We start from the raw sequence: 57671 nt of genomic DNA on the forward strand, positions 1-57671 counted from the left end.
ACACTGGCAACACGAGTAGCATCAGGGGACACATTGAATAAATTAGCACAGAAACTCCCTGAATTTATAGGCGGTTCTGCAGACCTGGATTCCTCTACGAAAACAAGGTTAACGAATGAAGCTGATTTTAAAAGAGGTCAATATCAAGGAAGAAATCTCCGTTTTGGTGTTCGGGAGTTTGCAATGGGGGCGATTGCCAATGGCTTAGCACTTCATCATTTACGTCCATTTGTCAGCACATTCTTTGTATTTTCGGACTATCTGCGTCCGGCAATCCGTTTAGCCTCTTTAATGGAGCTGCCAGTTACGTATGTATTCACACATGATTCCGTTGCTGTAGGACAGGATGGTCCAACCCACCAGCCAATCGAGCATTTAGCATCCTTCCGGGCAATGCCGGGATTGTCTGTCATCCGTCCGGCTGATGCAAATGAAACGAAAGAGGCGTGGAAGCTGGCTGTAGAAAATACTTCTCAACCAACAATGCTTGTTCTTGGCAGACAGGGTTTGCCTACATTAAAGGATTCAGCGGAGCTTGCCAAAGAAGGTGTTGAAAAAGGGGCTTATGTGATTTCTAAAGCAGCTCAAGAACCAGAAGGAATTCTAATTGCTGCCGGCTCAGAAGTCAATTTAGCTGTAGAAGCTCAAAGAGAATTAGAAAAACAAGGTACATTTGTCAATGTTGTAAGTATGCCGAGCTGGGACCGTTTTGAAAAACAGCCGGAAGCTTATAAAGAGAGTGTTCTACCAAAAAATATAAAAAAACGAGTATCTGTTGAAATGGGCTCTAAGTTTGGCTGGAGAGAATACGTCGGGGATAGTGGAATTGTTATGAGTATTGATTCATTCGGCGCATCTGCACCTGGAAATGAGGTTATTGAAAGATATGGTTATACTGTTGAAAATGTAGTTAATACGTATAAAAAATTATAACGAAAAAGGTTGGGAGAAGAATAGTCAAAATGACAAATAGTGACTTTCCACTTTGAAGTGGGAAGTCACTATTTTTGTGGTGTGTAAATATTTATAAAAAAGCGGTCAATCGATATATTTTTAACTAAGATAATTACACAGTTTGTTTTAGAACTTTAATGAACGTGGGATACTGAAAATAAATAAGTCTTAAATAATAAAAAAAACACTGGCAAGGATAATTCCATATGATATTAAAAAAAATAAAACAAAAAACAGAATCTGATAGTTCTTTCCCTTGGATTCTACTCCAAAAATGGGAGCATATCTTGTTTCTTCACTATCCAATATCACCTGAAACAATAAAAACCTACCTTCCAAGAGAAGTAGAGCTGGATACATATAATGAACAGGCATGGATCAGTATTGTCTCTTTTACAGTTAGCAGGAACCAGTTTCGTTTTTTCCCAAGAGTTCCTTATACATATCCAATGCAGCAAATAAATGTAAGAACTTATATAAAGAGAAAAGGAGAAATAGGTGTTTATTTTTTTACAATGGATACAAATAAATTATCTGCTGCTTTGGGAGGAAGGATAGTAAACGCTCCTTTTCTTCATGCAGATATGGTTATGAGGAAATTTGCAAACACATATCATATATACAGTGCCCGTAAAGGAGAGCTGTCTGCTGAATTTGAGGCAAGGTATTTTCCAGCAGGAGCTGTTTTCTATCCTGAAAAACAGAGTCTTGATTATTGGCTGTTGGAGCGGTATATTTTCTGGTCTTATAAAAAAGGCAGGTTATATCGTGGAGATATTAAGCATGATCGATGGGAAATAAGAAATGCTGAGGTAAATATAGAAAAACAATCTTTATTTTTACCGGAGAATGCTATAGGAGAGCCCCAATTAGTACATTATGCCGGTTCTAAGGTTGCGCTAAACGGAGTGATTAAAAAAGTAAAATAAGATTCCATGTAAGACCAAAACTTAACATGGAATCTTATTTTTTATAGCACTATTTGAAATTAAACCAGCCGCTTCCTGATCTGCGCACTGATAATATCAATCAATGTAACTACAACAATAATAACCAGTAAAATCAATCCAACCTCGGACCAATTCCGGTTTGTTGTTGCAATGGTAATGAGTGTTCCAATACCGCCGGCTCCGATGATACCTAAAATGGTGGAGGCGCGGACGTCAATTTCAAACCGGTAAATTGCATAGGATAAGAATTCCGGAATAATCTGTGGAATAATTCCATACACAAGTACCTGAAGCTTATTCGCTCCGTTTGCCTCTAATGCTTCAACTACATTCATATCGATTGATTCAATAACTTCACTATAAAGCTTGCCCAGCATCCCGATGGATCCGATTGCGATGGCAATAACCCCGGCGAAGGGTCTCGGACCTACAGCTGCTACGAACATTAAAGCTAAAACAAGCTCCGGGAAAGCACGGATCGCATTCAATGCCCATTTTGAGGCAGTGTTTAAGAATTTATTTTTCACCATATTACGTGCAGCAAAGAAGCCAAAAGGAATAGCTAAAATTGCTGCCATCAAAGTACCTGTATAAGCCATCAGCAATGTTTCCCACATAAGCCCCATTACTTTCCCGAAGGCTGACCAGTCGGGAGAGAACAATTGAGGTATAACACGTGTTAAGCTTTCAATTGTATGCTGACTGAAAACACGGCTCCAGCGGATTTCAATACTTGTAAACGTCCAGATATAGATGGCAAGAAGAATAATTCCAATAATATATGGTCTCATTTTTTGCCAAGGTGTTTTCTTCGGTTTAGGAGGTAGCGTAAATTCTGTCATATTAGTCGCTCCCTTATTTTGTTACTAATGTAATCAATAATCACAACGGATATAAAGATAATAATAATAATTGTCATTACGTTTGGATAGTTGGCCCAGCTTACCTGCTGATTTAACAGAAGACCGATACCTCCGGCTCCTACAAAACCGAGAACAAGAGATGCGCGGACATTTACTTCAAATACATACAGTCCAAACGAAACAAATTGAGGGAGTACCTGCGGCATGACCGCATATGTAATAACCTGCAGTGTATTTCCACCGGAAGCACGTATTGCCTCAATCGGATTCATATCAATGGATTCAATAGTTTCGTACAATAATTTAGCTAGTAAACCTAAAGAGAAAATGATTAATGCCATAATACCCGGAAAAACGCCAACGCCAAAGATACCTACAAAGATCAGTGCAAGTAATATATCTGGTATTGTACGTAACACGTTCATAATAAAACGAACCGGCTGATGAATAAATGGATTTGGAAAAAGGTTAGCAGCCGATAATAGGCTGATAGGAATACTGATCAGTGCAGCGACTGTGGTTGCAATGATTGCCATATGTAAGGTTTCAATCAGCTGTGGCATCACAGTTGATGCATAACTCCAATGTGGAGGAAAAAGGCTTTGGGCAATATTAATAAAACCATTTTTTCCGATCCATAAATCAAGAAGAGAAGATTCCGTTTTTATTGAAGTAAACAGATAAAAACCAACAATGATAATGAAAATAGCAGATATCCGTAATTTCGTTTTATTGGATGATATGCCCTGCAATGTTGGCTGATTTGTTTTACTCATCATCAGAACCTCCTACTCGGTCCTCATCACGAATTTTTCTTCCGTAAATCTCTTCGAATGTTGCCTCATTTACATCACTGACAGGTCCGTCATAAACAACTTCACCTGCTCTCATTCCGATAATACGATCTGCATATTCCATTGCCATGTCAATAAAATGCAGGTTGACGATGGTAGTAATATTGTCTTCTTTATTTACTTTCCGCAAATAGGTCATTACCTGATGGGACGTTGGCGGGTCAAGGGATGCAACCGGTTCATCCGCCAGAATGATATTGGGCTGCTGTGTAAGTACGCGCGCAATGGCTACTCTCTGCTGTTGGCCGCCGCTTAATTGATCAGAACGCTGATACAGTTTGTCAGCTATATTTACGCGTTCTAAACTGCGATATGCCAAAGCCAGGTCTTCTTTTGGATACAGGTTAAACATACTCTTTAGCGTCCCTGTATGACCTAAGCGGCCGGAAATAACATTTTTCATTACGGAGGAGCGTTTTACAAGATTATAATTTTGAAAAATCATACCGACCTTTGTCCGCAGTTTACGAAGCTCACGGGACCCGTAATTTAAAATATTCTCATTATCAATCAGCAGCTCGCCGCCAGTTGGCTTAACCAGACGATTTATACTGCGGATCAATGTTGATTTTCCGGCACCGGATAATCCGACAACAACAACGAATTCTCCAGGATTGATTTGAAGATTGATATTTTTTAAACCTTGCGTTCCATTTGGATAAACAAGGGAAACATCTTTAAATTCTATCATGATGGAAATCTCCTTTTTATTTAAGGGTTATCAGGAGTCTATGAAGATGAAGTGCCTCCTTTTTTCAATAAGATTCTAAGAGAAAGATAATCTCTTCCTCTTAGAATCATAAGAGTATCCGGCAATCCTCTTGATTATTAAAGGTACTGTTTACTCGTCAAACTGATCTTGGAATTTTTTATAAACATCACGGACAATATCATATTCTTCATCTGTTGCTTCATCAAGACCAGTCCAGTTGTACACTTCATCCATTACGTTAATCATTTCTTCATCATCATTGAAGCCCAGAAAGATTTCTTTTATCTGTGCAATTTCTTCTTCACTTAACAGATTTGTATTTGCGCTGATTGTATCATTAGGAATACGCTCGGTGAAATCCAGCTGCACGAGCTCGTCCATTGCTTCTGGATAATCCTCGACAATGTTTGTACGTGCATCTTCAAATGTTGTTGCAAAGTCTGCATCACCTTCAAGGACAGTAACTAATGCTGCATCATGCGAACCGGTCTGAATTTGATTGCTGAAGTATGATTCTAAATCTTCTACACCATAGTCGTCCATTAGCTGTGCCGCCGGGAATAAGTATGCGGATGTAGATCCTTGATCAGCAAATGCCCAGATTGTTCCTTCTAAATCTTCTAAACTCTCAATACCTGAATCAGCACGGACAGTGTATTGAGCACGATAAGAAGATTCTCCGTCACGGATTGATTTTGCGAAAACTTCAACTTGATCATAGCGGTCAGTTGCCTGAACATAGCCAAAAGCGGGAATAAAACCAATATGAACCTGATCATTGCCTAAAGCTTCCACGAGTCCGCTGAAATTAGTCATTACACGTCCTTCCACATCACGATCAAGCTCTTCCTCCAGACGTTCTACCATCGGCTCGATATTGTCTGCGATTTTATCAGAATCTGTAGATGGAACAAACCCTAAGATGAGCGTGTCGTCCCCATCTCCTGAATCAGAGCCGCATGCTGCCAGCATAAATACCATTATTAATGTGAAAAATAAGAATATTCCTTTTTTGAACAATCTATTTCCCTCCCGGTGAAATAATTTATTTTGTTTCATATTTATTATAAGTGATTATGATAAAAGAAATCTACCGAATTTTGAGGAATTTTATCAAGATACGGAATTATTTGTAATTTAAAGACTCACTTTCCCTCTGTTGAACACATAATATATGCTATGATAAAAGGGATTGGGGGGGCGAATGTAATGTTGGAAGATTATAAGCTGGTTATCTTCGATTTAGATGGGACGTTATATGAAGGAACGGAGCATTTTGACTATTATGCAAAGCTCCTGCAAGAAAAAGTTACACCTGCACTTCGAGACGAATATTTACAGGAATATGAAGCGATGAAGGCAGGAAAGCATCTTGTTTCTATCGGGAAGATATATGATGTTGCACGGGATTTGATTTTAACAATAGATTCTTTAACCTTTGAGGTTTCCGCAGCATATCGCTGGAGTGGTGAAAAATTGTCTAAGACAGAGACACGAGAGTTCTACCCTGGACCACAGCAATTTGATTTCAATCATTTAGTTGCTATTGGAGATGGCTGGTGGCTGCCTTTTGCCAGTGCCAAGCATTATGGTGTAAAAGAACACTACAGCAGTTATTTGGCAACAAAGGAATTCATCGTGTCAGATGATTTTACAATAGAAAAACTGCAAGGCCTGCGTACTTATTTATTGCAATTAAAAGAAAAAACACAAATTGTATTGATGACGAACAGTGACCGGGAGGATGTAACACGTTTATTGAATGAGCTTGATTTAACGAATGTTTTTGACCATATTATTACCTCGGCGAAAAAGCCTGCATATACAAAAAAACTGATGGAGCACCTGATTGAACAGTATAAAATTGAACCGGTTGAGGCGGTATCGGTCGGAGATAATTTTATTAATGAAATTGCTCCGGCATTGTCACTGGGCATGGATGCTGTTTATATTCAGCCACATGGTCATGATGAGGAAGTAAAAGGTTTGACGGTAGTAGATTCTTTAACGGATTTTATTAAGGAAAAGTAATTGGTTATATTTGAAAGGCAGGTTGTCATATGGCAGGCGGGGGATTAATAGAATATTGAGCTGTGCTCATAAACTTAATTCATATCAGTGAGGAGCAATTGGTGATGCTCTGTTATATTATGCACAAGCGCCCATGCAAAAAGTATGTAATGAATTAGTAGGAGAGGAGGGAAACCCTCCTGCTAACCCTATATCTATTCATTCGTTTTGAAATGAAGTTAATTCAGCCATATTTTGATAGATAACGTTTCTTGCTAAAAACACCATCTTACTGGTATTTTCTTGAACAATGGATTTCATTTCTTCCGTATAGCCCATACAGTCCAGCACAATTGCTTTTATTGGCAGTTTTTCCAATTCACTTGCCACTTTAATTAACTCTGACTTATTAAAATTATATGGAGAGCATGCTTTTGGAATAGCAGTTAATCCTATGGTTTCCCATTTTTTAATGATGGAATCTTTTTGTTCAGGAAGGGGGACAATCACTCCGAGTGTTCCCTCTTGAATGACTCCTTTCACCACATGATTTAACAGATAATCTGGATAGATTAAAGGAACGTTACTGGTGAACTTAGGAAATTGTCCGGTACAAGCCAATAATATCATTGTTGTACCTGACAGGTTTAATTCAGAAATTAAATCTTGTATAAAAGGAAGTATTTTTTCCTTGGCAATAACTGTTTTATCTCCATTCGATAAACGAGAAACTAGAACAGTCTGATTTTCATTCGGAGATAAATTTAATATTTCCTGCTCTGTTTTATAATCAAGTACACCTCTTTCCACGATAGCTGTATTATCAGGGAAAATATGTTGCATCGCCGGTATCATATCCACTCTTGGTGTTTGTCCGACAGTAATAACGCCTATGGTTGGATGCATGATTTTTCCGTCTCCTTAGTGTAGTAGTTTTTACCATTTACGTATGTCTCCAAAACATTGGCGTAGGTATGGAAAGGATGGTGGGACCATATAACAAAATCTGCATCTTTTTGTTCCTCTAGTGAGCCAACGCGATGTGCTATTCCGGTTAACTTTGCTGCTTCGATCGTGATACTTCTTAATGCAGCTGTTTCATCTAAGCCATATTTTACTGCTTCAGCAGCACAGATAACTAAATAATTAATCGGAATAAATGGGTGATCTGTCATAATTGCAAAAGGTATTCCTGCTTCATAAAATAGTCTGGGAGCTGCGGGAGTAGAGTTTCTGGTTTCATATTTTGTTGAAGGCAGCATAAATGGGCCTAATGTAACTTTGGCACCGCTTTTTTTAATTGCTTCCAACATGAAATGTCCCTCAGTGCAATGCTCCAATGATAATTGAATATTAAATTCTTTAGCTATTCGAATTGCTGTAGCGATATCATCGGCACGGTGAGCATGTAAATGTAATGGCATTTTATGATCAAGTACTTCTATAAATGGTGACAGCTCTGAATAATTATTCAATGCTTCTTCCTTTTCTTCGTTTGTCAGTTGACTTGCTTTTTCAAATCCATCACGTATTATATTGGCAATCGACATTCTGGTATACGGCTTTTTATGATAATTTTGACCAAATGTATTTTTTGGATTTTCTCCAAGTGCACCTTTAAGCCCGCTTTTCCTTGTAATCAACATCTCCTCCAGATAATTTCCGCCTGTTTTTAAAATGGTCCATACGCCGCCAATTGGATTAGCACTGCCGGCGCCGGTTTGAACTGTGGTTACGCCTCCTTTTCTTGCCAGGTCAAATGAAAAATGATGTATATCAATGCCATCTACCGCAGACATCATGGGAGTATAAGGCTCAGAATATTCATTGGCATCATTGACTCGTTCATTAATTTCTCCCCAAATTCCAACATGCGTATGAATATCAATTAATCCAGGAGTAATGAGAAGGCCATCCAGGTCTCTTACCTTTGCTTCTTCAGGGATGTCTGTGTTCACTCCAACTTTAATAATTTTTTCATTCTTAATCCATAAATCTGCGTGCTCTAATATGGTATTCTTTTCATCCATTGTATAAATTGTTGCATTTTTAAATATATGAAGCATTTTTTTCCGCCTCCCGATAAACTTCTTTTCCTTTTATAAACGTACGAACTGCTTTTGAAGTTAGACTTAGGGGGTGGCCATTCCATAGAACAAGGTCAGCAAATAAGCCTTCTTGAATATCACCGGTTTTGTGATCGATATTTAATAGTTTAGCAGCATCTTTTGTTAAAGCATTTAATACCTGGTGTTCTGGAACACCATTTTTTACTGCAAGAGAGCCTTCTAATTGCAGATGGGTTACAGAATTAGTCGGATGGTCTGTAGAAAATGTATAATTTATTGCTTGTTTATGGAAGAAAAAGCAGTCGGCAGGGTCCAGGTTTTTTAGTTCCGCTCTTTCTATTGGCTGAAAATAAGGACCTGCAACAATTGCTTTAGGGTAATTTAATATTGGTTTTTTTAATTTTCTATATTCTGTAGCATGGACAAATACAAAATCTATGCCAAATTCTTCTGCAATTCTATAAGCAGTCGCAATATCATCTGCGCGATGACAGCGAATAAATAAGAGCTGCTCTTTAAGGTTCTTTTCTTTTTGTAAATCATTTAAAGATCGCCGGATTTTATGGGCAATCCCCATGCGGGTTAGGGGAGTACCAGTTCTTTCCCAAAATGTCTTCTTGGGGAGATCTCCCATGGAATAGGAATACCCCAGATTTTTATGGAGAGCCATATCTTCAACGGTATGGCCATGGGTATGAATGACTGCAGTACGTGCTCCGACAATACTTTCGGCCGATGAAACAATATGAGCAGCTGTGACACCTGAAGAAACAGCATCATGAAAGGCTTTATCAAATGGATAAATACCATCCAAGACATGCAGCTTTTCACTTTTTGTTTCGTCTGGTTCCATGCCGTCGTCGCCTTCCCAGCGAATTCCTTTTTCTTTCAATCCAATTTGCGAACAAGTATCAATAAAACCGGGAGTCAGAAATAAGTCAGAGCCATTAATAACAGAAATATGCTCTGGAATATGGTTTGCCGGTAAAATGGCATTAATTTTCTCATCTTTTATGAGAATGTTCTTTTTGGAAAAACTGCCGGATTCAGAAGAATATGTATTGATATTTGTGATAGCAGTTTCTGTCATTTTTACACCTGCTTTCAAAGTTTTATATAAGAGGATGTTCAAAAAGTCTAATAAAGATGACACGGCGAATTTCTTCGTTGATGATCTTTTTCCGATACTCACGTATTATAAAGCATACGCTCCGTTCGTAAAAGATCATCGCCTTGAAATTCTTGGTCCTATTTATCAGCCTTTTTGAACACACACTATAAGAAAGAAAAGCAGAGAAATAGGCTCTACTTTTCTTTCTTTTGTAATTTTATTCTTGAAAATTATTCGTCCAGCCAGACATTTGCTCCATTCGGACTTACTACGTTAATGGACATGTCAGCAGATATTTCAAAGCCTTTCACCTTTGGACTGATAGCTGCTGTTGAGTCTTGATTGTCAATTTCAATCCGGGAGTAATCACCCATTATAATTTTAATTGCTTCTTGGTAAAGCGCAGCTCTTTCTTCTTGATCGACACTTTCTGTAAGAGCCTGATCTAATAACGCATCTACTTCTTCATTAGAATATCCTCGGCCGTTACCTAACGAGCCGATTTGATCAGAATGGAACAGCTGATTTAGAAAGAAGTATGGGTCGGGATACCATGACCACCCGCCAATAGACATAGGGGCGTTATTTTTGGAAACAGTGTCACTGAGTGTTCCCCATTCTACTACTTTGATTTCTACATCTATATTTAAATTTTCTTTCATTTGGTTTTGGAAAATAGTAGCGGTTGGAACACGAGCTTCGCCAACATAGATTTCTGTATCAAATCCATCTGCATATTCGGTTTCAGATAAAATTTCTTTTGCTTCTTCCGGATTATATTCTGGTTTGTATTGCTCCAGATCCTCGGTGTACCCCCATGATTCTTGCGGGATAGGTGCGTAGGAAACAGAAGCTCCTCCATATTGATTGGCGCCGGAAACAAGTTCTTCTACATTGGTAGCCTTGTAGATGGCTTCGCGGACTTTTGGATCGGCAGTTGGCCCTTTCTGGTTATTCAGGTCGAGATAAGTAATCGACAAGCCTGGCTCTGAAAGCAATTCGAGTTCAGGATCCTGTTCAATAACTTCTCTGCTCTGCCCTTTAATATCCGTAGCAAGATCAATATCGCCTGACCGCAGTGCATTTGTCATCATGTTAGGATCTGAAATAATGGTATAAGCAACACTATCAAGGTGTGGTTTTTCTCCCCAATAATTGTCATGCCTTTCCAGTTCAACCTTCTGATCTGTTTGCCAATCTTTCAGCTGGAATGGTCCAGTGCCCACTAAATGAGACCCAAACTGTTCTCCCCAGCCTTCCACTTCTTCTTCTGGCACAATAATATTTCCTTTATCTGTTAACATAGCCAGTAATGCTGCATTTGGTTCTGTCAGATGTATAGTTACTTCAAATTCATCAGTTACTTCTACGCTTTCTACACCAGTCAGCCTGTTCATAACCGATTCATTTGCTGAGCGTTCAAGACTATACTTCACATCTTCAGCAGTCATCTGCCTGCCATCCTGATACTCTCCCGGCTGAAAATAGACATCATCTCTTAATTTGAAGGTGTACGATTTCAAATCTTCTGAGGTTTCCCATTCTGTAGCGATAGATGGTTCAAAATCACTAAAATCTTTATTATAAACGATAAGTGTATCTCCAATTGATCTCATAATTTGAGATTCATAAACACCTGTATAGCGTACAGGGTCTAATGTATTAGGATTGGAAGAAAGCCCGATGTTCAAGGTTCCACCATCCGTCGGTTCTCCTGACTCATCTTCTGCACTGCCATTTCCTGAAGAGTCTGCTTCTCCATTAGAGGAACAAGCTCCTAAAGTAAAAAGGATACATATAAACCCAAAGACTAAAAGCCACGACTTTAAATTGAGTAATTTCATTTTTTCTCTCCTTTTTGGTTTATTTGATTCATAATGTGAATCAGCAATTCGAATAAAGAATTAATAATAAATCTAGCACAACTATGAATGTAATGTAAAGAGTTTTTTGTAAATTCTAATTAGAATAATTAATTTAATAAGTTTGTATTTACAAATATATTTTCAAGTGCTAAACTATTTTCTAATTCATATATCAAACCATTGATTCACATAATGAATAAAATTGGAGGGGTAAAATTGGGAAAGTACATTTTCAGCAGACTGATAAATATGATACCAACATTATTTATTGTTGCCATTATCGTATTTTTGATTACCAGAATGATTCCTGGAGACCCGGCTTCCGTTATGCTCGGACCGCAGGCGAGCAGAGAAGATGTAGAGGCGTTAACAGAAGCTCTAGGATTAAATGAACCAATCCATATTCAATTTCTGCAGTACATTGGTAATTTATTGCAAGGAGATTTTGGAGTTTCACTATCTTATAATCAGCCAATTACTGATTTAATTATCAATCGTTTCCCGAATACAGTTGTTTTAGCAGTAAGTGCATTAATCATTGCATTTATGATAGGTGTTCCGGCTGGAATAATTTCTGCTTCAAAGCAAAATTCTCTCATCGATTATTCCATTACTACTATTTCTTTAATCGGAGTATCCATGCCGATTTTTTGGCTGGGAGTCATGCTTGTTCTGTACTTCAGTGTTAATTTAGGTTGGTTTCCTGCAACTGGGATGGGGTCAATGGACGACGGGTTTATCAGCTATCTGAAGCATTTAATTCTGCCAAGTATCACACTGGCTACAATACCGACTGCGACATTTGCGCGGATAACACGGTCAAGCATGCTGGAGGTAATTACACAGGATTATATTAAAACGGCACGTTCGAAAGGAATCAGTGAATTTATTGTCATTTCTAAGCATGCATTTAAGAATGCATTTAACCCGCTATTGACAGTATTAGGCCTGCAAATTTCCTCTTTGCTTGGCGGGGCTGTATTGACTGAGACAATATTCAGCTGGCCGGGAATGGGACTTTTAATCATGGATGCCATTGAAAAAAGAGATTTTGTAGTAGTACAAAGCACCGTATTATTTATCGCTTTAATTTTTGTAATGGTTAATTTAGTTGTAGATATCTTGTATAAAGTTGTCAATCCGAAAATTAGCTACTCTACGAACAAAGGAGGGACAAAATAATGACCTCAATACAAGCTGAAGAAGAGATTGTTAAAACAATGGAGGATAAAAGGAAAAAAGAACAATCTTTATTTAGAAAACTCATTAAAAATAGACTTGCTGCCTTTGGATTAATCGTCATTTTTCTACTAACCATTACTGCGATATTTGCACCATTAATAGCCACACATGATCCAAATTCAATGGATGTGACGAAATCACTGCTTGGTGTGGGAGAGCAGGGCTATCTATTAGGAACGGATAACTTTGGGAGAGATATATTCAGCAGAATAGTTTATGGTTCGAGGATTTCTTTGATTGTTGGCATTGCTGCAGTTTTATTTGGGGCAGTATTTGGATCATTATTAGGAGTTGTTGCCGGATATTTTGGCGGAAAATTAGACTCTATTATTATGCGATTTATGGATGGGTTATTTGCATTTCCTTTTATATTGCTTGCTATTACGTTAATGACAGTTTTGGGACAAGGTCTCTTTAATGTCATATTAGCAATCGGGATTGCTAATATTCCAGGGTTTGCAAGGGTAGTGCGTGGTCAGGTGCTGGGAGTAAAAGAATCCGAATTTATAGAAGTCACCCGGTCATTAGGTGCTAAACACAGAAGAATTATTTTTCAGCATGTATTACCAAACAGCCTTGCTCCAATTATTGTTTACGCAACGATGAGCGTAGCTGGTGCAATTATTTCTGAGGCCGCCCTAAGCTTTTTGGGTCTTGGTGTGCAGCCGCCGACTGCTTCATGGGGAAGTATATTGAAGGATGGAAAAGATTTTCTTGTATTAAACCCTAACATGGCAACTTTTTCAGGACTTTCCATTTTAATAACAGTCCTTAGTATTAATTTGTTTGGAGATGGTTTACGTGATGCGCTGGATCCAAAAATGAAAGTATAACTAAAGGAGGGTACTTGAATGTCAGATACGCTGCTAACAGTGGAAAACTTAGAGGTTCAGTTTCGTTCAGGCTCATCGACAACAAAGGCTGTGAACGGAGTCAGTTTTTCATTAAATAGAAAAGAAAATATTGGAATAGTGGGTGAGTCCGGTTCTGGAAAAAGCGTAACAGCCACTTCATTGCTGCGGCTGATTCCAAATCCTCCAGGAAAAATAACAGGCGGGAGGATTGTTTTTGAAGATAAGGATCTGCTGAGATTATCTGATAAGGAAATGAGAAAGATACGCGGGAATGAGATTTCGATGATTTTCCAGGACCCTTCTACAAGCTTGAACCCAGTTTATACAATTGGGAATCAAATTGTAGAATCGATAAAAACGCATCAGCATCTAAATAAGAAAGAAGCAAAAGAAAAAGCAATCCATATGCTTGAATTAGTCGGCATACCTGAAGCGAGAAAAAGATTCAGTATGTACCCGCATGAATTCTCAGGAGGAATGCGGCAGCGGGTAATGATTGCTATAGCTTTAGCCTGTAATCCCAAGCTATTAATAGCCGATGAACCTACAACTGCACTAGATGTAACGGTGCAGGCACAAATTTTAAATTTAATGAAGGATTTACAACATTCTATTGATACTTCTATTGTCATGATTACACATGATCTTGGGGTGATTTGGGAAACCTGCGACAAGATGCTTGTTATGTATGCAGGTAATGTAGTTGAATCTGGAACAGTTCAAGAAATATATGATAATCCATTGCATCCCTATACATGGGGATTATTAGATTCGCAGATTACAGAAAGTGTATCCAGTGAGGAAGAATTAAATGCCATTCCAGGGAGCCCTCCAGATTTAAGCTTAGATATTACTGGATGTCCTTTCGCAGCAAGGTGTCCTTTTGCAGAGGAAATATGCCTGAAGAAGACCCCTGAAATGATAGAAGCAGCGGAAGGCCATTTTACTGCCTGTCATTTTCAGACGAAGGAACACCGGTTAGATAGAAAGGAGGGGAAGGTGCATGACAGAAGCAATATTAAAAGTTAGAAATTTAAAAAAACACTTTTATCTTGATAGCCCAATACCTTTTAAAAAATCAGATCAAAGTGTCAAAGCTGTAGATGGTGTCAGCTTTGACGTATTCCCTGGAGAAACGCTTGGGGTTGTTGGTGAATCTGGATGTGGAAAATCAACAATGGCCAGATTGGTGAATCAGTTGATTGCTCCAACAGAAGGTACGGTAGAGTTAAATGGAGAAAATCTGGTGAATATGAATAAAGAGAAATTAAGAGTTTTCAGAAAAACAATTCAGATGGTATTCCAAGATCCATTTGCTTCGTTAGATCCAAGAAAAACTGTTGGGGAATTAATTGCTGAGCCGCTGGTTATTCATAAGATTGGGAATAAAACTTCCCGTAAAGAACGTGTGAAAGAATTATTAGAAGTTGTCGGGCTGAGAGGTTCTCATTCAGGGAGGTATCCGCATGAGTTTTCAGGAGGACAAAGGCAAAGAATAAATATCGCCCGGGCTCTGGCACTTAACCCGGATGTCATTATTTGCGATGAGCCGGTTTCGGCATTGGATGTGTCGGTCCAGGCACAGGTTATTAATCTGTTAAAGAAATTACAAAAGGATTTTAACCTAACTTATATTTTTATTTCACATGATCTTAATGTAGTTCGTTATGTGTGTGACCGGATTGCAGTCATGTATTTAGGAAAAATTGTTGAGATGGGGACTTATAAAGAAATTTATGAGGATTCCAAGCATCCTTATACAAGGGCTCTTTTATCCTCAATTCCAAAAGAGAGTCCCAATGAGATAAAAGAAAGAATTATTTTGAAAGGCTCTGTTCCAAGCCCGATTAATCCGCCATCTGGGTGTCATTTTCATGAAAGATGTCCATTTGCAATGGACGTTTGTAAAGTGAAATCTCCGGAATTAATGGAAGTTGGGAATGGGCATCAATCATCCTGCCATTTATTAGAATTGGAAAATAATCCATTGTCAGATATACCAATAAAGAAAAAAGAGGAGGAAATGGAATGTCATTAAAATATGTTATGGAAGTTTATGAATTAATGGATAGTCTACATGTTACAGGGGAAGATGTAAAAAACTTTTTATGGGGAGTAAACAGCAATAGCCAGGTTGAAGTAAAAACAGTAGAAGGGGATGAAGGCTCTACTGATTTTGTTAAAATAACGATTCCAGGAGAAAATGGTAAATCAAAAGGAGGAGACGCACCGACCTTAGGGATTATTGGCAGGCTTGGAGGAATTGGAGCACGTCCCGAATTAAAGGGGTTTGTTTCCGATGGAGATGGTGCACTTTCCTGTATTTCCGCAGCTGCTAAATTGCTTGATATGCAAAATAAGGGTGATACTTTAAATGGAGATATTATTTTAACTACACACATTTGCCCAACAGCACCGACATTGCCTCACGATCCAGTTCCATTTATGAATTCACCGGTGGATATTTTAACAATGAACAAGCATGAAGTTACAAAAGAAATGGATGGAATTCTTTCTATAGATACAACGAAAGGCAATATGATTACAAATCACCGGGGATTTGCTCTGACACCTACTATAAAGGAAGGTTATATTTTAAAAGTAAGTGATGATTTGTTACATATTTACACTCAGTCTTCCGGAATTCTGCCAGTAACTATGCCAATTACTATGCAGGACATTACACCATATGGTAATGGAGTCTATCATGTAAATAGTATTCTTCAGCCGTCAGTAGCTACATCCAGTCCGGTAGTTGGAGTAGCAATCACAACAGAAACAGCTGTAGCAGGATGTGGAACCGGTGTTACGCATTTAGTAGATGTAGAACAGGCTGTCAGGTTTGTTATTGAAGTGGCCAAGTTATTTGGTGAAAACAAATGCTCTTTTTATGATAAGAAAGAGTTTACCCGTTTAGAAAGTTTATATGGAAAAATGACACAGCTGCAGACGCCTGGAAAAAAGGAGGTAATAAAATAGTATGGTTAATAAACAGGAACTAAAAGATAAGGTTATTAACGAAGTAGAAGCATGTAAAGAAGAGTTAGTTGACCTGTGCAGCTCTTTAATTAAAATACCCAGTGAAAATCCGCCTGGGGATTCAACGGAAATAAGCAGGTTCATAGAAAATTATCTGAAAAAATTTGATACGGAGGTAGATTTCTATGAATCCGCTGATAAAATGTATAATCTCGTTTCCAGCATTGGTTCGGAAGAGGGAAAACATTTAATCTATTGCGGTCATACGGATGTTGTTCCAGCAGGAAATCTGGAGAAATGGGATTTTGATCCGTTTTCCGGAGAAGTGAAAGATGGCTGGATGTTAGGAAGAGGAGCAAGTGATATGAAGGCAGGTCTTTCCGGAATTATATTTGCTTTTACTATATTAAAGCGCCTTCAAATTAAATTACCCGGGAAGCTTTCCCTTGCTATTGTTCCTGATGAAGAAACTGGCGGGGATTTCGGTGTACCGTGGTTACTTAAAAACAAAATCATTCATGGGGACGGCTGTTTGATTGCGGAGCCATCATCACCGTATAATCCAACCGTTGGACAAAAAGGATCCTATTGGTTTGAACTGGAAGTATTTGGCCAACCGGGCCATGGAAGCTTATCCCCTTTAGCTGGAAAAAATGCCATTACAGATGCTGTACTTGCCATAAGGGAAATCCAAAAATTATGGGATATTCAAATAACAGTACCAGATGAAGTGAAGCAATTAATTCATGTATCACAAAAATATATGAGGGAAGTTGAAAAGGACAGAGAAGCCTTTATGCCGGTTCTTGAACATATTACAGTAAATATAGGTACAATTGAAGGCGGGACAAAATCAAACGTGATTCCGGAAAATTGTAAGGTAGAAGTAGATTGCCGGCTACCATTTGGTATTACAGAGAAAGAAGTAACAGATTTTTTACATGAAAAACTGGGAGAACTGGGTATTGATTATAAAATTCGTCTCTTTGGTTTCAGAAGCAACGCCAATTTTACAGACCCTGATGACCCTGTTTGTAAAGCGATTATAGATAATATTTCCTTTGTAACAGACCACGAGGCATATGGAGTGATGCAGTGGGCAAGCAGTGATGCTAGGCATTTCAGGGATTATAATATTCCTGTTCTTCAATATGGTCCGGCGTTTCTGCCAACCATTCACGGCTATAATGAGAGAGTGCAGGTCGAACAAATAATCACTTGCGCAAAGGTCTATGCGGCAGCTGCAATCGATTTTCTTTATTCGGAGTAATAAAAAAGTGAGAAAATATGTAATTACTCTGTTTATTCAATTTTATATGTTAAGATAGGTCTAAATACTATTAGTTTAGATGATAAGTTGGGGATGCTTATGTTAAAAACATTAAACAGTGCACTAGAGGTGCTTAAAATGTTTACAAGGGAAAAGCCAAAATGGGGCGGTAGAGAGCTTGCTAATGAGATGCAGATGAATCATACAAAAATCTACCGTATTTTAGAGACCTTGGAAAACAACAATTTTCTTTTTAAAGATCCAGTGACCAAGAAATATTCATTGGGATTTGCTGTATGGGAGCTGGGAACTATTATGTATGAAGATCTTAGTGTAAAACAGCTGATACGGCCAATTTTAAAAGAGCTGAGCCGCCAAACAGGGGAATCTGTGTTTCTTACCTTATTAGATAAAGAAGAGGCAGTCACTCTTGATGTATTGGAACCGGAAAACAAAGTGAAATTTTCCGTTTCTGTAGGCAGCAGGGCACCTTTATATGTCGGTGCTTCCTATCGATCTATTTTGGCGTATTTAGATGAGGAAACTATTGAAAGAATTTTAACTCCTGAAAGATTAATAAAGTATACGAACGATACGATGACTGATCCGGATGAATTAAGAACAGAGCTGGACAACATTCGTCAGCAAGGGTGGGCGAAGAGCCAGAGTGAATACACGGAAGATATTATTGCGATTGCTGTTCCGTTATTTGGCAGTAAAGGTATTATTGGCTCCATTACTGTTTCTGGGCCAATCTATCGGATGCAGGATGAAAAAATAAAGAATTATTTATCTCTATTAATAGAGACCAGAAATGAGGTTGCTGAAGTAATCGATAAGTATCAATTACAGTTAAACAGCAGTAATTAAAAAGTTATACCTTTGAGAGGGAGTTTTATGGATGCTGGATTATTTAAATGTGGCTGAGAACGTATTAAATAATAATTTATTTGTGAAACAAGATGAACAAATATTGATTATTACAGATACAGAGCTAAGGGATATCGCAAATATATTCTTCCAGGCAGGCTTAAGGATGAAAAATGAAACGATGCTTATGGAAATGGCTCCCAGATTGAAGTCTGGGGAAGAGCCTCCTAAAACTGTAAGTAAAGCAATGCAAGCAGCGGAAGTGATACTATGTATTACAAAACATTCTCTCACTCATACAAATGCAAGAAAAAAAGCTTCTAATGCCGGGGCAAGAATTGCAACTATGCCGGGTGTTACCCTGGATATGCTAAAGAATGGCGCTATATCAGCAGACTATCATGAGGTTGTTGAACGGACAGCAAAATATTGTGAATTACTCAATCAGGGTAATCAAGTTGAAATAAAAAAAGGAGATACTTGCTTATCTTTTTCAATAAAAAACAGAGCTGGAATTGAAAGTACGGGTGTTTTTAAAGAAAAAGGAGAGGCGGGAAATCTTCCTTCTGGTGAAGCCTATATTGCACCAATAGAAGACTCGGCTAACGGTACAATAATGATTGATGGCTCCATTGCCGGGATAGGCGTTATAGAAGAGCCTCTAACTTTAGAAATCGAAAATGGCAGATTAACAGCTGCCAGTGGAGATAAGGGGAAGGAGCTGCTTGAATTATTGGGGAGCGGAGCCGGAAGAAAAATTGCAGAATTTGGGATTGGTACAAATAACAAGGCACGGCTGATTGGAAATGTTTTAGAAGATGAAAAGGTTTTTGGCACAGTACATATAGCTTTTGGCAGTAATAAATCCTTTGGCGGAGAAACAGAAGCAAATGTACATATTGACTGTGTTATCAAAAATCCAATTGTATCTATTGATAATAAGGAAGTACGATTTAATTAGATGAGCGGGCAGGAAAGGAAAAAAGTCGATGTAGTAATTGCAATAACTTCCGTTTCCGTTTATACGGGAAGTTATTCTTTTAAAAAAGACTTAAGTCACAAATATAATAACTAATATTAAAATAGGCAATCTAATATATAAGAAAGAAGCTGTCACAAAATGCATATTACACATTTTGTGACAGCTTCTTTTCCATTTTTACCGCCGATTATAAAACACAATAACAATTTTTTCGATGTAAATCTGATATTCTATTTCAATTTTAACAAGCATATCCTAATACAAACCAAAAGCATGTTAGGATTCTCATACGAGAAATTCAATGTATAAGAACGATAACACCAAATGAAAGAAAAGGAGGGCAGATAATATATGAAGCTTCAATTAACAGGAGAGCTATCACAGGTGAAAAAAGGACTGCATCACCTGTTGAAAGATCTGGATATTGAATTGGCGAAGGAAGGACATCGGATCCATGTGACGCAAAGAGAAGGTCCTCTTTTGGTGAAAAATTATAACGGAAAAGGTGAAATTGTATTTCAGGATAAAATTCATTTTTTCAGAGGGCTTGGATTATGGCTGGAGCATTTTTATTCAGAAACAGATTTTGATCTTATAGAGAAACCAAAGTTTACAATGAATGGTGTGATGCTGGATGCTTCCCGCAATGCAGTAATGAAGGTAGACGGAATAAAGGGTTTATTGCGTAATATAGCAGTAATGGGACTCAATACATTGATGGTATATACAGAGGATACATATGAAGTAAAAGCATATCCTTATTTCGGTTATATGCGTGGAAGATATACAGAGGAAGAGCTGAAGGAATGTGATCAGTATGCTGCAGAATTAGGAATTGAAATGATTCCCTGCATTCAGACATTGGCTCATTTAACAGAAGCTTTGAAATGGAATTATGCAATTGATATACGGGATACCGCTGATATTTTATTGGCAGGCTCAGAAGCGACGTACACCTTTTTAGAGCATCTCATTGAAGCTGCAAGTTGTCCATTTCAATCGCAGCGGATTCATATCGGAATGGATGAAGCGCATCAGCTTGGCTTAGGAAAATATCTCGATAAACATGGTTATGAAAAAAGGTTCGATATCATGAATAAACATCTTCAAGAAGTAGTTGCCATTACCAATAAGAAAAATCTAAAGCCGATGATTTGGAGTGATATGTATTTCCGACTCGGATCCAAGCATGGAGGTTATTATGACTTAGGTGCTGAGATTCCGGAATCAGTCATAGCATCTATCCCGGAAACACAGCTTGTTTATTGGGATTATTATCATGATGATGAAAAATTCTATTGCAGCTTTATTCAAAAGCATAAAGCATTAAAAGCTGATCCTGTGTTTGCAGGAGGCGTGTGGACATGGAATGGGATCTCTCCTAACTATGGAAAAGCCTTTGCTGCAAGTGAAGCAGCTTTACGTGCCTGTAAAAAAGAGAAAATCAGAGAGGTTTTTGCTACTATGTGGGGAGATAATGGTGCGGAAACACCCATGGTGACAGCTTTACCGGTTTTACAGTTGTTTGCTGAACATTCCTATCATGAATCCATCTCTGAAGAACATTTACATCGACGGTTTTGTTTTTGTACGGGAGCCGATTTTAATGACTTTATGCTTTTCAATCAATTGGATGAAACACCTGGGGTAGCTAAGAATAATCCGCAGACCTCCAATCCTTCCAAGCTTTTATTATGGCAAGATATTTTGATTGGTTTATACGATGCGAATATTAAAAATTTGCCGTTGAACAAACATTATACAGAGCTGACAGCTAAGCTTGAGGAAGCAGTGGAAAGAAATACAAATTGGAATTTATTATTTGATTTCTATAAACAACTATCGCGTGTTTTAAGTGTGAAAGCAGAATTGGGAAGACGTTTGAAGGAGATGTACGATGATCAGGATCGAAGTAAACTCCAGAAGAATGTGCTGCCTGATTTAGAGGACGTGAAAAATCATGTCGATACATTAAGAAAAGCCCATCGTAAACTATGGTTTTCACTCAATAAGCCCTTTGGCTGGGAGGTTATCGAAATACGGTATGGCGGTGTACTGGCGCGGATAGATACTGTGATTTACCGTCTAAATCAATATATTGAAGGAAAAATTAGCAAAATTGAGGAACTGGAAGAGGTACGGCTGCATTTTGAAGGCCCGTATCCTATGTCGGAAGGTTCCTTGGGCAGAAATTTATATCATCGTATTGTAACAGCAGGGAATTTATCTTAAAGAGAATGTTCAAAAAGAAAATGAAATAAAGAAAAGGAGGCTGCTCCATGAGCAAGAAGGAATTAGAAAGAAAAATTGGTCAGCTGTTCGTTGTAGGTTTTGATGGGATGACAGTGAACCCAAAAATAAAAAAATTAATCCATGATTATCATGTAGGTTCTATTATTTTGTTTAGCCGGAATATTGGGGAGCCGGAAGAAGTTTTGCAATTAACCTCCGATTTACAAAAGGAAGCAAAAAAAGCCGGATATGAAAAACCATTGCTAATTTGTCTGGATCAGGAGAACGGCGTTGTCAGCAGAATTCATAAAGGGTTAACTACCTTTCCCGGATCGATGGCATTGGGGGCAACAGATAATCCACAATATGCCTATAAAATAGGTCTGGCAACAGGGAAAGAATTAAAAGCGCTCGGGATTAATTGGAATCTGGCACCTGTTTTAGATGTGAACAATAATCCCGATAATCCTGTCATTGGTGTCCGCTCCTTTAGTGAAAATGCTGAAAAAGTTGCTGCATTTGGAGAAGCCATGATGAAAGGACTGCAGGATGCCGGAGTGATGACATCTTTAAAGCATTTCCCTGGTCACGGGGATACCAATGTAGATTCCCATCTGGATTTGCCGGTAATTTCGCATGAGATGGAGCGTTTGGAAAATATCGAATTGGTACCATTTAAAGCTTGTATCGAAGCAGGTGCAGATTCTGTGATGGCTGCTCATGTGTATTTCCCGGCGATTGAGCCGGAGGAAGATATACCGGCGACTTTATCCAAACGGGTTTATGTTGATCTTTTACGTAAAAAGCTTGGATTTACAGGAGTAATTACAACAGACTGTATGGAAATGAAAGCGATATCGAATTCGATTGGAACTGAAAAAGGAGCTGTAAAGGCGCTGCAGGCAGGTACGGATTTTGTCATGATTTCTCATACGTATGCTGTTCAGGAAGGAGCTATACAGGAAATCGTAAGTGCGGTTGAAAATGGAAAGCTGTCTCTTTCCTGTATTGAAAAATCCATTCAACGCATCCAGATGTTGAAAGAAAAATATACGAGCTGGAGAGATTTTCATTTTCCGGAAGCAAAAGACGCCTTGCAAATTGTCGGATCACAAAAACATCGACAGCTGGCACAAACTGTTTATCGGGAAAGTGTAACGATGGTGCATAATCATCAGCTGCTGCCGTTAAACACAGAGAAACAGCCAAAAATCCTTGTACTTGAACCTGCACAAGGAGCCATGATGCAGGTGGAGGATAACAAGGGAAACCAAAAATCACTTGGCGCTGCGGTAAGAGAGCATGTCCCTGGTGCAGCTGTAGAAATATATGACTTGGATGAAATCAAAAAGGCTGTAAAAGGAATTATCACTTGTGCGCAAAACTATGATTATATCATTTTAGGAACATTGACTGTGACTGAGAATAGTCCGGTGATAACGCTTGTTAATCAGTTACTGAAGGAAAATAAGAAGGTTATTGGGGTTGGCATGCGGAACCCATATGATTTTCATTTTCTTCGTAATGTGCAAGCATTTATCAACACCTATGAACCCAGCTTCCCTGCCTTGCAAATTGCTGCAGGTGCAATTTTTGGTGAAGAAGAGGCAAAAGGAACATTGCCGGTCAACGTTTGATTTACTTTCATCTGCAAAGGGAGGGAGGAAAAAATGTACAACAGAGGCTAATAAACAGATAAAGAAAATCTGAGGGGGATTTTAGAATGAAATTCCAGAAAAAAGTCCTGTTTCTATTATGCATTTCCTTTTTATTTATGCTGGCTGCCTGCAGTAACAATGAAAAAGAGGATGTGGGTGGAAGTGAGGAAGCACTTGATAATTTGAATCAAGAGGGTATGCCAATTGTAGAGAATGAAATTACATTGGATGTATTTGCTGGTCATGCAGCTTCCACAGCGGAAGATTGGAATGATGTTCCTGTTTTAAATGAATATGAAAACATGACGAATATAAACATGAACTGGAATCAAGTCCCTGTTGACGGGTTACAGGAAAAAAGAAATCTGGCTCTCGCAAGCGGTGATTTACCAGACCTTTTCTATGGATCTTATATGCCAAATTCAGATTTATATAAGTACGGTGAGCAGGGGATTTTTATTCCTCTGAATGATTTAATCGATGAGTTTGCTCCGAATATTAAGGCGTACCTGGAGAAATATCCGGAAATTAAAAAAGGTATTACCTTTCCAGATGGAAACATCTATGCGATTCCCAGGTTGAGAGACCCTGATTCTCCAACCTCATTGATGGATGATAAACCCTGGATTAACAAAGAAATTTTAGATGAATTAGGGATGGATAACCCGGAAACAACAGATGAATTTTATGAATATTTAAAAGCGGCAAAGGAATTATCCGTTGATGGCAATGATGTCATTCCGTTCAGCAGTGTCTCTATGGATCGTTTATTTCATTGGCTGACTGGTTCATTTGGCGTTTCGAATAAAGGAATTTTACATGGTTCGATTGATGAAGATCCGGAAACTGGAGAATTACGCTTTTATCGTACAGCCGATGAATACAAACAATTGCTGGAATACATGAACAAGCTTTACACAGAAGGTTTGATTGAACAAAATATCTATTCTATTGAAGTGGATCATTTTCTGGCCAATGGTGCAGAAGGAAAGTATGCTGCAATGAACTTTTTCAACCCGAAAGATTATTTTGGAGAAGAAGTGGGTGGCCGATATATTCCGGGGAACGCGCTGGAAGGCCCGGATGGAGATAAACTGTTTACTTCCGTCATTTCACCTGTAAACAGCCTGGGACACTTCTCCATTACGAATGTCAATGAAAATCCGGAAGCAACGATTCGCTGGATTGACTATTTCTGGAGTGATGAAGGAGCGAAGATGTTCTTTATGGGATTAGAAGGAGAAACCTATGAAGAAACACCTGATGGGCCGGAGCTGACAGAGGAAATTACAAATAATCCTGATGGATTAACCGTTCAGGAAGCATTGGCACAGTATATCATTAACCCGGGCGGAGGACATCCGGTTATTGAAAACCCTGAATATTCGACTGCACCGGAGTTTCAGCCTGAAGATCTCGAAAATGCCGAGAATATGGCTCCATACTTGATCGAAGAACCTTGGCCGTTTTTCTTCTATGAAGAAGAGGAGCAGGCAACATTAGAGTCTTTAGGAGCGGATATTCAGAAGTATGTTGCAGAGATGGAAGCGCAATTTGTTACAGGAGAAACATCATTTGATGAGTGGGATAACTATGTGAAGACATTGGAAGAAATGGGTCTTGATGAGTATATGGAAATTCAGGAGAAAGCATTGGAACGTTATGAAGAAGGTCAGTAATTAACACATTCATAAAAAGAATAAAAAGCCTGGAGGTATTTCCTGTGAATATCAAGAAGAAATTTATTATCTTAGCGGCGGTGCCATTCATCGCATTAGCCGCATGTAATAAAGAAAATAACAGTGATGTCGGCGGCAGTGAAGAGGCTTTAAATAATTTAAATACAGAAGGCATGCCAATTGTGGATGACACAGTTGAATTAGAAATCTTTGCCGGTAAAGCAGCAACAACAGCGGACGATTGGAATGACGTTTTACTTTTAAATGAATATGAAGAAATGACAAATATGGATATTACATGGAATATGGTACCGGCAGATGGGCTAGAGGAAAAACGAAATCTGGCTCTTGCAAGCGGGGATTTACCGGATGTTTTCTACTCTGCCAACCTGCCAGTTTCCGATGTTCAAAAGTACGGTGGTCAAGGCACATTTATCCCTTTGAATGATTTGATTGAAGAATACGCGCCAAATATTAAAAAGGTTCTGGATGAAAACCCGGATATCCGAAAAGGAATTACATTTCCGGATGGAAATATTTATTCTATTCCGACCGTTTACTCACCAGATTTTTCATCCTTACTAATTGGGGCTAAAGGATGGGTGAATGGAGACTGGTTAGAGCAGCTGGACATGGATAACCCGGAGACAACAGATGAATTCTATGAATATTTAAAAGCGGTAAAAGAAACAGACCTAAATGGCAATGGAAAAAATGATGAGATTCCATTAAGCAGTGTAGCGGAAATGTCCCGTATTATTCACTGGATATCTGGAGCATTCGGCGTTCAAAACCGCGGGCAGCTTCATACTTTGATTGACAGTGATCCAGATTCAGGGGATATCCGTTTCTACCCTATTGATGATCAGTATAAAGAAATGTTGACGTATCTGAATAAGCTTTATGAGGAAGAGCTGATTGAGCAGAATATTTATTCCTTAGAGGTTGATCAGCACTTGGCAAATGCAGCAGATGATCTTTATGGAGCTGTACAGTTCTATAATCCGATGGAATTGTACGGGAAAGAAGTAGGCGGCCAGTTTATTCCGGGGAATGCGCTGGAAGGTCCGGATGGTACGAAAATGTACACAGGAATTACCTCTCCTGTCCTTTCATTGGGTAATTTCCTGATTACAAGTGAAAATGAAAACCCGGAAGCTACGTTGAGATGGATTGATTATTTCTGGAGCGAGGAAGGGCAAAAAATGTTTTTCATGGGTATTGAAGGTGTGACCTATGAGGAAACAGAGGAAGGTCCGAAGCTGACAGAGGAAATTACAGATAACTCGGAGGGGTTAACGCTGACGCAGGCACTGGCGGAATATATTATTAATCCGGGCGGAAATCATCCGGTTATTATCACAGATGACTTTTTTACCGGCTCTGAGAATGCGCCAACTGATGTAGAAGCTGCAGAGCAATTAGAACCGTATTTAATTGAAGAAATTTGGCCGGCGTTTACGTATACAGCAGAAGAAAATGACCGTATTGCTGTACTGGAAACAGATTTACAGAAATATGTAGAAGAAATGCAGGCTGGTTTTATTACAGGGGAGAATGATTTCTCTGAATGGGATGCATATGTGGAGACTGTGAAGAACATGGGCTATGACGAATACATGGAAATCCAGCAAGCCGCTTATGAACGCTATAAAGAAAATTAAAAGCTTGTCAATTTGAACTGAAGTTGAATTTATCGATGGCTGGATCTATGTTCAGCCATCGATAAATAGGGGGTTAAAGAATGAAGGGAGTAAAAAATGACGTTTCTGTACCAGCCCAGAGTAAATTTTATCAAGTAAAAAAGAACTTCGCCCGAAATTGGCAAATATATGTTTTCTTACTTCCGGCGGTTGCGTATTTTATCTTATTACATTATATCCCAATGTATGGCGTGCAGATTGCCTTCAAAAACTTTTTTGCCAACCTTGGAATCTGGGGAAGTCCCTGGGTCGGGTTTGATCACTTCGAGCGTTTTTTTAATTCATACTATTTTTGGAGACTGCTTAAAAATACGTTGATATTAAGTGCGTATCAATTAATCTTATTTCCATTGCCTATTATTTTGGCACTCTCCCTGCATGAAGTGAAAAATAGTATATTTAAGAGATGGGCTCAAACATTAACCTATGCTCCGCACTTTATTTCCGTCGTTGTTGTAGTAGGAATGATTGTTATCTTTTTAGACCCTACAACCGGCTTAGTGAACCGTCTTATTTTATTCTTTGGCGGAGATCCTGTAAATTTTCTGACAAGCCCAGGCTGGTTCAGACATGTTTTTACATGGTCCGGTGTCTGGCAGACTCTCGGATGGGGGTCTATTATTTACCTGGCAGCATTATCCGGTGTTAATCCCGAATTACATGAAGCAGCAAAAGTGGATGGTGCATCAAGGTTGCAGCGTATTTTTCATATTAATATCCCAAGTATTCTTCCGACGATTGTTGTGTTATTTATTTTAAACATCGGCAGCTTTATGACAGTCGGCTTTGAAAAAGTATTACTTATGCAAAATAATTTAAATGCCAAAACATCTGATGTGATCCAGACGTTTGTGTATCAGACGGGTCTCTTGGAAGGGCAATACAGTTTTGCGGCAGCTATCGGACTGTTCGATTCAGCAATCAACATTGCATTGCTTGTCTTATTTAACTCTGTAGCCAGAAAGGTAAGCGATAACAGTCTATGGTAAGGAGGTTTGGAAGATGAAGAGGTTTACGTTGTCGGATAGAGGGTTTGATCTGATAAATACGATATTTCTTCTCATAATTTTAGTATTAATTGTCTACCCATTAATTTTTGTTCTAAGTGCCTCTATCAGTGATCCGCAGGCAGTCAGCTCTGGTAAAATGTGGCTATGGCCGGTCGATATTACATTTAAAGGGTATGAGCGTGTATTTGCCAACGATGCCATCTGGCTTGGATACAGAAATACCATTATTTATACCGTTGTAGGAACGGCCATTCATTTATTTGTGTTGTTACCGTGCGCCTATGCTTTATCACGTAAAGAATTAATGGCGAAGAAGCTTATCCTTTGGTTTGTCTTATTTACAATGTTGTTTAATGGAGGTTTAATTCCAACTTACCTCGTTGTGAAGTCAATGGGGATGCTTGATACGATGTGGGCGATTATTATTCCGAACGTTGTAGGGGCCTGGTCTATTCTTGTAGCAAGAGCCTTTTTTCAGCAAAGTATTCCAGATCAATTAGTGGAAGCATCCAAAATTGACGGTGCCTCTGATTTCTATATTTTTATCCGGATGGTATTACCGCTGTCTCTGCCAATTATTGCAGTCATGGCGTTGTTTCATGCAGTGAATTTATGGAACCAGTATTTTAACGCATTGATTTATTTATCAGATCGTGATAAGTATCCGCTGCAGTTAATTTTAAGAGAGATTCTGGTGGTGAATCAAATGCAGCTGAATGACCCGGGCGGATCAGCGGAATCACTGGTAGATCAGGTGAAAACAGCCGGTCTTATCAAATATGCAGTGATTATTGTATCATCGCTGCCACTATTATTAATATATCCATTTGTCCAACGATTTTTTGTTCAGGGTGTTTTAATAGGTTCGATTAAAGAATAGGAAAGAATCCGGCAGTTGGGAAAGGAGTTTAGAAGGATTGGAGGGGGTACGATGAGTGGTTTTATTGATGGATATTATCGATTTGCCGTATGGGTTACCAAATTTGCTTATCTAAATTTACTATGGATTGCTTTCTCGCTGCTCGGACTTGGTTTATTTGGTTTATTTCCTGCTACGGCAGCGATGTTTGCAGTGGTAAGAAAGTGGATTAATGGAGAAAAGGATATACCTGTATTTCATGTTTTTTGGAGGTCTTATAAAAAAGAATTTCTGAAAATAAATATTTTAGGATATATTTTGGCTGGAACAGGCTATTTGATGACAATGGAATTTCAAATTTTACGGACACAGGAGCATATCGCATATACGATGGCAAGTTTTGCAGTTGTTGGCTTATTTTTGTTATTATCTGTGATTGCTCTCTATCTTTTCCCAATCTTTGTACATTTTCAACTACGCACATTGGACTATATTAAATGGGCATTACTCATCGGAATTGGACATCCTTTATTAACGGTGTTTCTTCTTGGAATTATTATCGCTTTAACGTATCTTTCGTTTATGACAATCCCTGCGTTATTATTTTTCTTCGGGGGAAGTATATTCGCATATATCATCATGTGGGGTGTTCATTTAACCTTCTCAAAAATGGAAGAAACCCTTGCGTGAAATAGATATGGAGGTGCTTAAGAATTGGTACGATCAGGTCTGGATATTTTTTTAGAAAAAGGATATAAGCGGGTGGAGGGTCTGCGGATTGGTCTCGTTACCAATATGACAGGTGTGAATGGAAGGCTTCAGCCCGCTGTCGATTTATTTGCTGAACATCCGGGAATTAACCTTGTTGCCTTATACGGTCCTGAACATGGTATTCGCGGAGATGCGAAAGAAGGGCAGAAAGTAACATCTTCAATTGATGACGCCACAGGATTACCTGTTTACAGCTTGTATGGTGAAATGAGAAAACCGAGTAAAGAAATGCTGGCAGATGTGGATGCCCTCCTATTCGATTTACAGGATATCGGCTCCAGATACTATACGTATATTTATACAATGGCTTATGTTATGGAAGCCTGTATGGAATACGGAAAAAAACTGATTGTCCTTGACCGGCCCAACCCTGTTTCCGGGCTGGAAATGGAGGGAAATCTGGTAGAAAAAGAATTACGTTCCTTTGTGGGTTTACTTCCAATCCCGAATCGTCACGGTATGACGATAGGGGAATTGGCATTATTATTCAAAAATGAGTTTGCTTATTCATGTGATCTTTCTATCATACCGATGGAAGGCTGGAAACGCAGTATGTATTTTGATGATACGAGTTTATTTTGGGTTCCACCGTCTCCGAATACACCTGCTATCGATACAGCTGTTTTATATCCTGGCACTTGCCTTATCGAAGGGACGAATGTATCCGAGGGGAGAGGGACCGCAAAGCCATTTGAATGGATTGGGGCTCCATTTATCGACGGGCAGAAGCTGGCAAAAGTATATAACGATAAAAAAATACCCGGGGTCCTGGCCCGCCCTGTTTCTTTTGTTCCCACCTATCAAAAACATGAAGGTGAACCCTGCAGCGGCGTGCAGCTTCATATTGAAAACCGCAATAAGCTGCATTCCTTAAAGGCAGGTCTAGCCTTAGTTGAAACAATCGTAAATTTATATCCCAACCAATTTCAGTTTATCCAAAATGAAAATGGGAAGTATTTCTTTGATTTACTGGCGGGAACAAAACGATTAAGAAAATATATTTTAGATGGGGAATCGGAAAGCTATTTGGAGGAAAGTCAACAAGAGCTGGAACTATTTAAAAAAATGAGGAAAAAATATCTTTTATACCGTTAGAAGAAATAGAGCTTCGATGAGAGAAAAAGAAATGAGTTGATCATATTGCCTTTTATGAACGGTGGAATAACAAGAATGAACGAGATGCTGCCCAGTCTCCCTCCATCTGAAAAAAAGATTGCTGAATACATTTTAAAGAATCCGGAATCGGCTATATCATTAACTGCAAAGGAGCTTGGGAAACGCAGTGAAACAAGCGGGGCAGCAGTAATTCGATTATGCAAGTCTTTGAATCTGAAAGGCTTCCATGATTTAAAAATCCGCATCGCAGGTGATTTGCAGAGCAAAGAAGAATACGGCTTCCGCGACATTGATCCCGACGAGACCTCTTTGTCCATTATTGACAAAATGACGAATAACAGTATACAAACAATACGGGAAACAGCACAATTAATTGATATTGATCAGCTGCAGGCAGGTATACAATCGATGAATGATGCATCAAAAATACTATTTATCGGTATTGGTGCATCAGGAATGATTGCTCAGGATGCGGTACAAAAATTTATCCGGATTAATAAAAATGCCTATGCATTTGAAGATATGCATACGGCAGCATTAGTGCTGGCCAATATGAGTAAAAATGATGTCGTTGTCGGTATTTCTTTTTCTGGAGAAACCATTGAAATTGCAAATATGCTTCATCTTGCTAAAAAAAGAGGGGTAAAAACAATCAGCCTGACAAAATACGGGAAATGGCCTGTCACGGAGCATGCAGATATCAAATTGTATACGTCTACGACAAGAGAGCCTATTTTCCGAAGCGGAGCTACATCCTCCCGGATAGCACAGCTGCAGGTTTTGGATATTTTATTTATGAGCGTGGCTGCATTGCAATATCCTGTTACAGTGAAGCACCTGGATGAAACAAGGGCTGCTGTCGATTTCTTTAAACAAGGAAATGAAAAGATTAAAAAATAAGGAAGCCAATGAATGCGTTTTTGATTAAGTTTTATTACGGTATGATAAGAAGAACAAATAAATTTTAGTATCAACACCCATCCAAAAAAAGAAGGGATAATCAATGATGAGGTTAGAACCATGGAATGAAGGACGAATAGAAGATATTGTTCAATTATGGAATCAGGAAATTGGGGCCAGATTCCCAATGCGAAAAGAGTTATTTAAACAAAATAGCTTCACTGACGAAAATATATGCAGTCCAGCCTCAATGATTGCCGTGGACAATGAAGATAATGTTATCGGACTTGTTGTTGCAAAAATATATCAAGAAAAAGAGAAGATGGATATGAGCAGGACGACCGGATGGATTCAGGTGCTTCTTGTCAGCCAGAAGCACAGAAACCAGGGCATAGGCTCAAAATTATTAGCAAACGCTGAAACATATTTAAAGGCCGCCGGTGCAAATCAAATTCTCTTGGGACGCGATCCATGGCATTATTTCCCTGGTATTCCGGATGAAATGGTGGAAACAAAAGCCTGGTTTGCTCATAAAGGATATGAAAATAATGGTACTGAGCATGACATGATTAGAAAGTATAACGTTAATAATGAAATAAAAACCCCGAAAATAGAGGGGGTAGAATTTAGCGTTTTAAAGCTGGGAGAGAAGGAATTATTCCTTGAATTTTTACATCGCTGTTTCCCGGGAAGATGGGAATATGAAGCGGTTCATTATTTTCAAAAAGGCGGTACAGGAAGAGAATTTGTTATTTTGAAAAAAGAGGAAAGAATCATTGGGTTCTGTCGCATGAATGATGAAAAATCCTTGTTAATTGCTCAAAATGTATACTGGGCTCCTTTGTTCAAGGAGAGCTTAGGCGGTATTGGACCTTTAGGAGTAGATGAGAGGGAACGCGGACAAGGATACGGCTTGGCAATAGTTGAAGCGGCTATTTCATTTTTAAGGCAGCGGGGTATTTCCCGTATTGCGATTGACTGGACGGGGCTGGTGGAATTTTATAATTTATTAGGGTATGATGTTTGGAAAACATATGCTGCGTATAAAAAAGATATCTAACATACTTATTTTTTATAAATAATTACTATTTTACAAAGTGCTTTCCTGAAAATAACAGGATGGCGCTTTTTATATTTCTTTTTTCGTTTAACTAGTCATGGCAGCATCGCAGCCACCTAGTTCCTTTGTATAGCACAGATATCATGCAGCTTTTGGAAGTATTTATCCATTTTATTACAGGTGGCTGTGAACGATAAATAGATACAACCTGTTTTATTATTTTTCCTTTTACAGTTGTCATTTAAAAAAATACATGTTAAAGTTCTAAATATAAAAATCATATACAAGATGTTAAATCACATATGTGATGGAGGAGATTTTATGTCAGTTAAATCCGCAGAACGTGTTTTAAGAATTTTTGAATTATTAAGTGCAAATATTGGTGGGATGACAATTAAAGAAATTAGTGAAACTTTGCAGCTACCACAAAGCAGTACATCAGGGTTAATAAAAACACTGCTTAATGAAAATTACTTATCAGTTAATCAGCAGAATCACTTTATTTTAGGACCGAAACTTATTCCGGTGGGAAATGCAGCAATGGAGTCCCTAGATATATCTTCTTTAGGACATTCTTCTTTAAAAGAATTAATGGAATTAATTGAAGAAACTGTATTTATGGCAGTGCTGGCAGATCAAGAGCTGGTTTATGTTGCTAAAATTGACAGTAACCGTTCAATCAGAACTTCAGCTTACCCAGGGGGACAGAAGCCGCTATATTGCACAGGACTTGGAAAGGCTTACCTGGCATTTATGAATGAAGCTGACCGGGATGACTATTTAAATACTATTGAATTAAAGCCAATTACGAAGCAGACAATTACTGATAAAGAAAAATTAGAGGAGAAGCTCCAAGAATACAAACAACAGGGATATTCCATTGATAATGAGGAAAATGAAGACGGTCTTTACTGTTTAGCAGCACCAATATTTGATATGAAGGGAGCTATCCAGGCAGCAATTAGTGTAGCTGGACCTAAAGAGAGGATGCTTAGACAGGAAGATAGCATTATTAAGCATTTAAAGCAAAAAGCAAATGATATTTCCGCAAAACTGGGGTATGTGCGTAAGGAAGGTGTGTAAATGGACGTTTTAAGTGTTGGAGAAACAATGGTTCTATTTTCTCCTAAGACAAATGGACAATTGCGATATGCAAATGACTTTTCAGCAAGAATTGCTGGTGCAGAAACGAATACATTAATAGGCTTAGCAAAGCTTGGGCACGAGACCAGCTGGATCAGCAGAGTAGGAAACGATGAACTTGGTGCAAAAATTGTAAGCGCTGTAAGAGGGGAAGGAGTTGACACAACGCATGTAAAACACGATAAGGAAGCAGCTACCGGGCTTTTCCTGAAAGAAAAAACAAATGCACAAACAAGCTCAATTTTTTATTATAGAAAAGACTCCGCTGCCAGTAAAATGACCTCAGAGGATATTGAAAACATAGATGTTTCTGATACAAAATACCTCTATATAACAGGGATTACTCCTGCGTTGAGCAAATCCTGTGAAGAGATGGTTTTTGCACTTCTGCATAAGGCAAAGAAAGAAAAAGTAACAGTTGTTTTTGATCCAAATATAAGGAAAAAATTACTCGATAAAAACAATGGTGTAGAACTGATAAAGAAGATAATCGGCTTATCTGATATTGTGCTTCCAGGAAAGTCAGAAGGTGATTTTTTATTTGATACAACCGACGCAGCAGAAATTAGCAAGTACTGTAGAAATCTTGGAGCTGGGGCAGTGGTAGTCAAACTTGGGGAAAAGGGAGCTTACTATGAAAATAAAGATCAAAATGGATTTGTGGGTGCCTATTCCGTTCCTTATGTTATGGACCCTGTTGGTGCAGGAGATGGTTTTGCAGCAGGATTGTTATCAGGATTATTGGATGGGTTAGCTTGGAAGGATGCTGTGAAACGGGCCTGTGCTATGGGAGCTTTGGTAACTCAGGTTGATGGCGATATCGAAGGTCTGCCAACTCAAGAGCAGCTACAGGCATTTATGGAATCAGACAATCAGGATGATGTAAATCGATAAGGAGGGTTTTTTTGAATACACTTGAAGCTATTTATCTGCATAAAATTATTGCGATTATCCGTGGAGCGAAGAAAGAAGATTTGTTGCAAATTGGAGCAGCTTTAAAAGAGGGAGGTGTCCGTCTTATTGAGGTGACATTAAATTCTCCAGGTGCAATAGAAGGAATTAAACAGTTGAAGGAAGCATTTGGAGAAGAAATGAGGGTTGGTGCCGGGACGGTTCTAGATCCGGAGTCTGCTAAAGGAGCCATAGATGCAGGTGCGGATTTTATTTTATCGCCAACAGTAAGTAAAGAAACAATAAAAATAACAAAACGCTATGGGAAAGTGAGTATTCCCGGAGCTTTTACGCCGACAGAAATATTGACAGCTTACGAAGAAGGAGCAGATTTAGTAAAGGTCTTTCCCGCAAGTATTGGAGCATCCTATATTAAGGATATACGTGGGCCTCTTTCTCATATTCCATTAGTTCCAACTGGGGGAGTAGGTCTGGATAATATTGTTGACTTCCAAAAGGCTGGAGCAGCAGCATTTGGAATTGGAAGCTCACTGGTAAATACAAAGAAAGACTTCGATGAAGCATACTTGTCAAAATTAACAGGAAATGCACGGGCATTTGTTCAGGCAGTTTCTGTTGAGTAGATAAAAATCTTTTGATTTTAAGAATTTAATAAAAAAGGATGATAAAAGCTATGAAAATTACAAACTATGAATTATTCCAGGTACAGCCAAGATGGTTATTTTTAAAGATAGAGACGGATGAAGGAATAACTGGATGGGGAGAGCCGGTTATTGAAGGACGAGCTGCTACCGTAAAAGCTGCAGTTATTGAACTGATGGAGTATTTAATAGGGAAAGATCCATTGCAGATAGAAGATCATTGGAATGTAATGTATCGTGGGGGATTTTACCGTGGTGGACCTATTTTAATGAGTGCTATTTCAGGTATTGACCAGGCACTTTGGGATATTAAAGGGAAATATTTAAACGTACCAATCCATCAGCTGCTTGGAGGAAAGGCGAGAGAATCTATTAAAGTATACTCCTGGATTGGCGGGGACCGTCCATCTGACGTTGGAGCAGCTGCTAAGGAAGTAGTTGATAAAGGATTTACAGCTATTAAAATGAACGGTACCGATGAACTGCAATACATTGACTCTTATGAAAAGATAGATCGTGTGTTAGCTAATGTTTCAGCTATTCGTGATGCAGTAGGTCCTTATATCGGAATAGGAATTGACTTTCATGGACGTGTTCATAAACCGATGGCAAAGGTATTGGCAAAAGAGCTGGAACAATTCCGCCCAATGTTTATTGAAGAACCTGTTTTACCAGAAAATAATGAAGCATTACGTGATATTGCCAATCATACAGTAATTCCGATAGCAACAGGGGAAAGAATGTATTCTAAATGGGATTTTAAAAATCTGTTAAAGGATGGATATGTGGATATTATCCAGCCGGATTTATCTCATGCCGGGGGAATTACAGAAAACAAAAAAATCTTATCCATGGCAGAAGCATTTGATGTAGCTGCTGCTCCACATTGTCCTTTAGGTCCAATTGCCTTGGCAGCTTGCCTACAGGTAGATGCGACATGTCATAATGCATTTATTCAGGAGCAAAGCCTGGGTATTCATTATAATCAGGGCTCTGACTTACTGGATTATTTAAAAGATGACAGCGTATTCAAATATAAGGATGGATATGTTGATATTCCAGATCGTCCAGGTTTAGGAATTGAAATCAATGAGGAACATGTTCGTGAGATGGCTAAAAAAGGGCATAATTGGAGAAATCCGGTTTGGCGTCATAGAGATACTAGTGTTGCTGAGTGGTAAGAAGATAGAGAAGGAGGAAAATAAATGTCTTCAACTGGTTTAATATTAATAACAATTTTGGGTATAGCCGTCCTATTGTATTTAATTATGCATTCAAAAATGCAGGCGTTCCTGGCTCTATTAATTGCCAGTATCCTCATCGGCCTTTTCACAGGAATGGAACCAGCTTTCCTGTTGGAAGTAATAGAAGTTGGGATGGGGGGAACTCTGGGATTTATAGCAATCGTAGTTGGACTTGGTGCCATGTTCGGGGAAGTACTCAGAGCATCCGGAGGTGCAGAGCGTCTTGCATTTACCCTGGTTGATAAATTTGGTGAAAAACGTGCACAATGGGCACTTGGATTAACCGGATTTATTGTAGCTATTCCGGTATTTTTAGATGTTGCCCTTGTTATTCTGATTCCTATTCTTTATAGTTTGGCAATACGTACGCGTAAATCGTTACTTTACTATGGAATCCCGCTTCTGGCAGGCTTGGCAGTAGCACATAGTTTTATTCCTCCTACACCTGGTCCGATTGCGGTAGCATCTGTATTAGGCGTTGATTTAGGATGGATGATGCTATTTGGTGTTATTGCCGGGATACCAGCAATGGTTGTAGCTGGACCAATATTCGGGCGTTATATTGGAAATAAAATTCATGTTGATGTTCCTGAACATATTAAAGAGGAAGAAGAGAGAAAGAAAGCAAATAATGAGGAAGGTAAACTGCTTCCTAGCTTTGGAATGATTTGCTTCTTAATCTTGTCCCCATTAGTATTAATCCTATTTAACACAACTGGAGGTATCTTGCTGAAAGAAGGCATTTTTAAAGAAGTTGTAACATTTATTGGCCATCCATTTGTCGCTTTAATAATTGCAACATTACTTTCAATGTACTTTCTCGGTAAACGCCGTGGTGTCACAAAAAATGAAATGCAATCAATGACAACTAAAGCACTTGAGCCTGCAGGTATTGTTATTTTAATTACCGGGGCGGGTGGTGTCTTCAAAGAAGTGTTGATTGAAAGCGGAGTCGGCGATGCTATGGGAGAATTAATGGCTTCTTCCGGTTTCCCCTTAGTGCTGCTTGCTTTTTTGATTTCTACTTTTGTCCGCGTAGCTCAAGGTTCAGCAACAGTAGCAATGATTACAGCAGCAGGATTGATTTCTCCTATTCTTGACATGACTGAGCTTTCTCAGCCAATGCTGGCGCTTATTGCTATTTCAATCGCCTGTGGAGCAACTGTCTTATCTCATGTAAATGATTCTGGCTTCTGGCTTGTAAACCGGTTATTTGCGATGACAGAAAAAGATACCCTTAAATCATGGACAGTTATGGAAACCATTATTGGTTTAGTTGGATTTTTTGTGGTATTTGGATTAAGCTTTTTCATATCATAATACATATAGAAATAAAAGATTATCATTATAGGGTACTCTCCTTAAAGATCCGGAGAGTACTTTTATTTTAATACTTACAAAGTCTAAGCTATAATTGCATTATAACCGGAATTTTTAAATTATTAATATTAGGTGTCTTTAAAAGGGGAAATGAAAGATGAGTAGTAAAGCTATTTTAAAAGAATTTGGATTTAATGTCGCTGAAGAACAAAAAAGCATTTATCCATTTTCTCCAGTCTATAAGCTTCATAATTATATAATCAAGAAAACACAATACCCATTGGAAAGAGCACGAAATCTCGTCAGATATACTACGTACTTAAAAGAAAAAGGTATACCTGTCGTCACTCCAGTTAACGTAAACACCTGCAATCCAAAACAAATAGATGATGCATGCTATATTTGTTACCCGTTTATAAATGGAAGCAATTATCAGGGAACAGAGAAAGAAATTATCCAGGCAGGAGAGCTTCTTGGCCGTATACATGCGCTTTCCTCTTCTAAAAATACGTTTGGTTTAAGCGAATATGATGTTTTTGATTTTTATCATCATGAAGTGGATAATGATATGCAAAAGATTAGCAACTTTGTCAGCAGCTATCAAGTCAACATTCCTATTCAGAAGTTGAAAGAGTTATTACATATGGCAGTGGAGAATCAGGAAAAATTGAAAAGTACCTCATTAAAATGGGTGGAGACACCACATGATTATAAAGCGAATAATCTGGTATTTCAAAATGATCCTGTTCTTATAGATCCAGATAATGCCAAGTCGATTCCGCGCACTTTTGATTTAGCATTGGCATTATTATTGTTTCATAATGAATTATCTTCTGCTCCCAATCGTACTTTTACACCAAAAGAATGGGAACTATTTTTAGAGGGCTATTCCAAACATCAAACTTTAACCAATGTAGAGATAAAAGCTTGGGAAGAAACAGTATTGCATGTATTTTTGGACGAAGTAATGTGGCTGATGGCCGAAGTGGAAGAGGATTGGGAAAGGAAAGAGCAAAGAGATCTATTCGTCAGTGTTACAGAAACGCTGTTTCATATAAAAGATTATTCTGTTTAAAAGAATAGAAGTAAGCAGAGGTTCATTAAGCCGCCGTATAGACAATGCAAAAGATTAAAATTGGAGAGATTAATATGAATATAGAACAGCAGCTATACAATGCTGCAGTAGATTTAATTAAAAAAAGATACCCATCTGGCTGGGGTGGTGCAGTAGCCATGTACACAGAATCAGGTCAGATATTAACAAGTGTTGCTCCTGAAGTTATTAACGCCTCTACAGAATTATGTATGGAAACAGGAGCAATTTTAGAAGCACATAAGCTTAATACAAAAGTAACCCATTCCATTTGTGTTGCCAGAGAGGATGAAAATGCCCCATACCTCATTTTAACGCCATGTGGTGTTTGTCAGGAACGGCTATTTTATTGGGGAGAGGATGTAAAAGCAGCTGTAACAAATCCAGATAATGAGCTTGAATTTAAAACATTGAAAGAATTGCAGCCTTATCATTGGCATAAAGCATATGAGAGTGGAAATTTAACTTGAAGAGAATAAAAAGAACGGCCAAATACAACATGTATCAGCCGTTCTTTTTTACAAAATTATTCATAAGCCTTTTCAGCAGATCTGAATAAAGACTTATCTTCCATTTTATGCGTAACAAACATCAATATCACTCCGAAGAAAATCATCCCGCCGGCGACAAAAGTGATTTGTCTGAATGAAAATTGATTCGTCAGCAGAAGACTTCCAAGGGTTGCCCCAATCGAGTTTGCCAGGTTGAATACAGATGCAGCAATTGTTCCTGATAAAGCTGGAGCTTCCGTTGCTGCCAGGATAATCTTTGCATTTAATATCGGTGTTGTTCCAAATGTGCCAGCTCCAAATAAGAAGCAGGCAACATACGTGAAGAAAGGGTTCGCAAGCAGGAAAGTGAAGCCGATCAGCACGGTGCCTAAAATAGTCATCGCTACAATTAAGTGCTCTGTCAATACCTCAGGCTGAATGCTTCCAGAAACAAAATTCCCTATCACAGCGCCAAGCCCGAATAAGAATAATCCAATCGTTATACTTGTTACATCAAAGCCTGCAATTTCTCTGAGCATCGGCTCTGTGAACGTATATGCTGTAAACACACCGGAAAAGCCTAAAACAATCACGGCAATCAGCATCCAGACATTTTTATTCTTTACTATAGCCATTTCGTTCTTTAACTTAGGAATTTCTTTTTGCTTGATATCGGGTGTGACAATCATGATTCCAATTAAATTGATAATACCCATCAATGCAATAAACCAGAATACGAGTCTCCAATCCAGCATGCCGCCGATGTATGATCCAAAGGGAACTCCAAGCATAATAGCAATAGTAAGACCTCCCTGCACAGCAGCAATTGCGCTGGTGCGTTTGTGAGGCGGAGAAATATCGACAGCCATGCTCATACACAACCCAAAGAATGGTGCGTGCATCGTTGCAGAAAGAAGTCTGGATAGAAGTAATATCTCAAATGTAGGAGCTGTGGCAGCCACAATATTACTTATTATAAAAATAGACATGAGTGCGATTAATAATGGTTTCGGTGAATATTTAACCGTCAGTATCCGGAGCACCGGACCGCAGACAGCGACACTGATGGCGTAGACACTGAGCAATAATCCAGTTGCAGAAACTGCTACATCCAGATCAGCAGCAAATTGTGTTAATAAGCCAGTTACAGCATATTCTGTCATCCCGATTGCAAACGTACCAATCATAAATACGGATAAAATCATATTACGGGAGAATTTCATTGTCACTATATAACACTTCCTTTCGTTCTAACTAAAAAAACAATAGCACTATCATAGTGGAAGAGATGTTCTGTGTCTAGGCATCTGTTTAAGAAAAAGAAAGAAATAATTTTCAGATTAATGGAAGCGTAAATCATTGGTTTAGCACGATAACAAGCGGTTTTAAAAAAGACGAAAAAAAGAGCAAACTAGAAGAAGCAGAGCAGGTTAGAAAATGGTATATTAAAAGTATCTTTTATCTTAAAGGAGGAAAAATAATGACAACGATTACGAAAAATATTGTTCCACATCTCTGGTTTGATAAAGAAGCAAAAGAAGCTGCGGCATTCTACACTTCCATTTTTCCTGATTCGCAGATTATCAGTGAAATTGTTTTAAAGGATACACCATCAGGAGATTGTGATTTGATATCCTTTGATTTATGGGGACAGCGGTTTATGGCAATCAGTGCAGGTCCATATTTTTCAATTAATCCGTCGATTTCCTTTATGGTAAATTTTGATCCGGCCCGGGATAAGAATGCCTCCAGTCAGATTGAAGAGGTTTGGGAGAAGCTGTCCGATGGCGGGCAGGTACTTATGCCATTTGATGCGTATCCCTTCAGTGAAAAATACGGATGGATACAAGATAAATACGGGCTTTCCTGGCAGCTTATCCTGACCAATCCGGAGGGAGAAGAAAGACCGCCAATATTACCGTCCATGATGTTCATTGGTGAAAATGTAGGGAAAGCGGAAGAAGCTGTACAATTTTATCAATCTATTTTTAAAAATAGTAAACAGGGAGTCGTTGCCCATTATCCGGCAGGGATGGATCCAAACAAAGAGGGAACAGTAATGTTTTCTGATTTTATGCTCGAAAATGTCTGGATGACAGCAATGGATAGTGCTCTGAATCATGATTTTCAATTTAATGAAGCTGTTTCTTTACTGGTTAATTGTGAAACGCAGGAAGAAATTGATTATTATTTTGAGCATTTATCGGCAGTACCTGAAGCAGAGCAATGTGGCTGGCTAAAGGACAAGTATGGTGTATCCTGGCAAATTTCTCCCAAAGATATGGATGAAATGATGAGTGAGAATGCAACAACAGAGCAAATTGCCAGAGTAAACAAGGCAATGATGCCAATGAAGAAATTGGATATAGAAACATTGCGAAAGGCATATGAGGGGTAAATAAATGTACAAATTAAAAACAAAAGAAACAGATAACAGTGTCATTGAATTTATTGAACAGGTAGAGCAGCCAAAGAAGCGGGAGGATGCATACCGCCTGCTGGATATATTCGCGGAGACAACCGGATTTGAGGCAGCAATGTGGGGCCCGAGTATTATTGGCTTTGGTAAGTATCATTATAAATATGATTCAGGCCATGAGGGAGACGCACCTTTAGTCGGCTTTTCTCCAAGAAAGGCTAAGATAAGTCTTTACTTTGCAACAGGAGATACAGAGCGTGAACACTTGCTTGAAAAATTTGGTAAACATACAACAGGTAAGTCCTGTGTCTATATTAATAAAGTGGCAGATATTGATGAAGAGGTATTAAAGGAATTAATTAAGCAGTCTGTGCTTTTTTTACAGGAGAGATATCCGGGGAAGTAGGGGAAGCGCTATATATACAATCAGAAAAATAGAGCAAAGCCGGAAAGATACTGATTTTTTAACGGATATGCTATACGAATCTATATATATCCCGTCTGATAAGCCGCCAAAAGAAGAGCTGCTCCAAGCAGCGTATTTACGTAAATATCATCAAAACTGGGGAAGAACAGGAGATATGGCTCTTATTGCGGTAAATCAACAGAATCAGGCTGTTGGAGCGGTATGGTGCCGCCTGTTTAACGAAAATGAAAAAGGATATGGCTTTGTCAGTCCTGATATTCCTGAACTCGGTATTGCAATTGTTGAAAGTGAAAGAGGCAAGGGGTTAGGAAAGCAATTATTGATTGAAATAATAAAAGGAGCTAAGAAAGCAGGATACATTGGGCTGTCTCTCAGTGTGGATCTAAAAAATACAGGAGCAATCAGCCTGTACCATCAATTGGGTTTTGAAGATATAGAGATAGAAGGAACATCAAAAACGATGTTATATTCGTTTTAATTATAGGAAAAGGTCGTGTGAGAAATTGAAAAATTTTTTCATGCGGCTTATTTTTTGATTCTTTAAAGATGTAGCAAATATAATTTTTTTCTTATATTCACGATGTTTACTATGATTTATTTTTATTGTGAAAATGAATTACATAATTTAGTAACCCAATTTACATAGTTGTATTATCTAATAGTAGAGGTAATTATTTCATTGCACTCTATTTTGCTATAAAATATATAATAGCACTAAAGAAGAAAGGAATGTATGAGAACAATGAGTATTATCAGCCAAATCGAAGAAATAATCGAACAGAAGCGGGAAGCTTTTTTTAAAGTAAGTGATCAAATTTGGGAAACACCTGAAATTCGTTATGAAGAAAAACAGTCTTTTAAATGCTCAGCTGATTTTATGGAGGAGCAAGGCTTTCAGGTAGAACGTGGAGTAGCCAGTATTCCGACTGCATTCACTGCAACCTTTGGAAACAGTGGTCCGGTGATTGCAATATTAGGAGAATACGATGCTTTACCTGGTTTAAGTCAAAAAGCCGGTGTGACTGAATTTGATCCGGCAGTACCATATGGTCCAGGACATGGCTGCGGTCATAATCTGCTTGGCGTAGGTTCAATGTCTGCTGCAGTTGCTGTAAAAGAATACTTAGAGAAAAATAATTTAGAAGGAACGATCCGGTATTATGGCTGCCCGGCAGAAGAAAGTGGTTATGCAAAAACATATATGGTCAAAGCAGGGTTATTCGATGATGTAGCTGCATCCTTTTCCTGGCATCCGCATTATACAAACAGCTTGTTTCATGGACCATCACTGGCGGTTATCCACTCCACCTTTACATTTAATGGGATAAGCTCGCATGCAGCAGCTTCTCCAGAACTGGGGCGGAGCGCATTAGATGCTGTGGAACTAATGAATGTCGGTGCCAACTATATGCGGGAGCACATGATTGACGAAGCCCGGGTTCATTATGCAATCACAAACTCTGGAGGAATGTCTCCAAACGTTGTCCAAAAAGAAGCAGAAGTTTCTTATTTTGTCCGTGCTCCTCATGCAGATCAGGCCCGTGCTTTGTTTAAACGTCTGATAAAAATCGCGGAAGGTGCAGCGTTAATGACAGAAACCTCCATGGATTACCGTATCGAAGGCGTATGTTCTAATCTTGTACAAAATGCTACATTAGATAAACTGCTTCATAAAAATATGAAAGCTTTAGAACGCCCGCATTTTACTGAAGAAGAGCTGGAATTAAGTAAAAAATATTATAATACATTAAATGAAGATGATATCGCATTTGCTGCCTCACTGGTCGGCAAGAAGAAGGCGAAGGAGCTTGCTGAACGCCCGCTTATTCATGAAGTGGATGCCTACCGCGAGGCACCGGAATATGTGAAAGGGTCAGGTTCTACAGATGTTGGTGCTGTCAGTTGGGTGACACCTACTGCGCAGCTGATGGCAGCAACATGGACATTCGGTACACCATTCCATACTTGGCAGGTCGTATCTCAAGGAAAAACTTCCTATGCGAAAAAGGGGATGCTTTTTGCAGGAAAAGCGATTGCGAGCACTATTATTGACGTTCTGCAAAATCCAGAAGTACTGCAGAATGCTGCGAAAGAGCTTCGTGATCGTGAGGCAGGACCGGAAAATTATGATTCGCTGCTTCCTGAAGATCAGGATATGCCGTATATACTGAAAAAATAAATATATAACTATATAACAAATATAAGCTAAAACCCTCTTTGTATCAATGGAAGATGCAAAGGGGGTTTTTCGATTGAACCAAGTATAAATATTTGGTTTTGTGGAAACGTAAATAAGGATTTTATAAGCTTATTTATTGTTAAAATTATCCCCTATATTTCACTTGGAATATAGGCGGGGCTTGGGGAAGGAGGTAACCTGGAATGAGCCAATCTGTATTTACAAAATTAAAACAGCAGGAAAAAAAGGAAGAAGAAAAGCAACTAGGCAGTCATCCTGTCCAGCCAAAAGTACGTTCGAAGCTTTCGAATAAAGTCAGCGATAATCTCGATACATTAAAGAACGCGATTGGTAATCCAGAAGATTTAAATCTCCGTTATATCTCCATTGGAAAACTGCAAAAGAAATGTGGAATTGCTTATTTATCGGGAATAACAGATACAAATATGATTAATCAGGATATTATCCAGACTTTGCAGCAGAATTTAAAAGAAATGGAAGGCAGCCCTTTAGAAAATGTAAAGCTCGAAATGATTGCAGTTTCCTCCGTGGCAGAATTGAATAATATGACTGAAATCATTAACCTTGTGCTGGACGGACAAACGGTATTCTTTCTGGAGGAAGAAGAAAATGCGTTAGTCATTGGGACATCTGGTGGAGACAAACGTGCTATTGAGCAGCCGCAATCGGAAAATTTAATCCAGGGGCCAAGAGAAGGATTTGTGGAGAGTTTAGAAGTCAATTTAGCGATGATTCGTCGTAATATCCGTGATCCAAATCTGCGCTTTAAAGCATATGAAGTCGGTACGAGGTCAAAGCAGAAGCTCGTACTTTGTTATGTAGAAGATGTGATCAATCCCCAGATTCTGGAGGAAGTTATTTATCGGCTTGAATCGATTGAACTGGAATATATCACAGATGTTTCACAAATTGAACAGTGGATTGAGGATAGCTCTCTTTCTCCATTTCCGCAAATGTTAAGTACGGAAAGGCCGGATAAAGTTGCTTTTGAAGTTTTACATGGGCGTTTCGCTGTTTTGGTAGATGGGACTCCTTTTTCGGCAATAGGGCCAGTTGTTCTCAGCGATATTAACAAATCGATGGAAGATTATAACCAGAGATGGATTACTGCATCCTTATTACGTATTCTTCGAGTTGTAGCAAGCTTGATAGCACTATTCTTACCTGCTTTTTACATTGCAATGGTTTTATTTCATCCGGGGATGCTGCCGACAACATTGGTATTCTCCATTGCAGCCAGCCGTGAAGGAATGCCATTTTCTGCGATAGCAGAGATATTATTAATGGCAGCTACCTTTGAAATGCTGCAGGAAGCGGCTATTCGGCTGCCCCGGATAATTGGACAGACGATTGGTATCGTTGGCGGTATTGTTATTGGAGAGGCTGCTGTTAGTGCAGGAATAGCAAGCCCGATTATTGTCATTATTACCGCGTTAACTGCAATTGCCAGCTTTTGTTCCCCTTATTACAGTGTAGCAATCAGTTTTCGAGCTGTCCGTTTTGGTTTTATGCTGATTTGCGCTCTTTTTGGATTATTTGGACTGATTCTTGCGTTTCTTGTTCTTGTTATACACGTTACAAATTTAAAAAGCTTCGGTGTTCCATATAGCTTTACAGTTTTTCCTGCAGTAAAGCAGGATATGATGGATAATGTTATCAGAGGACCAATAACGAAAGTGGAAGAACAGTATATCTTTTTACAGGATGAGTTAAAAGATCCCAACAGACAAAGGAATGAATAATAGATGCGAACAGTAGGGTATGCCGACGGTAAAATATCAAACATAACTATATTAACAATTGTTCCCAGTATTGTTGTTGCTGTCGGGATATTGACTTACCCGCGTACGCTGGCCAGCCAGACAGAGGGCGCAGATGGTTGGATAACATTATTAATTGGAGGGGCAGTTTGTGCATGTTCTACTTTTCTGATTGCTAAAATTGCCTCTTTATTTCCTGGACAGTCTTTTTATACGTATACTTCTTCAATGCTGACGAAGCCGATTGCGATTCTGTTAAGTATGTTGTTTTTTTTATTATCAGTAACCATTGTCAGTTATGAGGCAGCTTTTATTGCTAATATATCTCATCATTATTTGTTTGAAAAAACCCCATCGGAAGCCATTAATCTCGTATTCTTATTTGTGGTTTTGTATGCTGTATGCGGAGAGCGTGTAGCAATTTTTCGGACTGGTTTTGGAATAATTATTTTGACTGCTGTTGCAACAATTGTTTTAGTTATTACGGCTCTTCCTTCTGCAGATTGGAACCGGATGCTCCCGGCCTTTACTACGGATTTCAAATCGTATTTAGGTGAACTGCCAAATAGCATTTTATCTTATTCTGGTGTTTTCGTCCTTTTCTTTTATATGAAGCTAACCAGAACACCATCGAAAAGTGTAAAGTCAGCAGTAATTGGTGCAATAGCCGTGACAGGATTTTATATCACTGTTTATCTAATGTGTATCGCCGTACTTGGAAATGTATCAACAGCTAATACTGTTTATCCGCTGGTTGAATTGGCGAATATGGTGCGATCTATAGGTTTTCTGGATAGAATTGAATCCTTATATTTCGTTATCTGGATTACTACTGTATTTATGACAACTGCCATTGCTTATGATATCAGTGTGTTAATCATTACAGATATTTTTCCGAAAGCAAATAAAATTTTTGTCGCTTTCAGTTTATTACCGTTTGTATACTTTATATCGCTTCTTCCAACCGATTATTATCAAGTGTCAGATTTAGGCACAATAATTGGGTATGCAGCTAAATGTTTAACTATAATCACCCTAGTTTTCTTATGGATAATGTACTGGGGAAAGGGCAGAAAAGGAAAGCGAGGTAAATCATGAGATATCTTTTTTTCTTATTTTGTGTTCCACTATTGTTAATATTGTCAGGGTGCTGGGACAGCTTGGAAATAGAGAATAGGGCTTTTGTGTCTGGAGTGGCAATTGATCCGGTTAAGGATAATGGTGATAAAAACTTAAAAATGATGACACAGGTTGTTATTCCAAACGGACTCGTTTCACTGCCAAATAACAGTAGTGGGGGAGAAAAAAGCTTTCGTAATGTCTCAAGTATTGGTAAAACTATTTTTGAAGTGAAATCGTCCATCGAGGAAAAAGAAGATGGAGATCTTGATAACAGTCATATTGAAATTGTAATTATTTCAGACGAGCTGGTAAAAAGTGAATATAAAATATCAGATATTATAGATGTGTTTATGCGGGAAAGCAGAATGAACCGGGATATTATTTTAGCAGTAGCCAACGGAAGCTCAGAGGAGCTGTTAAATATAGATCCAGAAAATGTAAAGCTTCCTTCTCAATACATTACAGAGCTCATTAAATCCAATTATAAATTAGCAGATTTAGAACCGGAAACTGCAGGAGATATGCAATATTTTTTTATTAAGAATAAAAGTTTTTACCTTCCTTATTTAGAAAATACGCCCTCAACAACTGGTATTCAGTTAGGTGGAGTAGCTGTTTTTGAAGGAGAGAACGGGAAAATGGTTGGCATACTAAAAGGAGATGAAATAACGGGATTAGCATTAACGCGCCCCAGTTTTAGTGAAACGCTTATAGTAGATCATAACGGACAAAAGGCATCGTTCACAATTCCTGATGGACGGACCGAAATAAAACTTCTTAATAGTGATCCCGAAAACCTCCACTTTCAATTTGATGTATTTTTGACTGGAGAGCTTGTAGAAGCTTCTCAAGGACTGGGTTTTATCAAGGAAGAGAATATAGAGAATTTGAAAAAGAAATTCAGGCTGGAAGCGGAAAAAGTGATGTCAAAGACAATATCGAAGTTGCAGAACGATTATGGTGTAGATATATTGGAATTTCATGAATTTTTGTTTAGAAAGCATCCTGATATCTGGAAGCAGGTAGAAGGCAATTGGGACAGCGGGAAAAATTATTTTTCCAATGTAGACGTAACATTGAATGTAGACGTGACTATACGTGAACCAGGAAATACGAATTGATACAGAGCAGGTGAAAAAGAATGATGTGGATGAATTTTATCGAAAATAGAATTTCTATACAGGCGATAATTGGCCTAATATTAGCTATTGTTGTCCCTATCACAATTTATTGGATTAACCGGAAGTATCATGAATCGACAGACCCTATATGGAAGAAAGAAAGAAGACAGAAGGTACAAAATGACAATCCAGAAAGTAAGGTGTAAAGGAGTGTACAGACGATGCTTGACATAATTATTCTTATTCTGCTGATTCTGTTTTTAGTAAGCTGGCTGCTGCTTTTTATCATGCGACGGCATCTGATAAAGAGGATGGTTAATAAATTTGGAAAAATTCTGATGGAGGACCGTTATCAGGAGAATATATTTGAAATGGTAACAGGCTTTAAACATATGGGATTCCAACGAACCTTTGAGATTAATCTGCGGGCAGAATCTGGAGATGTCCTGCATCGGCCGCTTGGATCTGCAAAAACATGGCCCGATTTTGAAAAGCTGACCTTTATACCGGCTCAAGTAGCTAAATTTCCAACGGAGTACACGGAGCAAATAGATATGAAAGTAACGATCGGTCCAAAAGCCAAGAAACCGATGAAATTAGATATCCCATTAATGATCAGCGGAATGGCATATGGCATTGCATTAAGTAAAGAAGTAAGACTGGCGCTGGTTGATGCGGTGAACCAGCTTGGTACTGCGCTTAATTCCGGTGAGGGCGGGGTAATGGAAGAAGAAATTGACGGCACAGATAATTATATACTGCAATTTTCGAAGACAAGCTGGTCGAAGGAAAAAGAGCTGATTAAGAAAGCTTCCATGATTGAAATAAAATTTGGACAGGGAGCTTTAATGAGTTCAGGCGTTGTTATACCGGCTGATGAGCTGCAGGGCGATATTCGGAAGGTATTAAATTTGGATGATGGAGAAGAAGCGATTATTCATAATCATTTCTTTGAGAATCAAACATTAGAGGATTTTAAAAATCTTGTCCAGGAGCTAAGAGATATGACAGACGGCGTTCCAATCGGAGCGAAGATTGGCGCAGGCGGCAAAATTGAAGAGGACATAGATGCTCTGTTAGAAATCGGTGTAGATTATATTGCTGTGGACGGAGCGCAGGCAGCAACACATGGAGCACCGCCGATCTTATCAGAGGATTTTGGAATCCCGACTATTCATGGCTTACAGCGTGCTCATCAGCATTTGCTAAAACGGAAGGCGAGAGAGGATGTCAGTCTGGTTATTTCAGGTGGTATGTTCAATGCAGGTCAATTTTTAAAAGCAATTGCATTAGGCGCTGATGCTGTTTATTTAGGATCCGTTGTCTTATTTACCCTGTCTCATAAGCAGGTTTTAAAGGCTGTTCCCTTTGAACCGCCTACGCAGGTTGTCTGGTATGACGGAAAATATAAGGATGATTTTAATAGACAGGAAGGGACGAAGGCTTTAGTTAATTTTATCAATGCTTCCACAAAAGAAATGGAAGAAGGTATCCGGATTATGGGGAAAACCGCCTTGTCAGAGGTGAAAAAGGATGACCTCGTTTCCTATGATGAAGCAGTTGCCCGCGATATTGGCGTTCCGTATAGTGCACATTCTTATGAAGAAGAGGCTGCTAAACAGAATAAACCAGGTCCGATGATTGAACTGTAAAAATACTTGTTTTATGGAAAAGAGAACCATTTGACGTATTCCTTCAAACTGTCTTATAATGAAAAAGTAAACTTAGAACGGAAGGGAAAATGTGCTTAGATGAGATTTCGATTCCTAGACTTGAACAACTAATTTGATAATATGTTCAAGCTCTGTCTGTGCTTTTTGCGCCTGCAGAGAAATAGGGGTCGTCTGTCTTTTTTCAGCTATTATAATAAAGGTATACATCAGGTATATCTTTTTCCTGAATGCAGTATGTGAAAAGGACAGCAGACCATTTGCTGTTCTTTTTTTCAATTTCAATACAGATATAACGAAAACTTCTATTTCTTAAAAGTGGGAAGCAGGGCATTCGTTCTGAAAAAAATAAAAGTGAGGGGAGATTTTTTATGCAGATGCTATTGTTCTTTTAATAGATACGGGCTTGTTATAAGAAAACACAAGCTCGTATCGATACAGTTTCAGGCTATCGATACGAGAAATTCAAAATCTCGGAGGTAGCAAAAATGCAAAACATTCAATTTGAAATAAAAGATGTAGAATTAACGTATTTAGACAGAGAAATCCTTTCCATCGACCGTTTAGCAATTCATTTTATGGACCGGATTGGAATTGTCGGTCCGAATGGATCAGGGAAAACAAGTCTGCTCCGTTTGCTGGCCGGTGAATTAGAACCGGCAAAAGGAAGAATTCACCGGCATGCGGACTTTGCTTATTTAAAGCAAATGGAAACACCTGGCGGAGAAGCAGCAGATCCAAAGGTTTTAGGAAAGCTTCAGGTGCCAGATTTAGAAGAAGGCATCAGTGGAGGAGAGCAGACCAAAATAAAAATTGCACAGCTCTTGGCAGATTATAACGAAGCATTGTTGATTGATGAACCAACAACGCATCTTGATCAGCAGGGAATACGATACTTGCGCAGAGAACTGGAAAATTATTACGGGACGCTTGTTTTAATCAGTCATGACCGTAAACTTCTGGATCAGCTGGTCACAACAATTTGGGAAATACGAGATGGAAAGATTCATGTTTATTCAGGGAACTATACCGATTATGAAGAGCAAAAAATATTAGAAGAACGTCAGCAGCAGGACGCACATGAACAATATCTGAAGGAAAAATCCCGTTTAGAAGCAGCAGCGCAGGATAAAATGCAAAAGGCTGCGAAAATGATGAAAGGTGAGAAAGCAAATGCCCGAAAAAAGCAGGGTGTAAATCGGATGTTTGCTACAAAGCCTAAGGATGTTTCACAAAAATCGATGCAAAAAAGTGCCAAAGCAATGGAGAAACGGCTGGAGCAAATGGAAAAGGTTGATGCTGTACAGCATGAACGGCCAATCACGTTTCATCGCTCTAAGGCGTTAGAGCTGCATCATTCCTTTCCCGTAATGGGAAATCAGCTGACCTTGAAGGCTGGTGAGAAGACTCTTTTAGAGAAAGTTCGTTTTCAATTTCCATTAGGCAAAAAAATTGCAATAACTGGAGCAAACGGTTCTGGAAAAAGCACCTTGCTTCAGGCGATTTATCATCGCCGGGAAGGGATGGAGATTTCTCCTAAAGTGGAATTTGGATTCTTTGAACAGCTTGCTTATCAGGAAAAGTCGAATGAAACGGTACTAAACAGTTTGAAGAAAACGACTGATTACGAGGAAGGCTTTTTACGCAGTGTTCTTCATTCTATGTATTTTAAAGGAAATGATATTTATAAAAAGCTTCGTTATTTAAGCGGCGGTGAGGCTATCCGGCTGCAGCTGTGCCGATTATTTCTCGGCTCCTATCATGTATTATTATTAGATGAACCAACGAACTTTTTGGATATCCAGACAACGAAAGCATTGGAATCTTTTTTTGAAGGGTATCCGGGAACGATTATTTTTGTTTCACATGATGCTGCCTTTGTCGAAAACGTAGCGGATCATGTTTACGAAATTAAAAATAACAATATAATTGAGAAGTAGAGAAGGGCGCAGGAGCAGCTATTTGCTCCTGCTCTTTTATTATCCAGTGTAAATTCAGTGACCTTCTTGATGGACAAAACGTTTCATTATATTAATAATGAAAACAGACAATTAATTAATAGCAGGAAAAGGTGGAAGTAAGCATGAAAAAAATACTTATTATTTCATTGCTGATTGCAGTGGGAGTGTTTTTCTTCGTCGGAAAATTTGAGGGAGACAATAAACTATTTGCACAGGTGTTACCTTCTAATATAAATGAAGCTAATGAAATTAAAGAAATTATGATATATGAAGTAAATCCAACAGGAAAACCAAAAGCAATTTCGCTGACTGAAAAAGATGATATTAATAAGGTATTAGAAGCTTCTGAATCGATGGAGCTCAAAAAAGGTGATGAATTTGTCAGCACGGGGTATCTGGTTCTTTTCCAGGGCTCCAAAGAAAGCTATACGATGACAGTTGACAAAGAGGGGAATCTTGATATGAATGATCATGAAGAACATTATGAGATTAAAGGAAAAAATGAATTACTTCATATTATTCAGGCGTTCAAGGACAAATGGGAGCCGATGGATGAGGAAGAGAGGTAAACTTCTCACTCTCAGCATGTTAAGAAGGATAAAATTTTACGGATAAGGCGGGCAGAAAAATGCTGTTAATGATTGATAACTATGATTCATTTACCTACAATATTGTACATTATCTGGAGAATTTAGGTGAGAAGGTTGTTGTGAAATATAATGATCAGCTGACCATAGAAGAAATTAACCAGTGGAAGCCTGAATCCATTATCCTGTCGCCGGGGCCTCATTCACCTCAGGAAGCCGGTATAACCTTAAAAGTCATTGATCAGTTTAAGAGTAAGATCCCTATTCTTGGTATTTGCCTTGGCCATCAGGCAATTGGACATGCCTTTGGTGCAGAAGTGATAAAAAATGCTCCTGTTCATGGGAAGCAATCTCGTATTCTGAACGATCAGAATGGTGTATTTTCACAGCTTCCTGAAAACTTTACTGTAACAAGATATCATTCCTTAAGCATTCAGCCGGATACGGTACCGGATACCCTTATTGTCACTGCAACAACAGAGGATGGAACAATAATGGGCATCCGTCATAAAACGTATCCAATTGAAGGAATCCAATTTCATCCTGAGTCTGTATGTACAGAACACGGCTATGCGCTGTTAAATAATTTCCTGATGCAATATAAAGGGGCAGGAGAGCTGCAAAATGATGGATAATACAAAAATGATTTTTGATTTTTCTTTTGAAGAGGAAGCAGGCGTACGTCGTATTTTTGAAAATCCGGCAGAAATTTTAATTGCAAATACACATGCCGAGGTCGGTCAAGTATTTGAACAAATGGAAATCTATCAGCAAAGGGGCTTTTATCTGGCTGGTTATATTTCCTATGAAGCTGCAGCTGCTTTCGATAAAAATCTTATGACACATAGAAAAGGCAGCCTGCCTCTTATCATTATGGGTGTTTTTAAGCGAATGGAGCTGGAAAGTGTGAAGCCGGCAGCCAATCGAGCTTATCCTCCTGTAAATTGGCAGATGACAACAGAGAAGCAGCAGTATCAGCAAAATATCAAATCCATAAAAGCTGCCATTGCTGAAGGAGATACATATCAGGTGAATTACACTGTCCGAATGAAGGCAGATAGACCAGTGGATGCGGATTTATTATATGAACAATTATCGGGTGCCCAGCAAGCAAATTACTGTGCACATTTACAAATTGGCAATTATCAAATTATATCAGCTTCCCCGGAACTGTTTTTTGAACGAAGAAAGCAGTCTATCCGCACTAAGCCGATGAAAGGGACTATAAAACGGGGACAGACACCAGAAGAAGATATCCAAAATAAAAGAATGCTTTCTGAATCAGAAAAGGATCGGGCAGAAAATTTAATGATTGTCGATCTGCTGCGGAATGATTTATCTAAAATTGCTGTACCGGGTTCTGTCCAGGTTCCAAAGCTGTTTGAAATCGAGGAATATCCTACCGTATATCAAATGACATCAACGGTTATGGCAGAATTAAAAGAAAGCCTCAGCAGCTTTGATATTTTTAAAGCATTATTTCCCTGCGGTTCTATCACCGGTGCTCCAAAGCAAAGTACAATGAGTATTATTAAACAGCTGGAGGATTTCCCTAGAGAGATTTACTGCGGAAGTATCGGTTTTATCACGCCAGACCAGGAATCATTGTTTAATGTTGCCATTCGGACTGCATGGATGAAGAATGGAAAAAAAGCTGTCTATGGGGTAGGCGGAGGTATTACATGGGATTCAGAGACAGAAGCAGAATATGAAGAAGCATGGGCAAAAGCAGCGATTTTAAAAGGAAGCGCATCTTCATTTCAGCTTTTAGAAACAATGAAATATGATGGAACACAGATTCACCGTCTGAGCAGGCATCTGGCCAGACTTGAGCGGGCAGCCAATCAGTTTCAGTATCCTTATTCGATTGGAAAAATAAAACAGCAGCTGAAGGAACAAATGAAAAAATATTCTGGAACACACCGCATCCGTCTGTTGTTGGAGCAAGACGGAAAGATAGATATAGCGTTCACAGCACTTTCAGAAGAATCAAATGCTGTGAGGCGAGTTAGTTTGGCATCATCTCCCATTAATCGTAAGGATATATTTTATTATTATAAAACAACCAATCGCCAGAATTATAATGACTTTCGCGAGCAGGACAGTACATCATTTGATGTTCTTTTATGGAATGAGGAAGAGCAGCTGACGGAGTTTACGATTGGTAACTTAGTCGTTAAACTGCACGGGGAATACTATACACCTCCGATTTCTTCTGGATTGCTTGCCGGAACTTACAGAGAAGAACTGCTGGAGTATGGAAAAATAAAAGAGAAAATCATCTGGAAGAAAGACATCCCATCCTTTGAAGAGGTGTGGCTGGTTAATAGTCTGCGCGGCTGGGTAAAAGTAGAATTTTAAGAGGATGTTCAAAAAGTCCAACAAAAATGACACGGCGATAAGAGGATCTTCTACTAAAAACGCCCACGTCGTGTGGACAACGCAGAAGTCACCACATCCTGTGGAAGTAGCTCGTCGCCTTGAACTTTCGACGCACAGGACGTGCTAGTGTCGGCGGTGTAACACGATGTTACGGTCTTAGCCGACTGGTCCTTTTCATCGTACTTTTTGAACACAAATTTTAATAAAAATTTTTCAGGAAAAGATTGCATGATTAACCGATGCAATCTTTTTTTATGCATCCTGAAATAATAGGAATATCGCCATGACAAAAGGCTTTTTTAGCTATTCGTTTATTAACATGCATTTTGTATGCAGGTGAAAATAATAATAAAAAAATAGGTATAAAAATTTTGAGCAAAAGTATATCTGAAATGAAAAAGTTATGATATGATGTATCAGATTCCTGAGGGAGGTTTTAAATGAAATTTATAGTTAAGGAGAAATGAATTATGAAAAAACAAAATATGACGCTGTCTATCTTGCTGATGAATTTGTTTATTGCATTTTTAGGTATTGGGCTGGTTATTCCAGTTTTACCTACTATTATGAACGAGATGAATTTATCCGGTTCCGTTGTAGGTTATTTGGTAGCAGCTTTTGCAGTTGCGCAGCTTGTTGTTTCACCGCTGTCTGGAAGATGGGTTGATGTGTTTGGACGTAAACGCATGATCGTTATCGGACTCTTAATTTTTAGTTTTAGTGAGTTTTTATTCGCTATTGGGAATACCGTAGAAATCTTATTTATTTCCAGAATCTTAGGTGGAGTGAGTGCTGCTTTTATAATGCCTGCAGTTACAGCATTTATTGCAGATATCACTACACTTGAGTCCAGACCGAAAGCGTTAGGATATATGTCAGCAGCGATTAATACAGGATTTATTATCGGTCCTGGACTTGGCGGATTACTGGCAGAAATAGGCCCAAGAATTCCATTTTTCGCAGCAGCAGGTTTAGCGTTATTTACTGCGATTCTATCAACGATTACATTACGCGAACCAGAAAGAAATCATGAGGAACAAAAAGAAGAAGTTGGAGCGAGAAAGCCCGGCTTGGGAAGAATTTTTGTTCCAATGTACTTTATCGCGTTCATTGTTATATTTATAACAGCATTCGGTTTATCTTCATTTGAATCGTTATTTTCTTTATTTGTGGATCATAAATTTGCATTTACGCCAAAGGATATTGCGATTATTATTACTGGAGGAGCAATTGTTGGAACAATTGCCCAAGTTGCTCTGTTTGGCAGATTGACAAATAAATGGGGAGAAATTCGTCTGATTCGTTATTGTCTGATTTTCTCTGCCATTCTTGTAACAACAATGACAGTTGTAGAAAGCTATGCAATGATTTTATTTGTAACAATTGTTGTTTTTATCGGTTTTGATTTATTAAGACCGGCTGTTACTTCTTATCTGTCCAGAGTAGCTGGAAATGAACAAGGATTCGTAGGCGGTATGAACTCCATGTTTACCAGTATCGGAAATGTATTTGGACCAATTGTCGGCGGGATTTTATTTGATATAAATTTAAACTACCCATATTATTTTGCAGCAATGGTACTCATGGCGGGTATTGCTGTGGCGATGGTCTGGAAAGAGCCTAAAGCTCAGGTCGAGCAGGCTGTAGAAGAATTAAAATAATTGCTAAAAAGAATAAATGGATAGAAGAAACGCACTTGTGAGGGCAGAAGCTCTGAAGCACAGGTGCGTTTTTGTTTTTCGTAAAATGTAAATAAAGTGAAGTTGCAGCCAGTTATATTGCAATAAAATTAACGATCAATATTATCAATATTATCAATTGTAATCGAGTTCGATTTTCTTGCATCTCTTTGCTTATTTAAATCTTCTGTAGAAGCCCGCATAAATGACCATGCCAGCAAGATCATAATAAAAATGACCGGGAAACCGGCAACAATACTGGCAGTTTGTAATGTCTCCAGTCCACCGATAAACATGAGCACCATGGGTAAAATCATTAACGTAAATGCCCAGAAAATTCGATGCCAGCGGAGCGGCTCGCCGCCGATAAGTCTTTTTTGAGCAACGGCTGCCAAAATATAGGAAGCAGAGTCAAAGGTTGTTGCCAGAAAAATAATTGCAAGCACCGTGAACATTGGAATAATAAACCAGGAAATCGGCAGCTGATCCAAAATAGCTATAATCGCAGCTGATGCGCCATACTCGTTCATAAAGCCAATAACATCAAATGATTGCGACAGCTGCAGATAAAGGCCATAGTTTCCTAAAATTCCAAAGAACAGTACACAGCCGAGTGTTCCATAAATTAATGTACCCAGCGTCATTTCTTTGATAGTTCTCCCCCGCGAGATTCTTGCAACAAAAAGCCCGACAAATGGGGCGTAGACGACCCACCAGGCCCAATAGAAGATTGTCCAGGTTTCAGGGAAATTCGTCGCTTCATATCCCGGTATAGAAGCAAGCGGCTCAAGCCAGGTAGCCATTGTAAAAATATTATTAACGATTCGGCCAAGACTTGTGAAAGTCATTTCACTGATAAATAAGGTTGGTCCAAAGATAAATACAAAAACTAATAGAAAAAGGAATCCCTCTGTTAATTCCAGAAT

General features: G+C 38.7%; 51 protein-coding genes and 1 pseudogene (2 of these 52 only partly in view). 42 read left to right on the plus strand and 10 right to left on the minus strand.

The window, feature by feature from the left end; translation table 11 throughout:
• Positions 1-933: the end of a transketolase gene (gene tkt, locus MHH51_RS05940; protein WP_339284969.1), read on the plus strand. 1062 nt of this gene lie to the left of the window's left edge; the window shows 933 of its 1995 coding nt (coding positions 1063-1995); its start codon lies beyond the left edge, outside the window; its stop codon occupies positions 931-933.
• Positions 934-1160: 227 nt separating this feature from the next.
• Positions 1161-1883, plus strand: a complete 723-nt coding sequence (locus MHH51_RS05945; protein WP_339284971.1) for a DUF2071 domain-containing protein — start codon at positions 1161-1163, stop codon at positions 1881-1883.
• 59 nt (positions 1884-1942) lie between these two features.
• Here the strand turns inward: MHH51_RS05945 and phnE (MHH51_RS05950) are convergent, their stop codons facing one another.
• From phnE (MHH51_RS05950) to MHH51_RS05965, 4 genes are all read right to left on the minus strand, one after another.
• The gene (gene phnE / locus MHH51_RS05950; protein ID WP_339284973.1) at positions 1943-2746 is read right to left on the minus strand and encodes a phosphonate ABC transporter, permease protein PhnE; all 804 of its coding nucleotides are present in this window, start codon (positions 2744-2746) and stop codon (positions 1943-1945) included.
• Positions 2743-3543, minus strand: coding sequence for a phosphonate ABC transporter, permease protein PhnE (gene phnE, locus MHH51_RS05955; RefSeq protein WP_156988296.1), 801 nt, complete (start codon positions 3541-3543; stop codon positions 2743-2745). The genes phnE (MHH51_RS05950) and phnE (MHH51_RS05955) overlap by 4 nt, the downstream gene beginning before the upstream one ends.
• Positions 3536-4312, minus strand: coding sequence for a phosphonate ABC transporter ATP-binding protein (gene phnC / locus MHH51_RS05960; RefSeq protein ID WP_339284976.1), 777 nt, complete (start codon positions 4310-4312; stop codon positions 3536-3538). The genes phnE (MHH51_RS05955) and phnC overlap by 8 nt, the downstream gene beginning before the upstream one ends.
• A gap of 150 nt (positions 4313-4462) precedes the next feature.
• Positions 4463-5353, minus strand: a complete 891-nt coding sequence (locus MHH51_RS05965; protein ID WP_281289863.1) for a phosphate/phosphite/phosphonate ABC transporter substrate-binding protein — start codon at positions 5351-5353, stop codon at positions 4463-4465.
• Between the two features lie 189 nt (positions 5354-5542).
• Here MHH51_RS05965 and MHH51_RS05970 point away from each other — a divergent pair, with 189 nt between their 5' ends.
• The gene (locus tag MHH51_RS05970; RefSeq protein WP_339284978.1) at positions 5543-6364 is read left to right on the plus strand and encodes an HAD family hydrolase; all 822 of its coding nucleotides are present in this window, start codon (positions 5543-5545) and stop codon (positions 6362-6364) included.
• Positions 6365-6562: 198 nt separating this feature from the next.
• Here MHH51_RS05970 and MHH51_RS05975 read toward each other — a convergent pair whose 3' ends face one another.
• The 4 genes from MHH51_RS05975 to MHH51_RS05990 all read right to left on the minus strand — a co-directional run bounded on the left by MHH51_RS05975 (position 6563) and on the right by MHH51_RS05990 (position 11367).
• Positions 6563-7249, minus strand: coding sequence for an AroM family protein (locus MHH51_RS05975; RefSeq protein ID WP_339284980.1), 687 nt, complete (start codon positions 7247-7249; stop codon positions 6563-6565).
• On the minus strand, positions 7234-8409 hold the full coding sequence (locus MHH51_RS05980) for an amidohydrolase family protein (RefSeq protein WP_339284981.1): 1176 nt from the start codon (positions 8407-8409) through the stop codon (positions 7234-7236). Before MHH51_RS05980 ends, MHH51_RS05975 begins: the two co-directional genes overlap by 16 nt.
• Positions 8393-9502, minus strand: coding sequence for an amidohydrolase family protein (locus MHH51_RS05985; RefSeq protein ID WP_339284983.1), 1110 nt, complete (start codon positions 9500-9502; stop codon positions 8393-8395). The genes MHH51_RS05980 and MHH51_RS05985 overlap by 17 nt, the downstream gene beginning before the upstream one ends.
• 251 nt (positions 9503-9753) lie before the next feature.
• The gene (locus tag MHH51_RS05990) at positions 9754-11367 is read right to left on the minus strand and encodes an ABC transporter substrate-binding protein (RefSeq protein ID WP_339284985.1); all 1614 of its coding nucleotides are present in this window, start codon (positions 11365-11367) and stop codon (positions 9754-9756) included.
• 237 nt (positions 11368-11604) lie between these two features.
• Here MHH51_RS05990 and MHH51_RS05995 point away from each other — a divergent pair, with 237 nt between their 5' ends.
• The 25 genes from MHH51_RS05995 (at position 11605) to MHH51_RS06115 (ending at position 39396) form a co-directional block, all read left to right on the plus strand.
• Positions 11605-12570 (plus strand): ABC transporter permease, encoded by a 966-nt coding sequence (locus tag MHH51_RS05995; RefSeq protein WP_147212159.1) that lies wholly within the window; start codon positions 11605-11607, stop codon positions 12568-12570.
• Positions 12570-13463, plus strand: coding sequence for an ABC transporter permease (locus MHH51_RS06000; protein ID WP_156988130.1), 894 nt, complete (start codon positions 12570-12572; stop codon positions 13461-13463). The genes MHH51_RS05995 and MHH51_RS06000 overlap by 1 nt, the downstream gene beginning before the upstream one ends.
• Positions 13464-13481: 18 nt before the next feature.
• Positions 13482-14513, plus strand: a complete 1032-nt coding sequence (locus MHH51_RS06005) for an ABC transporter ATP-binding protein (RefSeq protein WP_147212161.1) — start codon at positions 13482-13484, stop codon at positions 14511-14513.
• Positions 14488-15522: a dipeptide ABC transporter ATP-binding protein gene (locus MHH51_RS06010; RefSeq protein ID WP_339284988.1), complete on the plus strand. Its 1035-nt coding sequence runs from the start codon at positions 14488-14490 to the stop codon at positions 15520-15522. Before MHH51_RS06005 ends, MHH51_RS06010 begins: the two co-directional genes overlap by 26 nt.
• Positions 15513-16463, plus strand: coding sequence for a DUF1177 domain-containing protein (locus tag MHH51_RS06015; protein ID WP_339284990.1), 951 nt, complete (start codon positions 15513-15515; stop codon positions 16461-16463). Before MHH51_RS06010 ends, MHH51_RS06015 begins: the two co-directional genes overlap by 10 nt.
• Position 16464: 1 nt before the next feature.
• Positions 16465-17733, plus strand: coding sequence for an ArgE/DapE family deacylase (locus MHH51_RS06020; RefSeq protein ID WP_339284991.1), 1269 nt, complete (start codon positions 16465-16467; stop codon positions 17731-17733).
• Between the two features lie 99 nt (positions 17734-17832).
• Complete coding sequence (locus MHH51_RS06025) at positions 17833-18603, plus strand: IclR family transcriptional regulator (RefSeq protein WP_147212165.1); 771 nt, start codon at positions 17833-17835, stop codon at positions 18601-18603.
• Positions 18604-18634: 31 nt separating this feature from the next.
• Positions 18635-19564 carry an aminopeptidase gene (locus MHH51_RS06030; RefSeq protein ID WP_147212166.1) on the plus strand — a complete coding sequence of 310 codons (930 nt, stop codon included), beginning with the start codon at positions 18635-18637 and terminating at the stop codon, positions 19562-19564.
• A 372-nt stretch (positions 19565-19936) separates the two neighbouring features.
• Positions 19937-21817 (plus strand): beta-N-acetylhexosaminidase, encoded by a 1881-nt coding sequence (locus MHH51_RS06035; RefSeq protein WP_339284993.1) that lies wholly within the window; start codon positions 19937-19939, stop codon positions 21815-21817.
• Positions 21818-21864: 47 nt separating this feature from the next.
• Complete coding sequence (nagZ, locus tag MHH51_RS06040; protein ID WP_339284995.1) at positions 21865-23454, plus strand: beta-N-acetylhexosaminidase; 1590 nt, start codon at positions 21865-21867, stop codon at positions 23452-23454.
• 86 nt (positions 23455-23540) lie between these two features.
• On the plus strand, positions 23541-25154 hold the full coding sequence (locus MHH51_RS06045; protein WP_156988120.1) for an extracellular solute-binding protein: 1614 nt from the start codon (positions 23541-23543) through the stop codon (positions 25152-25154).
• Between the two features lie 44 nt (positions 25155-25198).
• Positions 25199-26818: an extracellular solute-binding protein gene (locus MHH51_RS06050; protein ID WP_339284998.1), complete on the plus strand. Its 1620-nt coding sequence runs from the start codon at positions 25199-25201 to the stop codon at positions 26816-26818.
• 80 nt (positions 26819-26898) lie between these two features.
• Positions 26899-27846: an ABC transporter permease subunit gene (locus MHH51_RS06055; RefSeq protein ID WP_147212171.1), complete on the plus strand. Its 948-nt coding sequence runs from the start codon at positions 26899-26901 to the stop codon at positions 27844-27846.
• Between the two features lie 13 nt (positions 27847-27859).
• Positions 27860-28747 (plus strand): carbohydrate ABC transporter permease, encoded by an 888-nt coding sequence (locus MHH51_RS06060; protein ID WP_147212172.1) that lies wholly within the window; start codon positions 27860-27862, stop codon positions 28745-28747.
• Positions 28748-28798: 51 nt separating this feature from the next.
• A complete protein-coding gene (locus tag MHH51_RS06065; protein ID WP_156988116.1) occupies positions 28799-29416 on the plus strand; it encodes a DUF624 domain-containing protein in 618 nt (205 codons plus the stop codon).
• A 24-nt stretch (positions 29417-29440) separates the two neighbouring features.
• Positions 29441-30592: a DUF1343 domain-containing protein gene (locus MHH51_RS06070; protein WP_339284999.1), complete on the plus strand. Its 1152-nt coding sequence runs from the start codon at positions 29441-29443 to the stop codon at positions 30590-30592.
• A 54-nt stretch (positions 30593-30646) separates the two neighbouring features.
• A complete protein-coding gene (locus MHH51_RS06075) occupies positions 30647-31513 on the plus strand; it encodes a MurR/RpiR family transcriptional regulator (protein ID WP_339286262.1) in 867 nt (288 codons plus the stop codon).
• A gap of 103 nt (positions 31514-31616) precedes the next feature.
• The gene (locus MHH51_RS06080) at positions 31617-32573 is read left to right on the plus strand and encodes a GNAT family N-acetyltransferase (protein WP_339285000.1); all 957 of its coding nucleotides are present in this window, start codon (positions 31617-31619) and stop codon (positions 32571-32573) included.
• 321 nt (positions 32574-32894) lie between these two features.
• Complete coding sequence (locus MHH51_RS06085; RefSeq protein ID WP_339285001.1) at positions 32895-33656, plus strand: IclR family transcriptional regulator; 762 nt, start codon at positions 32895-32897, stop codon at positions 33654-33656.
• Positions 33657-34610, plus strand: coding sequence for a sugar kinase (locus MHH51_RS06090; RefSeq protein WP_339285002.1), 954 nt, complete (start codon positions 33657-33659; stop codon positions 34608-34610). It begins immediately after the preceding gene.
• A gap of 11 nt (positions 34611-34621) precedes the next feature.
• Complete coding sequence (locus MHH51_RS06095; protein WP_339285003.1) at positions 34622-35251, plus strand: bifunctional 4-hydroxy-2-oxoglutarate aldolase/2-dehydro-3-deoxy-phosphogluconate aldolase; 630 nt, start codon at positions 34622-34624, stop codon at positions 35249-35251.
• 50 nt (positions 35252-35301) lie between these two features.
• Positions 35302-36450: a galactonate dehydratase gene (gene dgoD / locus MHH51_RS06100; protein ID WP_339285004.1), complete on the plus strand. Its 1149-nt coding sequence runs from the start codon at positions 35302-35304 to the stop codon at positions 36448-36450.
• A 24-nt stretch (positions 36451-36474) separates the two neighbouring features.
• Positions 36475-37833, plus strand: coding sequence for a gluconate:H+ symporter (locus MHH51_RS06105; RefSeq protein ID WP_339285005.1), 1359 nt, complete (start codon positions 36475-36477; stop codon positions 37831-37833).
• A 157-nt stretch (positions 37834-37990) separates the two neighbouring features.
• A complete protein-coding gene (locus MHH51_RS06110) occupies positions 37991-38908 on the plus strand; it encodes a phosphotransferase (protein WP_339285007.1) in 918 nt (305 codons plus the stop codon).
• A 74-nt stretch (positions 38909-38982) separates the two neighbouring features.
• Positions 38983-39396, plus strand: a complete 414-nt coding sequence (locus MHH51_RS06115; RefSeq protein ID WP_339285009.1) for a cytidine deaminase — start codon at positions 38983-38985, stop codon at positions 39394-39396.
• Positions 39397-39452: 56 nt separating this feature from the next.
• On the opposite strand, the gene MHH51_RS06120 is transcribed toward MHH51_RS06115, so the two are convergent.
• Positions 39453-40640, minus strand: coding sequence for an MFS transporter (locus tag MHH51_RS06120; protein WP_339286263.1), 1188 nt, complete (start codon positions 40638-40640; stop codon positions 39453-39455).
• A gap of 257 nt (positions 40641-40897) precedes the next feature.
• Between MHH51_RS06120 and MHH51_RS06125 the strand changes: the two genes are divergently transcribed.
• The 14 genes from MHH51_RS06125 to MHH51_RS06190 all read left to right on the plus strand — a co-directional run bounded on the left by MHH51_RS06125 (position 40898) and on the right by MHH51_RS06190 (position 56727).
• Positions 40898-41815 (plus strand): VOC family protein, encoded by a 918-nt coding sequence (locus MHH51_RS06125; RefSeq protein ID WP_156988098.1) that lies wholly within the window; start codon positions 40898-40900, stop codon positions 41813-41815.
• 4 nt (positions 41816-41819) lie between these two features.
• Positions 41820-42242: a DUF1801 domain-containing protein gene (locus MHH51_RS06130; protein WP_147212183.1), complete on the plus strand. Its 423-nt coding sequence runs from the start codon at positions 41820-41822 to the stop codon at positions 42240-42242.
• A gap of 67 nt (positions 42243-42309) precedes the next feature.
• Positions 42310-42741 (plus strand): GNAT family N-acetyltransferase, encoded by a 432-nt coding sequence (locus MHH51_RS06135; protein ID WP_339285011.1) that lies wholly within the window; start codon positions 42310-42312, stop codon positions 42739-42741.
• Positions 42742-42996: 255 nt separating this feature from the next.
• Positions 42997-44442, plus strand: coding sequence for a M20 family metallopeptidase (locus MHH51_RS06140; protein WP_339285013.1), 1446 nt, complete (start codon positions 42997-42999; stop codon positions 44440-44442).
• A gap of 203 nt (positions 44443-44645) precedes the next feature.
• Positions 44646-46205, plus strand: coding sequence for a spore germination protein (locus MHH51_RS06145; RefSeq protein WP_339285015.1), 1560 nt, complete (start codon positions 44646-44648; stop codon positions 46203-46205).
• A gap of 3 nt (positions 46206-46208) precedes the next feature.
• Positions 46209-47321: an endospore germination permease gene (locus tag MHH51_RS06150; RefSeq protein ID WP_147212186.1), complete on the plus strand. Its 1113-nt coding sequence runs from the start codon at positions 46209-46211 to the stop codon at positions 47319-47321.
• A complete protein-coding gene (locus tag MHH51_RS06155) occupies positions 47318-48466 on the plus strand; it encodes a Ger(x)C family spore germination protein (protein WP_339285017.1) in 1149 nt (382 codons plus the stop codon). The genes MHH51_RS06150 and MHH51_RS06155 overlap by 4 nt, the downstream gene beginning before the upstream one ends.
• Before the next feature lie 20 nt (positions 48467-48486).
• Complete coding sequence (locus MHH51_RS06160) at positions 48487-48672, plus strand: hypothetical protein (protein WP_246145250.1); 186 nt, start codon at positions 48487-48489, stop codon at positions 48670-48672.
• A 15-nt stretch (positions 48673-48687) separates the two neighbouring features.
• Complete coding sequence (locus MHH51_RS06165) at positions 48688-50118, plus strand: FMN-binding glutamate synthase family protein (RefSeq protein WP_339285020.1); 1431 nt, start codon at positions 48688-48690, stop codon at positions 50116-50118.
• A 506-nt stretch (positions 50119-50624) separates the two neighbouring features.
• Positions 50625-52076, plus strand: a complete 1452-nt coding sequence (gene abc-f / locus MHH51_RS06170) for an ABC-F type ribosomal protection protein (RefSeq protein ID WP_339285022.1) — start codon at positions 50625-50627, stop codon at positions 52074-52076.
• A 143-nt stretch (positions 52077-52219) separates the two neighbouring features.
• Positions 52220-52666, plus strand: a complete 447-nt coding sequence (locus tag MHH51_RS06175) for a hypothetical protein (RefSeq protein ID WP_339285023.1) — start codon at positions 52220-52222, stop codon at positions 52664-52666.
• Positions 52667-52725: 59 nt separating this feature from the next.
• Complete coding sequence (locus tag MHH51_RS06180; protein ID WP_156988088.1) at positions 52726-53319, plus strand: aminodeoxychorismate/anthranilate synthase component II; 594 nt, start codon at positions 52726-52728, stop codon at positions 53317-53319.
• The gene (pabB, locus tag MHH51_RS06185; protein ID WP_339285024.1) at positions 53309-55045 is read left to right on the plus strand and encodes an aminodeoxychorismate synthase component I; all 1737 of its coding nucleotides are present in this window, start codon (positions 53309-53311) and stop codon (positions 55043-55045) included. The genes MHH51_RS06180 and pabB overlap by 11 nt, the downstream gene beginning before the upstream one ends.
• Positions 55046-55536: 491 nt before the next feature.
• On the plus strand, positions 55537-56727 hold the full coding sequence (locus tag MHH51_RS06190) for an MFS transporter (protein ID WP_147212194.1): 1191 nt from the start codon (positions 55537-55539) through the stop codon (positions 56725-56727).
• A gap of 128 nt (positions 56728-56855) precedes the next feature.
• Here MHH51_RS06190 and MHH51_RS06195 read toward each other — a convergent pair.
• Positions 56856-57671 (minus strand): annotated as a pseudogene (locus MHH51_RS06195) (BCCT family transporter); it runs 733 nt beyond the window's last position.

This window comes from Oceanobacillus sp. FSL K6-3682 (assembly GCF_037976165.1).
Classification (GTDB): domain Bacteria; phylum Bacillota; class Bacilli; order Bacillales; family Amphibacillaceae; genus Oceanobacillus; species Oceanobacillus sojae.

Excerpts from the sequence above, each read along its gene's own strand:
- MHH51_RS05970 (WP_339284978.1), top strand. The coding sequence starts at position 5,543 with ATGTTGGAAGATTATAAGCTGGTTATCTTCGATTTAGATGGGACGTTA.
- dgoD (WP_339285004.1), top strand. The coding sequence starts at position 35,302 with ATGAAAATTACAAACTATGAATTATTCCAGGTACAGCCAAGATGGTTA.
- MHH51_RS05980 (WP_339284981.1), bottom strand. The coding sequence starts at position 8,409 with ATGCTTCATATATTTAAAAATGCAACAATTTATACAATGGATGAAAAG.
- MHH51_RS06115 (WP_339285009.1), top strand. The coding sequence starts at position 38,983 with ATGAATATAGAACAGCAGCTATACAATGCTGCAGTAGATTTAATTAAA.
- MHH51_RS05990 (WP_339284985.1), bottom strand. The coding sequence starts at position 11,367 with ATGAAATTACTCAATTTAAAGTCGTGGCTTTTAGTCTTTGGGTTTATA.
- MHH51_RS06015 (WP_339284990.1), top strand. The coding sequence starts at position 15,513 with ATGTCATTAAAATATGTTATGGAAGTTTATGAATTAATGGATAGTCTA.
- MHH51_RS06125 (WP_156988098.1), top strand. The coding sequence starts at position 40,898 with ATGACAACGATTACGAAAAATATTGTTCCACATCTCTGGTTTGATAAA.
- MHH51_RS06090 (WP_339285002.1), top strand. The coding sequence starts at position 33,657 with ATGGACGTTTTAAGTGTTGGAGAAACAATGGTTCTATTTTCTCCTAAG.
- MHH51_RS06045 (WP_156988120.1), top strand. The coding sequence starts at position 23,541 with ATGAAATTCCAGAAAAAAGTCCTGTTTCTATTATGCATTTCCTTTTTA.
- MHH51_RS06105 (WP_339285005.1), top strand. The coding sequence starts at position 36,475 with ATGTCTTCAACTGGTTTAATATTAATAACAATTTTGGGTATAGCCGTC.
- MHH51_RS06080 (WP_339285000.1), top strand. The coding sequence starts at position 31,617 with ATGATGAGGTTAGAACCATGGAATGAAGGACGAATAGAAGATATTGTT.
- MHH51_RS06000 (WP_156988130.1), top strand. The coding sequence starts at position 12,570 with ATGACCTCAATACAAGCTGAAGAAGAGATTGTTAAAACAATGGAGGAT.
- MHH51_RS06145 (WP_339285015.1), top strand. The coding sequence starts at position 44,646 with ATGAGCCAATCTGTATTTACAAAATTAAAACAGCAGGAAAAAAAGGAA.
- MHH51_RS06150 (WP_147212186.1), top strand. The coding sequence starts at position 46,209 with ATGCGAACAGTAGGGTATGCCGACGGTAAAATATCAAACATAACTATA.
- MHH51_RS05945 (WP_339284971.1), top strand. The coding sequence starts at position 1,161 with ATGATATTAAAAAAAATAAAACAAAAAACAGAATCTGATAGTTCTTTC.
- MHH51_RS06030 (WP_147212166.1), top strand. The coding sequence starts at position 18,635 with ATGCTGGATTATTTAAATGTGGCTGAGAACGTATTAAATAATAATTTA.
- MHH51_RS06155 (WP_339285017.1), top strand. The coding sequence starts at position 47,318 with ATGAGATATCTTTTTTTCTTATTTTGTGTTCCACTATTGTTAATATTG.
- MHH51_RS06130 (WP_147212183.1), top strand. The coding sequence starts at position 41,820 with ATGTACAAATTAAAAACAAAAGAAACAGATAACAGTGTCATTGAATTT.
- MHH51_RS06065 (WP_156988116.1), top strand. The coding sequence starts at position 28,799 with ATGAGTGGTTTTATTGATGGATATTATCGATTTGCCGTATGGGTTACC.
- MHH51_RS06135 (WP_339285011.1), top strand. The coding sequence starts at position 42,310 with ATGCTATACGAATCTATATATATCCCGTCTGATAAGCCGCCAAAAGAA.
- MHH51_RS06140 (WP_339285013.1), top strand. The coding sequence starts at position 42,997 with ATGAGAACAATGAGTATTATCAGCCAAATCGAAGAAATAATCGAACAG.
- MHH51_RS06055 (WP_147212171.1), top strand. The coding sequence starts at position 26,899 with ATGAAGGGAGTAAAAAATGACGTTTCTGTACCAGCCCAGAGTAAATTT.
- phnE (WP_339284973.1), bottom strand. The coding sequence starts at position 2,746 with ATGACAGAATTTACGCTACCTCCTAAACCGAAGAAAACACCTTGGCAA.
- MHH51_RS05975 (WP_339284980.1), bottom strand. The coding sequence starts at position 7,249 with ATGCATCCAACCATAGGCGTTATTACTGTCGGACAAACACCAAGAGTG.
- MHH51_RS06060 (WP_147212172.1), top strand. The coding sequence starts at position 27,860 with ATGAAGAGGTTTACGTTGTCGGATAGAGGGTTTGATCTGATAAATACG.
- MHH51_RS06120 (WP_339286263.1), bottom strand. The coding sequence starts at position 40,640 with ATGAAATTCTCCCGTAATATGATTTTATCCGTATTTATGATTGGTACG.
- MHH51_RS06180 (WP_156988088.1), top strand. The coding sequence starts at position 52,726 with ATGCTGTTAATGATTGATAACTATGATTCATTTACCTACAATATTGTA.
- MHH51_RS06025 (WP_147212165.1), top strand. The coding sequence starts at position 17,833 with ATGTTAAAAACATTAAACAGTGCACTAGAGGTGCTTAAAATGTTTACA.
- phnC (WP_339284976.1), bottom strand. The coding sequence starts at position 4,312 with ATGATAGAATTTAAAGATGTTTCCCTTGTTTATCCAAATGGAACGCAA.
- MHH51_RS06110 (WP_339285007.1), top strand. The coding sequence starts at position 37,991 with ATGAGTAGTAAAGCTATTTTAAAAGAATTTGGATTTAATGTCGCTGAA.
- MHH51_RS06005 (WP_147212161.1), top strand. The coding sequence starts at position 13,482 with ATGTCAGATACGCTGCTAACAGTGGAAAACTTAGAGGTTCAGTTTCGT.
- MHH51_RS06190 (WP_147212194.1), top strand. The coding sequence starts at position 55,537 with ATGAAAAAACAAAATATGACGCTGTCTATCTTGCTGATGAATTTGTTT.
- MHH51_RS06085 (WP_339285001.1), top strand. The coding sequence starts at position 32,895 with ATGTCAGTTAAATCCGCAGAACGTGTTTTAAGAATTTTTGAATTATTA.
- MHH51_RS06160 (WP_246145250.1), top strand. The coding sequence starts at position 48,487 with ATGATGTGGATGAATTTTATCGAAAATAGAATTTCTATACAGGCGATA.
- MHH51_RS06035 (WP_339284993.1), top strand. The coding sequence starts at position 19,937 with ATGAAGCTTCAATTAACAGGAGAGCTATCACAGGTGAAAAAAGGACTG.
- MHH51_RS06010 (WP_339284988.1), top strand. The coding sequence starts at position 14,488 with ATGACAGAAGCAATATTAAAAGTTAGAAATTTAAAAAAACACTTTTAT.
- MHH51_RS06075 (WP_339286262.1), top strand. The coding sequence starts at position 30,647 with ATGAACGGTGGAATAACAAGAATGAACGAGATGCTGCCCAGTCTCCCT.
- pabB (WP_339285024.1), top strand. The coding sequence starts at position 53,309 with ATGATGGATAATACAAAAATGATTTTTGATTTTTCTTTTGAAGAGGAA.
- abc-f (WP_339285022.1), top strand. The coding sequence starts at position 50,625 with ATGCAAAACATTCAATTTGAAATAAAAGATGTAGAATTAACGTATTTA.
- phnE (WP_156988296.1), bottom strand. The coding sequence starts at position 3,543 with ATGAGTAAAACAAATCAGCCAACATTGCAGGGCATATCATCCAATAAA.
- MHH51_RS06020 (WP_339284991.1), top strand. The coding sequence starts at position 16,465 with ATGGTTAATAAACAGGAACTAAAAGATAAGGTTATTAACGAAGTAGAA.
- nagZ (WP_339284995.1), top strand. The coding sequence starts at position 21,865 with ATGAGCAAGAAGGAATTAGAAAGAAAAATTGGTCAGCTGTTCGTTGTA.
- MHH51_RS06165 (WP_339285020.1), top strand. The coding sequence starts at position 48,688 with ATGCTTGACATAATTATTCTTATTCTGCTGATTCTGTTTTTAGTAAGC.
- MHH51_RS05985 (WP_339284983.1), bottom strand. The coding sequence starts at position 9,502 with ATGACAGAAACTGCTATCACAAATATCAATACATATTCTTCTGAATCC.
- MHH51_RS06175 (WP_339285023.1), top strand. The coding sequence starts at position 52,220 with ATGAAAAAAATACTTATTATTTCATTGCTGATTGCAGTGGGAGTGTTT.